General features: G+C 70.4%; 51 protein-coding genes and 1 CRISPR repeat array (2 of these 52 only partly in view). Of the genes, 23 read left to right on the forward strand and 28 right to left on the reverse strand.

Features of this window, described 5'->3' with window-relative positions; translation table 11 throughout:
- Positions 1-543 carry the end of a lipocalin-like domain-containing protein gene (locus NR792_RS23665; RefSeq protein WP_375754939.1) on the forward strand. 657 nt of this gene lie to the left of the window's left edge, so 543 of the gene's 1,200 nt are visible here — the last part of the coding sequence; its start codon lies beyond the left edge, outside the window; it ends in the stop codon at positions 541-543.
- 1 nt (position 544) lies between these two features.
- On the opposite strand, the gene NR792_RS23670 is transcribed toward NR792_RS23665, so the two are convergent.
- Positions 545-958 (reverse strand): DUF6194 family protein, encoded by a 414-nt coding sequence (locus tag NR792_RS23670; protein WP_375754941.1) that lies wholly within the window; start codon positions 956-958, stop codon positions 545-547.
- Positions 959-1,051: 93 nt separating this feature from the next.
- Here NR792_RS23670 and NR792_RS23675 point away from each other — a divergent pair, with 93 nt between their 5' ends.
- Positions 1,052-1,492 carry a DUF3574 domain-containing protein gene (locus NR792_RS23675; protein WP_375754942.1) on the forward strand — a complete coding sequence of 147 codons (441 nt, stop codon included), beginning with the start codon at positions 1,052-1,054 and terminating at the stop codon, positions 1,490-1,492.
- Here the strand turns inward: NR792_RS23675 and NR792_RS23680 are convergent.
- Positions 1,489-2,382 (reverse strand): NmrA/HSCARG family protein, encoded by an 894-nt coding sequence (locus tag NR792_RS23680; protein WP_375754943.1) that lies wholly within the window; start codon positions 2,380-2,382, stop codon positions 1,489-1,491. The genes NR792_RS23675 and NR792_RS23680 overlap by 4 nt on opposite strands.
- Positions 2,383-2,453: 71 nt before the next feature.
- Between NR792_RS23680 and NR792_RS23685 the strand changes: the two genes are divergently transcribed.
- The 7 genes from NR792_RS23685 to NR792_RS23715 all read left to right on the forward strand — a co-directional run bounded on the left by NR792_RS23685 (position 2,454) and on the right by NR792_RS23715 (position 10,025).
- Entirely contained in the window at positions 2,454-3,071 is a 618-nt protein-coding gene (locus NR792_RS23685; protein ID WP_375754944.1) for a TetR/AcrR family transcriptional regulator, read from the forward strand.
- Between the two features lie 252 nt (positions 3,072-3,323).
- The gene (locus NR792_RS23690; RefSeq protein ID WP_375754946.1) at positions 3,324-4,307 is read left to right on the forward strand and encodes an SDR family NAD(P)-dependent oxidoreductase; all 984 of its coding nucleotides are present in this window, start codon (positions 3,324-3,326) and stop codon (positions 4,305-4,307) included.
- A 395-nt stretch (positions 4,308-4,702) separates the two neighbouring features.
- Positions 4,703-4,939 (forward strand): hypothetical protein, encoded by a 237-nt coding sequence (locus tag NR792_RS23695; protein WP_375754948.1) that lies wholly within the window; start codon positions 4,703-4,705, stop codon positions 4,937-4,939.
- Positions 4,940-5,152: 213 nt separating this feature from the next.
- Complete coding sequence (gene glpK / locus NR792_RS23700) at positions 5,153-6,637, forward strand: glycerol kinase GlpK (RefSeq protein WP_375754949.1); 1,485 nt, start codon at positions 5,153-5,155, stop codon at positions 6,635-6,637.
- Positions 6,638-6,712: 75 nt separating this feature from the next.
- Positions 6,713-7,024 carry a 4a-hydroxytetrahydrobiopterin dehydratase gene (locus tag NR792_RS23705; RefSeq protein ID WP_375754950.1) on the forward strand — a complete coding sequence of 104 codons (312 nt, stop codon included), beginning with the start codon at positions 6,713-6,715 and terminating at the stop codon, positions 7,022-7,024.
- An 8-nt stretch (positions 7,025-7,032) separates the two neighbouring features.
- Positions 7,033-8,277, forward strand: coding sequence for a hypothetical protein (locus NR792_RS23710; RefSeq protein ID WP_375754951.1), 1,245 nt, complete (start codon positions 7,033-7,035; stop codon positions 8,275-8,277).
- 308 nt (positions 8,278-8,585) lie between these two features.
- The gene (locus NR792_RS23715) at positions 8,586-10,025 is read left to right on the forward strand and encodes a hypothetical protein (protein ID WP_375754952.1); all 1,440 of its coding nucleotides are present in this window, start codon (positions 8,586-8,588) and stop codon (positions 10,023-10,025) included.
- Between the two features lie 11 nt (positions 10,026-10,036).
- Here the strand turns inward: NR792_RS23715 and NR792_RS23720 are convergent, their stop codons facing one another.
- Together NR792_RS23720 and nrfH are read right to left on the reverse strand one after the other, a co-directional pair.
- Positions 10,037-11,503 (reverse strand): ammonia-forming cytochrome c nitrite reductase subunit c552, encoded by a 1,467-nt coding sequence (locus NR792_RS23720; RefSeq protein WP_375754953.1) that lies wholly within the window; start codon positions 11,501-11,503, stop codon positions 10,037-10,039.
- Entirely contained in the window at positions 11,500-12,018 is a 519-nt protein-coding gene (gene nrfH, locus NR792_RS23725) for a cytochrome c nitrite reductase small subunit (RefSeq protein ID WP_375754954.1), read from the reverse strand. The genes NR792_RS23720 and nrfH overlap by 4 nt, the downstream gene beginning before the upstream one ends.
- Positions 12,019-12,149: 131 nt before the next feature.
- Between nrfH and NR792_RS23730 the strand changes: the two genes are divergently transcribed.
- Genes NR792_RS23730 through NR792_RS23740 form a run of 3 tightly spaced genes read left to right on the forward strand, consistent with a single transcriptional unit; the run spans position 12,150 to position 15,036 of the window.
- A complete protein-coding gene (locus NR792_RS23730) occupies positions 12,150-12,518 on the forward strand; it encodes a hypothetical protein (protein WP_375754955.1) in 369 nt (122 codons plus the stop codon).
- Positions 12,519-12,520: 2 nt separating this feature from the next.
- Positions 12,521-14,032 (forward strand): FAD-binding protein, encoded by a 1,512-nt coding sequence (locus NR792_RS23735; protein WP_375754956.1) that lies wholly within the window; start codon positions 12,521-12,523, stop codon positions 14,030-14,032.
- On the forward strand, positions 14,029-15,036 hold the full coding sequence (locus tag NR792_RS23740) for a hypothetical protein (RefSeq protein ID WP_375754957.1): 1,008 nt from the start codon (positions 14,029-14,031) through the stop codon (positions 15,034-15,036). The genes NR792_RS23735 and NR792_RS23740 overlap by 4 nt, the downstream gene beginning before the upstream one ends.
- A gap of 61 nt (positions 15,037-15,097) precedes the next feature.
- On the opposite strand, the gene NR792_RS23745 is transcribed toward NR792_RS23740, so the two are convergent.
- From NR792_RS23745 to NR792_RS23780, 8 genes are all read right to left on the reverse strand, one after another.
- A complete protein-coding gene (locus NR792_RS23745; protein ID WP_375754958.1) occupies positions 15,098-16,498 on the reverse strand; it encodes a family 2B encapsulin nanocompartment shell protein in 1,401 nt (466 codons plus the stop codon).
- Positions 16,499-16,531: 33 nt separating this feature from the next.
- Complete coding sequence (locus tag NR792_RS23750) at positions 16,532-17,929, reverse strand: family 2B encapsulin nanocompartment shell protein (RefSeq protein WP_375754959.1); 1,398 nt, start codon at positions 17,927-17,929, stop codon at positions 16,532-16,534.
- A 53-nt stretch (positions 17,930-17,982) separates the two neighbouring features.
- Positions 17,983-20,241: a family 2 encapsulin nanocompartment cargo protein terpene cyclase gene (locus NR792_RS23755; protein WP_375754960.1), complete on the reverse strand. Its 2,259-nt coding sequence runs from the start codon at positions 20,239-20,241 to the stop codon at positions 17,983-17,985.
- A gap of 284 nt (positions 20,242-20,525) precedes the next feature.
- Positions 20,526-20,936, reverse strand: coding sequence for a cell envelope biogenesis protein TolA (locus tag NR792_RS23760; protein ID WP_375754961.1), 411 nt, complete (start codon positions 20,934-20,936; stop codon positions 20,526-20,528).
- Positions 20,937-21,099: 163 nt separating this feature from the next.
- A complete protein-coding gene (gene dapE, locus NR792_RS23765) occupies positions 21,100-22,188 on the reverse strand; it encodes a succinyl-diaminopimelate desuccinylase (RefSeq protein WP_375754962.1) in 1,089 nt (362 codons plus the stop codon).
- A 45-nt stretch (positions 22,189-22,233) separates the two neighbouring features.
- The gene (locus tag NR792_RS23770) at positions 22,234-22,866 is read right to left on the reverse strand and encodes a cupin domain-containing protein (RefSeq protein WP_375754963.1); all 633 of its coding nucleotides are present in this window, start codon (positions 22,864-22,866) and stop codon (positions 22,234-22,236) included.
- A 79-nt stretch (positions 22,867-22,945) separates the two neighbouring features.
- Complete coding sequence (locus NR792_RS23775) at positions 22,946-23,773, reverse strand: 2,3,4,5-tetrahydropyridine-2,6-dicarboxylate N-succinyltransferase (RefSeq protein WP_120530235.1); 828 nt, start codon at positions 23,771-23,773, stop codon at positions 22,946-22,948.
- A gap of 74 nt (positions 23,774-23,847) precedes the next feature.
- Entirely contained in the window at positions 23,848-24,153 is a 306-nt protein-coding gene (locus tag NR792_RS23780) for a hypothetical protein (protein WP_375754964.1), read from the reverse strand.
- A gap of 175 nt (positions 24,154-24,328) precedes the next feature.
- Between NR792_RS23780 and NR792_RS23785 the strand changes: the two genes are divergently transcribed.
- From NR792_RS23785 to NR792_RS23795, 3 genes are all read left to right on the forward strand, one after another.
- Positions 24,329-25,795 (forward strand): pyridoxal phosphate-dependent decarboxylase family protein, encoded by a 1,467-nt coding sequence (locus NR792_RS23785; protein WP_375754965.1) that lies wholly within the window; start codon positions 24,329-24,331, stop codon positions 25,793-25,795.
- A 56-nt stretch (positions 25,796-25,851) separates the two neighbouring features.
- Positions 25,852-26,571, forward strand: a complete 720-nt coding sequence (locus NR792_RS23790) for a glycosyltransferase family 2 protein (RefSeq protein WP_207054682.1) — start codon at positions 25,852-25,854, stop codon at positions 26,569-26,571.
- Between the two features lie 227 nt (positions 26,572-26,798).
- On the forward strand, positions 26,799-27,833 hold the full coding sequence (locus NR792_RS23795) for a rod shape-determining protein (RefSeq protein WP_014400170.1): 1,035 nt from the start codon (positions 26,799-26,801) through the stop codon (positions 27,831-27,833).
- 43 nt (positions 27,834-27,876) lie between these two features.
- Here the strand turns inward: NR792_RS23795 and NR792_RS23800 are convergent, their stop codons facing one another.
- Positions 27,877-30,243, reverse strand: a complete 2,367-nt coding sequence (locus tag NR792_RS23800) for a tol-pal system YbgF family protein (protein ID WP_375754966.1) — start codon at positions 30,241-30,243, stop codon at positions 27,877-27,879.
- 176 nt (positions 30,244-30,419) lie between these two features.
- Positions 30,420-30,794: direct repeats of the CRISPR family, unit length 25 nt; unit sequence AACCTGTCCGACTGTCGGACAGGTT.
- A gap of 78 nt (positions 30,795-30,872) precedes the next feature.
- Between NR792_RS23800 and NR792_RS23805 the strand changes: the two genes are divergently transcribed.
- Together NR792_RS23805 and NR792_RS23810 are read left to right on the forward strand one after the other, a co-directional pair.
- Positions 30,873-31,085, forward strand: a complete 213-nt coding sequence (locus NR792_RS23805) for a hypothetical protein (RefSeq protein WP_375754968.1) — start codon at positions 30,873-30,875, stop codon at positions 31,083-31,085.
- Between the two features lie 47 nt (positions 31,086-31,132).
- A complete protein-coding gene (locus NR792_RS23810; protein ID WP_375754969.1) occupies positions 31,133-31,327 on the forward strand; it encodes a hypothetical protein in 195 nt (64 codons plus the stop codon).
- Between the two features lie 37 nt (positions 31,328-31,364).
- Here NR792_RS23810 and NR792_RS23815 read toward each other — a convergent pair whose 3' ends face one another.
- The 9 genes from NR792_RS23815 to NR792_RS23855 all read right to left on the reverse strand — a co-directional run bounded on the left by NR792_RS23815 (position 31,365) and on the right by NR792_RS23855 (position 42,297).
- Entirely contained in the window at positions 31,365-32,195 is an 831-nt protein-coding gene (locus NR792_RS23815) for a c-type cytochrome (protein ID WP_375754970.1), read from the reverse strand.
- A 23-nt stretch (positions 32,196-32,218) separates the two neighbouring features.
- The gene (locus NR792_RS23820; protein WP_375754971.1) at positions 32,219-33,337 is read right to left on the reverse strand and encodes a metallophosphoesterase family protein; all 1,119 of its coding nucleotides are present in this window, start codon (positions 33,335-33,337) and stop codon (positions 32,219-32,221) included.
- Positions 33,338-33,349: 12 nt separating this feature from the next.
- Complete coding sequence (locus NR792_RS23825) at positions 33,350-34,669, reverse strand: cytochrome-c peroxidase (RefSeq protein WP_375754972.1); 1,320 nt, start codon at positions 34,667-34,669, stop codon at positions 33,350-33,352.
- A gap of 193 nt (positions 34,670-34,862) precedes the next feature.
- A complete protein-coding gene (locus NR792_RS23830; protein ID WP_375754973.1) occupies positions 34,863-36,866 on the reverse strand; it encodes an ATP-binding protein in 2,004 nt (667 codons plus the stop codon).
- An 8-nt stretch (positions 36,867-36,874) separates the two neighbouring features.
- Positions 36,875-37,669: an alpha/beta fold hydrolase gene (locus NR792_RS23835; protein WP_375754974.1), complete on the reverse strand. Its 795-nt coding sequence runs from the start codon at positions 37,667-37,669 to the stop codon at positions 36,875-36,877.
- Between the two features lie 155 nt (positions 37,670-37,824).
- Complete coding sequence (locus NR792_RS23840; protein ID WP_375754975.1) at positions 37,825-39,201, reverse strand: bifunctional lysylphosphatidylglycerol flippase/synthetase MprF; 1,377 nt, start codon at positions 39,199-39,201, stop codon at positions 37,825-37,827.
- Positions 39,202-39,438: 237 nt separating this feature from the next.
- Entirely contained in the window at positions 39,439-40,341 is a 903-nt protein-coding gene (locus NR792_RS23845; RefSeq protein WP_375754976.1) for a transglycosylase domain-containing protein, read from the reverse strand.
- 13 nt (positions 40,342-40,354) lie between these two features.
- Complete coding sequence (locus tag NR792_RS23850; protein ID WP_375754977.1) at positions 40,355-41,059, reverse strand: hypothetical protein; 705 nt, start codon at positions 41,057-41,059, stop codon at positions 40,355-40,357.
- 137 nt (positions 41,060-41,196) lie between these two features.
- Entirely contained in the window at positions 41,197-42,297 is a 1,101-nt protein-coding gene (locus tag NR792_RS23855; RefSeq protein ID WP_375754978.1) for a hypothetical protein, read from the reverse strand.
- Between the two features lie 137 nt (positions 42,298-42,434).
- Here NR792_RS23855 and NR792_RS23860 point away from each other — a divergent pair, with 137 nt between their 5' ends.
- From NR792_RS23860 to NR792_RS23880, 5 genes are all read left to right on the forward strand, one after another.
- Positions 42,435-42,998, forward strand: coding sequence for a hypothetical protein (locus tag NR792_RS23860; RefSeq protein ID WP_375754979.1), 564 nt, complete (start codon positions 42,435-42,437; stop codon positions 42,996-42,998).
- Positions 42,999-43,010: 12 nt separating this feature from the next.
- Positions 43,011-45,563 carry a M1 family aminopeptidase gene (locus tag NR792_RS23865; protein WP_375754980.1) on the forward strand — a complete coding sequence of 851 codons (2,553 nt, stop codon included), beginning with the start codon at positions 43,011-43,013 and terminating at the stop codon, positions 45,561-45,563.
- 112 nt (positions 45,564-45,675) lie between these two features.
- Positions 45,676-46,836 carry an ATP/GTP-binding protein gene (locus NR792_RS23870; RefSeq protein WP_375754981.1) on the forward strand — a complete coding sequence of 387 codons (1,161 nt, stop codon included), beginning with the start codon at positions 45,676-45,678 and terminating at the stop codon, positions 46,834-46,836.
- Positions 46,836-47,483, forward strand: coding sequence for a DUF3226 domain-containing protein (locus NR792_RS23875; RefSeq protein ID WP_375754982.1), 648 nt, complete (start codon positions 46,836-46,838; stop codon positions 47,481-47,483). Before NR792_RS23870 ends, NR792_RS23875 begins: the two co-directional genes overlap by 1 nt.
- Positions 47,480-48,838 (forward strand): DUF6986 family protein, encoded by a 1,359-nt coding sequence (locus NR792_RS23880; RefSeq protein WP_375754983.1) that lies wholly within the window; start codon positions 47,480-47,482, stop codon positions 48,836-48,838. Before NR792_RS23875 ends, NR792_RS23880 begins: the two co-directional genes overlap by 4 nt.
- Here the strand turns inward: NR792_RS23880 and NR792_RS23885 are convergent.
- The 6 genes from NR792_RS23885 to NR792_RS23910 form a co-directional block, all read right to left on the reverse strand.
- Positions 48,830-49,903, reverse strand: coding sequence for a hypothetical protein (locus NR792_RS23885; protein ID WP_375754984.1), 1,074 nt, complete (start codon positions 49,901-49,903; stop codon positions 48,830-48,832). The genes NR792_RS23880 and NR792_RS23885 overlap by 9 nt on opposite strands.
- A 118-nt stretch (positions 49,904-50,021) precedes the next feature.
- Positions 50,022-51,095: a DUF2804 domain-containing protein gene (locus NR792_RS23890; protein ID WP_375754985.1), complete on the reverse strand. Its 1,074-nt coding sequence runs from the start codon at positions 51,093-51,095 to the stop codon at positions 50,022-50,024.
- Positions 51,096-51,193: 98 nt separating this feature from the next.
- Positions 51,194-51,646, reverse strand: a complete 453-nt coding sequence (locus NR792_RS23895) for a GNAT family N-acetyltransferase (protein ID WP_375754986.1) — start codon at positions 51,644-51,646, stop codon at positions 51,194-51,196.
- Positions 51,647-51,650: 4 nt separating this feature from the next.
- On the reverse strand, positions 51,651-52,823 hold the full coding sequence (locus NR792_RS23900) for an ABC transporter permease (RefSeq protein WP_375754987.1): 1,173 nt from the start codon (positions 52,821-52,823) through the stop codon (positions 51,651-51,653).
- Complete coding sequence (locus tag NR792_RS23905; protein ID WP_120555652.1) at positions 52,820-53,554, reverse strand: ATP-binding cassette domain-containing protein; 735 nt, start codon at positions 53,552-53,554, stop codon at positions 52,820-52,822. Before NR792_RS23905 ends, NR792_RS23900 begins: the two co-directional genes overlap by 4 nt.
- 15 nt (positions 53,555-53,569) lie before the next feature.
- A complete protein-coding gene (locus tag NR792_RS23910; RefSeq protein WP_375754988.1) occupies positions 53,570-55,066 on the reverse strand; it encodes an alpha/beta hydrolase in 1,497 nt (498 codons plus the stop codon).
- A 137-nt stretch (positions 55,067-55,203) separates the two neighbouring features.
- Between NR792_RS23910 and NR792_RS23915 the strand changes: the two genes are divergently transcribed.
- Positions 55,204-55,631, forward strand: partial view of an LEA type 2 family protein gene (locus NR792_RS23915; protein WP_375754989.1) — the 5' portion only. It continues 415 nt past the right edge of the window; the window shows 428 of its 843 coding nt (coding positions 1-428); it begins with the start codon at positions 55,204-55,206; its stop codon lies beyond the right edge, outside the window.

Genomic DNA, 55,631 nt, shown 5'->3' on the forward strand with positions numbered 1-55,631 from the left:
TCGCTGTCGCGCATGCCCTCGCGGGGCACGGTGTCGGTGGACGGGCAGTCGGTGCAGGTGAAGGGCGAGAGCTGGATGGACCGCGAGTGGAGCACCAGCGCGCTGAGCGGGGACCAGGTGGGCTGGGACTGGTTCGCGCTCCAGTTCTCCGACGGCAGCGAGCTGATGCTCTACCAGCTGCGCAAGAAGGACGGGACGACGGATCCGTTCAGCGCGGGCACGTACATCCCCGCGACGGGGGAGGCCGTGCACCTATCGGCCGAGGACATGAAGCTGGAGCGGCGCGGTACCTGGAAGAGTCCACGCGGTGGCGAGTACCCGGCGGGCTGGCGCGTCCAGGTCCCGAAGGTGGCACTGGAGCTCACCGTGACGCCCAAGCTCCCAGACCAGGAGCTGCCGGTGCTGGTGCGCTACTGGGAGGGCGCGGTGACGGTGGACGGCACGCGCGAGGGCAACCCCGTGCAGGGGCGCGGCTACCTGGAGATGACCGGGTACGCGGACTCTCCCCGGAGCGACGAGACCGTCCGCAGCCGCACGCCGTGAGTCAGCCCCGGGCGGTCCGCCCCATCTGGAGGTCGTAAGCCTCGCGCAGGTACGGGCGCAGCACGTAGAACGTCTCGTGGCTGGGATTGAGCACGCTCAGCCAGAACATCCGCGCATGGACCGGGTGCGGCAGGAGCACGTCCAGGGCCGTGAAGTCGACGTTCGGGTGGGGCTCCGGGAACAGCTTGTGGAAGCTGTCCTTGCCCACGCACAGGTTCAGCCGGAACACGCCCGGGCGGTCCAGCTTCGAGTGGTGGTCGAGCTCCGTGTCCCGCGTGACGATGGTGGCGAAGGGGTGCTGCCGCTCGTCTCCCGCGAAGAAGAAGACGTCCGGCGTCCGCGCATCCATGTGCACGTCCCGGAACGCATCCCGGATATACGCCGCCAGGGCTTCCAAACTGATGGCTCCCGTCATGCCCACCTCCCCGAAGTCGGACCCGGACAGGTCTAGCATGCGCGGAAACGCCTGGGGCATTCTCCCCTCTCGGTCTTTGGGGGGCTTCAATCCATGCCATTCTCGGACATGTCCGCGGTTGCCTCACGCCTGTTGCTGGGCCTGACCCTCGCGCTCGGGGCGGGCGCCACGGCGTGTGGCGGTGAAGACGACGGCCCCAGCTGCACGGTGGGCAGTCCCCAGTTCCAGTCGGACCTGTACTTCGGCCGGAACCGCGTGGGCGGCGAGCCCGTCAGCGAGGCCGAGTTCCAGGCCTTCGTGGACGCGTCCGTCACGCCCCGCTTCCAGGACGGGCTGACCGTGTATGACGCCTACGGGCAGTACCAGCTGGAGAGCGGTGAGGTGGTGCAGGAGCGGACCAAGGTCATGGTGCTGCTGCACGACGGCAGCGCGGCGCGCTCGGCGGACATCGACACCATCCGCGAGGAGTACAAGAGCCAGTTCCGCCAGGAGTCGGTGCTGCGCATCGACTCCCAGCCCTGCGTCGCGTTCTAGGCCGCGAGGCGTTCCCGGAGCGCCGCGGCGCCGCCGCGCTCCAGCCATGCATCGAACGTGAGCAGGCCCGGTGCCAGCCGCCGCAGCGCCGGGATGTCCGCGTTCCCGGCCACCCACCCCTCGTCAATCATCTTCACGAGCTTGCGCAGCATCGGGACCGCCGCGAGCACCTCCGGCGAGAACCGGGCGTAGGAGAGGGCCGTCCCGGTGGCCCGGCTGATCTGCTCCGCCAGCTGGTCGCCGGTGAGCGAATCCCCCGCCAGCTCCAACGAGGTCCCCACGTAGGTGCGCGGATCCGCGAACACGCGCGCTGTCAGCACGCCGATGTCCTCCGCCGCGATGAACTGCATGGGCTGGTCCGGACGCATGAAGAACTGGAGCCCACGCGGGGTCAGGCCAAACTCCGGCACCAGCAGCAGCTCGAAGAAGGTCCCCGGCCGCACGATGGTCGCGCGGAGGCCGCTCGCCCGGACGTGCTCCTCGATGCGCCACTTGCTCTCGAAGTGGCCCACGCCCGAGCCGGGACGCAGCCCCAGCACCGACGTGTAGACGAAGTGCTCCACGCCCGCGGCCTTCGCCGCGTCCGCGATGTCCTTGCCGAAGCGGACCTCGTCCTCGTCCGTGAAGCCGTAGTGCACCTGTGGCGAGGCCGGCTGGATGCTGAAGACGCCGTACGCCCCCGCGACCGCGCGGTCGAGCGACGCGCGGTCCCCCATGTCCCCGCGCACCAGCTCCGCGCCCGCGGCTTCAAGCGCCCGGGCCTTCGCGCTTGAAGGGGCGCGCACGAGCGCACGGACCCGCCAGCCGTCCCTCAACAGGGCCCGCGCCGTCGCGCCTCCCTGCTGTCCTGTCGCGCCCAGCACCAACACGGTCTCGCTCTTCGTCGCCATCCGGTCCTGCCTTTCGCTTGCTAAGCGGAGGGTTGCTCCGGTTGAATACGGAGCTATCCTCCGTTTTTCAAGTGAAGGCGAAGCACGCCCAGAATCCGCCGGTGGAGGACGTGAAGGGCGGAGCCTTGCGCGCGGACGCGCGGCGCAACCGGGAGCGGCTGCTCGCGGCGGCGCATGCCGTGTTCTCCGAGCGTGGCGCGGACGCGTCACTCGCCGACGTGGCGAAGCAGGCGGAGGTCGGCATTGGCACGCTCTACCGCCACTTCGATTCGCGGGAGGCGCTGCTCGCCGCGACGTGCGACGAGCAACTCCTGACGCTCGCGAAGAAGAGCCGCGAGCGCTCGGAGTCCCAGCCCCCACTGGAAGCGCTGCGCGTCTACCTCACGGAGCTCGTGCACTGCGCGGGCATGTACAAGGGGCTCGCGGCGTCGCTGGGCATCGTCCTCAAGAACCACACGGCGGGCTGTGACGCGACGACGGCCGAAGGGCAGCGCCTGCTGGAGGCCGCCCAGCGCGCGGGCGAGGTGCGAAGCGACATCCTCCTGGATGACGTGGTGTGCATGGCCATGGCCATCTCGCTCGCCGCCGCGGAGAACGCCTCGGACCTCAAGCGCATCCCCCGCCTCACGGGGATGTTCTTCGACGGGCTGCGCTGCCGCCCCGAGCCCCGCGGCGCGCGGCACCGGTGACTCCGGCGGTCCTCAGCCTTCCGGGATGCACGGAGGCCTGGCCAGGCCTTCGGGCATGAAGTCCATCCCTACGAATGAGAAGGCGAGAATCCCGCGGGCCGCCCTGTCGGCGGCGTGCTTGCCCAACTGGTCCGACAGTCGGACCAGTTGAGCTGGCGCGGTCCCGGAGCGCGGGCTTCCGGGTCCATCCGGGCCGCAGGCGTGTCAGGGGGAAGGTGTACAGCAAGGATGCCCGGGGGCTTAGATGCCGGCATGAACGTCCTCGTCACCGGGGCCACCGGCCTCATCGGCAACGCCATCGCGCAGCGGCTCGTGAAGCAGGGGAACTCCGTGCGCGCGCTCGTGCGCGACCCGGCCCGTGCCGCGAAGCTGCTCCCTGCTTCCGTGCAGCTCTTCGCGGGTGACGTCACGTCCCCGGGCACCCTGCCCGCCGCCATGCAGGACGTGGAGCTCGTGTTCCACGCCGCGGGCATGCCGGAGCAGTGGCAGCGGGATGACTCCATCTTCGACCGCGTGAACCGCCAGGGCAGCGTGAACGTCCTGTCCGCCGCGCACGCCGCGAAGGTGCGCCGCGTCGTCTACACCTCCACCATGGACGTCTTCGCCGCGCCCCGGGGCGGCGAGCTCACCGAAGCCAACATCGACCCGCACCCCAAGCCCACCGCCTACGAGCGCTCCAAGCAGGACGCCGAGCGCGCCGTGGAGGCCATCCGCCAGCAGGGCCTGGACGTCGTCTTCGTCAACCCGGCCGCCGTCTACGGCCCCAGCCCGGTGCACGTGGGCCTCAACTCCTTCTTCATCCAGCTGCTCAACAAGAAGGCCCCGCTGCTGCCGCCGGGCGGCATGTCCGTGGTCCACGTGGACGGCTGCACCGACGTGCACCTCGCCGCCGCGAAAGCCGGCGTCAACGGCGAGCGCTACCTCGTCGCCGACCAGTACGTCAGCACCGCGGACCTCGCGCTCGCCATCAGCCAGGCCGCCGGAGCCGGCAAGCCGCCCGCCGTCGCGCCCGTCTTCCTCATGGAGGCCCTGGCCCGCGTGTCCGCGCCGCTCGCGCGCGTATTCCCCTTCACGCCGCTCGTCGCGCCCGGTCAGCTGTCCTTCATGCGCTGGGAGGCCCGCGTGAACGCGGCCAAGGCGCAGCGTGAGCTGGCCTTCCGCCCCACCCCGCTCCCGGATGGCGTGGCCCACACCGTGGCCTTCCTGCGCGACCAGGGACTCGTGCCCCGGGCCTGAGAAGAACATGGGGGTCCGTCCCACAGGGATGACGGACCCCCACGCGTGCTGCCGCCTGCGACCTCCAAAGTCCAAGGATGGAGACGCCGCGCAAGGCAGGGAACCGGGTGGGCCACGCCTCACCCTGCCGAAGCTTTCGTTCGATGGGCAGGCGGCCAATGCCTTCCCACCCAATGACATGCATCCGGATTCCTCGGGCTCCCGTAGCCGCCTTCGCGCACGGGCTCGCCCGCCTGCCCCCCGGCCCGGGGCACGGCGCCCCGTGCGCATTCTTCGACACGGGGTGTCGACACGCGACGGGAGGACCACCTTTCAACGCACACACGTCCTTCACGGGTCCGATCCCCGTGAAGGACGCTCGGGCCCCGTAACCCCTCTCACCACGGAGTGACACCATGGCTTTGCTATCGACCCTGCTGAGCGCGTTTGGCGCCTCTCGCCGGAGCGTCTTCACCGGCGGCGGTTGGAACCGGGGACGCAGCGCCTATGGCCGCCGTCCCATCGGCTACGGCTACCGGGGACGCCAGTCCTCCGGCATGGGCGGCTCCCTGGGCCGGATGGTCCTCGCGGGCCTGGGCACCTACGGCCTGCGCCGCCTCATGAACAGCCGCTCGCGGTCAGTGGGGTATTAGCGGGCCGCCGTGCGCGGGTGGCGCCGGGAAGTACCGTGGACTTCCCCCGGTCAGGCGCCCCCCCACGGCACCCCCACGCAGGCACGGGAGCGTTCCACGGACAGCTCCCGGTGCCTGACACCTCGCACGCGCGGTCCGTGCGGGCGCCTCCGCTTGGAGTAGGGTCCCCTCTTCCGTGTCCGGCCACTGGCCGACGAAAGAGGCTCCGCACGCATGGCGAAGGCGAAATACGTCCTGGCCCTGGACCAGGGCACCACGGGGACCCACGTCTCCATCCTCGACACCCGGTTGCAGGTGGTGGGCCGCTCCTACAAGGAGCTGCCCCAGCACTTCCCCAAGCCGTCGTGGGTGGAGCACGACCTGATCGACATCTGGAACACCAGCGAGTGGTGCATCGCGCGCGCCCTCAAGGACGCCGGCCTCACCGGCCGCGACATCGCCGTGGTGGGCATCACCAACCAGCGTGAGACGACGGGCCTCTGGGACCGCGAGACGGCCGAGCCCCTGGCCCGCGCCATCGTCTGGCAGGACCGCCGCACCGCGGACATCTGCCAGCGGCTCAAGGCCGAGGGCGTGGAGCCCCGCGTGCGGGAAGTGACGGGCCTGGTGCTGGACCCCTACTTCTCCGGCACCAAGCTCACCTGGTTCTTCAACCACCTGAAGGGCGCGAAGAAGCGCGCCGAGCGCGGCGACGTGTGCTTCGGCACCATGGACTCCTGGCTCGTCTTCAAGCTCACCGGCGGCACCGCCCACGTCACGGACGTGTCCAACGCCAGCCGCACGCTGCTCATGGACCTGCGCACGCTCAACTGGGACGACGAGCTGGCCTCGCTCCTGGGCGTGCCGCGCGCGTGCCTGCCGGAGATCCGCGGCAACGCGGAGGTGTACGGCACCACGCGCGGCATGCGCAGCCTGCCGGACGGCATCCTCGTCGCGGGCATGGCGGGGGACCAGCAGGCGGCCCTCTTCGGGCAGGCGTGCTTCAACCCCGGCGAATCCAAGTGCACCTACGGCACCGGCGCCTTCCTCCTCATGAACACCGGCACCCAGCCGGTGCGCTCCACCGCGGGGCTGCTCACCACGGTGGCGTGGAAGCTGGGCAACACCACGCACTACGCGCTGGAGGGCAGCTCCTTCATCGCGGGCGCCGCCGTGCAGTGGCTGCGCGACGGCCTCAAGGTCATCAAGAAGGCTCCGGACGTGGAGGCGCTGGCCGCCAGCGTGAAGGACTCGGGCGACGTCGTCTTCGTCCCGGCGCTCGCGGGCCTGGGCGCGCCGCACTGGCGCCCGGAGGCGCGCGGCCTGTTCGCCGGCATCGACCGCTCCACCACCGTGGCGCACCTGGCGCGCGCGACGCTGGAGGGCGTGGCCCTTCAAATCCACGACCTGGCGGAGGCCATGCGCCGCGACAGCGGGCGGGACATCCCCACCTTCAAGGCGGACGGCGGCGCGGCGGCCAACAACCTGCTCATGCAGTACCAGGCGGACCTGCTGGGAGTGCCGGTGGTCCGCCCGCGGAATCTTGAGACCACGGCCCTGGGCGCGGCCTTCCTGGGCGGCCTGGGCGCGGGCGTGTGGACCAGCCCGGACGCCATCCGCCGGGCCTGGAAGGCGGACCGGACCTTCAAGCCGAAGATGAAGCCCGAGGTCCGCGCGCGCCACCTGGAAAAGTGGAAGCAGGCGGTTTCGCGAGCGTGAAGTGACACACCGAAGCCCGGCGGGTTGAACGCGCCGGGGCTTCCATCGGGCGGGGGAGCGGGTAGAACGGCCGCCATGGCCTACGACCGCACGTTGCTCTCCCCGGATGCGCTCCAGACCTTCCTCACCCAGCACCCCGCCTGGAAGCACGAGGGCGGGATGATCCGCCGCACCTATGAGGCGCCCTCGTTCCTGGAGGGCATCGCCTTCGTGGAGCGCGTGGCGAAGGCGGCGGAGGCGGCGGACCACCACCCGGACATCGACATCCGGTGGCGCAAGGTGACGCTGGCGCTGGTGACGCACGACGCGGGGGGCCTCACGTCCCGCGACACCTCCCTGGCGGCGGAGGCGGACCGCCTCTTCGGCGAAGGGGCCGCTGTCCGGTGACTCACGGCGTGCGCGGTACCCTGGCGGCCCTGGCGTGCGCGGTGTCCCTCACCGCGCCGCCGGCCTCCGCCCAGGACGAGGTGCCCACGGAGCCCCGCCCGGAGCGTCTGTATTTCAACTCCGGCGCGCTCCTGGGGTCGGCGCGCATGGTGGGCCTGGGCGGCGCGTACGTGGGCATCGCGGAGGGCGCGGCGGGCGTGTCCAGCAACCTGTCCGCCCTGGCCCAGCGCAGCCCCGCCCTGGAGCGGGACTGGGACCTGGGCGTCACCCTGTCCTGGCTGGACCTGCCCTTCACCGGCACCAAGCGCCGGGACGTGGACAACGACGGCCTGGCCGACGAGTCCGTGGACAACCGCCAGCTGCTGGGCGCGCTGATGTTGCAATACAAGCGCTTCGGCATCGGCTTCCTGTGGCGCAACAGCCGCACGGGCTACTGCATCACCCTGGGCTGCCGGGGCGAGGGCGAGAAGCTGCGCGTCTCCCTCACCCAGTCCGTGCTCGCGGGCTCCGTGGCCTTTGGCCAGGACGACTTCATCCTGTCGCTGGGCATCTTCTCCGCGCAGGCCAGCTTCAGTGAGATGGGTGACCAGTCCTGGCGCTACGGCGACACCGGCGTGGCGGTGGACATGCTCTACCGTCCGCACGGGCGGCCCTACCGCATTGGCGTGGCGGTGCGCCCGGAAGTGGTGGCGGGCTGGCGCCGCGACGACGGCCAGAGCCCCTTCATCGCGGGCCGTCAAATCCACGCGGCCGTGGTGTCCCCCGCGGTGCTGTCGCTGGGCGCCAGCTGGCGGCTGGGCGAGGGCGCGCACCGCTACAACCGGCTGTCCCCCGCCGCCCGGCGGCAGCTCCAGGTGGACGGGGACGCGCTGCCGGTGCCGGAGGAGGAGCCCCGCGACGCGCTCGCCGGCCGGTGGCTCATCACCGCGCAGGTGGACCTCATCTCCAGCGTGAGCAACGCGGTGTCCTCGCGCTCGTTCGCCACCGCCGCGGAGCCGCAGTTCGTGGGTGACACCGCCACCTTCCAGCCGCGCCTGGGCGCCGAGTGGGACACCTTCCCGGGCCTCCTGCGCCTGCGCGCGGGCACCTGGCTGGAGCCGTCCCCCTTCCCGGACCGCAACCCCCGGCCCCACCTCACCGGCGGCTTCGAGCTGTTCGTGCTGCGCTACTGGGAGGACTGGGCCATCACCGCGTCGTTCGACCTGGCGAGCCGCTACTCCAACTGGGGCGTCTCCATCGGCTTCTGGCGGTAGTGTCTGGCTTTGATCGCCGGGTGGGTAAACGCGAGGACCTCATGGGTGCTCGCGTCCCCCATCCACGGCGCCGCGAACCCCACTCGCACCGTCCGACAGCGGGCGGCCGAGCAACCTTCCGTGCCGGATTTGCCGGTGTGGGATGGCATGCGAACCCTGCCGTACACGGAGGGGATTCCATGTATCTGGGGCGGGGGTGGCGCCGGACTGTCGTGGGTGCGACGGTGCTGGGTTTCGCGATCGGCGGAGGGTGGGGGTGCGGGGGCGGGGCGGAGACGCCCGATCCGGACACCTGCCAGGACTCGAAGATGGGGTGTCCCCCCGCGGATCAGCCCGCGGTGCCGGGCGACGTTCCGCCCCCGGGCAGCGGCACGCAGCCGCCGCCGGGCAATGAGAACCCCCAGACCCAGCCGCCTCCGGTCAAGGAGCCGGAGAAGGTGCCACCCGCCTCGGGAGCCACGCTGTGGCTGGCGAAGGAGGGCGCGGCCCAGGACGACCTGGCGCTGGACCTGGCGGTGGACGCCACCGGGGACCTCTTCACCGCCGCCGTGCACGGCTACGACGACCTGGAGGCGCGCACCCCCACGGATGACGCCGTGGAGCTGGTGCTCACGCGGCGCTCCGGCGCGGGGCAGACGCTGTGGACGCACGCGTACGACGTGCGCGTGGACCCCACGCCCGAAGCGCTGCGCGCCGACGTGCACGCCCGCGTGGCGGCGGACGGCTCGGGCGGCATGCTGTTGGCCGGCAACATCCAGGGCACGGTGGACCTGGGCACGGGCAAGCTCAGCAACGGCGCCATCGTCGCCAGGCTGTCCGCGGACGGCGCGACGCTCTGGGCGCACCGGGTGCCCGGCGAGCTGACGGTGAAGGACGTGGCGGCGGACGCGGAAGGCCGGCTGTACGTGGCCTATACCGCGCCGGGTTCGGTGGACCTGGGCAACGCGGTGAAGGGCGCGGCGGCCGGCGTGGCGGTGTTCGCGCCGGACGGCACCGCGGAGCGCGCCTTCGCCGTGGGCAACGCGGAGTCCGAGGGCGCGGGCGCCGAGCCCCTGTCCCTGTCACCCGGCGCGGACGGCAGCGTGGCGGTGGCGGGGCGCTACGTGGGCACGGTGCGCTTCGGCACCAACGTCACGCAGGGGTCCGGCTCGGGCAGCCCCTTCGTGGCGCTGTACCGGGGCAACGGCGCGCTCGGCTGGGCGAAGGTGCGGCCGGGCGTGAAGGGAAGCGTCCGGGACGTGAGCCGCGACGCCGCCGGGGACGTGGTGGCGGGCGGCGACTTCCAGGGCAGCTTCTCCTGGGCGGGCGCGTCGCTGAAGGGCGCCTCCAGCCCCAGCCCCTTCGTGGTGGTGACGGGCGCGGACGGCACCGAGCGCTGGGCGCGCGACCTGGGCGTGGACGCGTCCGTGCAGGGCGTGGCCATCCACTCCACCGGCGAGGTGCTGGTGGTGGGCTACACGTACTCGTGGCTGGAGAACGGCACCACGGGCACGGACGGCCTGGGGTCCGCGCAGCTCTTCACCCAGCGCTTCGACCCCACGGGACAGCCCCTGGCGTCACGCCTCTTCCTGGGCGCCACGCCGGAGGCTCGCGGCGAGCTGTACGGCGTGGAGGCGGTGCCGGCGGTGACGTTGATGCCGGACGGTGACGCGGTGCTGTTCGGCTACACCGACCGCGTCACGGACTTCGGCGTGGACAAGCTGAGGCCCACGCGCGGCGACGTCTTCCTGGTGCGCGTGAAGTACTGACCGCGCGGCGGCTACCGGGTGCCCGCGTCTCCCTTGGGCGCGGGCGCTCCCTCGGGGCGCTGGTTCGGCGCGGTGGAGGCCCCTCCGCCCGGGCGCAGCGCGTTCTGGCCCAGGCGGGAGAAGTTGATGGAGTTGCTCAGGATGCGCACCGCCTCCTGGTCCGCGTGGAAGCCCATGGAGTTCTCCGCCTCCACGAAGTCCAGGTAGAACTGGGCGCGCTTCTGCAGGTCGCGCGCCTTGGCCAGGGACTCCTCGGGCGCTCCCGCCTTCTGTGCGCTCTCCAGGTCGTGGATGAGGTCCACCAGCGCGTCCATGGCGATGTTGCGCGTCTGGAAGGTGCGCGTCTGGATGGTCTCCGCCCGCTGGAGCAGCTCCGCCTCGCTCCACTTGTGGCAGGTCTGGCAGGCGCGGTTGATGTTGAGCAGCGGGCTGCGCACGTGGTGGTCGCTGATCTTCATCGCACCCTGGCGCTGGTAGGGCATGTGGCAGTCCGCGCACGCCACCCCGCTCTTCGCGTGGATGCCCTGGTTGTACATCTCGAACTCGGGGTGCTGCGCCTTGAGGACCTTCGCGCCGGTGAGCGCGTGGGTCCAGTCGGCGTGCCCGTCCTCGTCGTAGTAGGCCATGATCTGATCGATGTTGATGCCCTTGGCCCAGGGGTACGTGAGGCGCTTCTCCTTGCCCTTGAAGTAGTACTCGACATGGCACTGCCCGCACACGTACGTGCGCATCTCCTGGCGGGTGGCGTCCTGGTTCACCTTGAAGTCCGGCACGCCCTGGCTGGCCTTGAGCGCGGCGATGCCCTCGATGAAGCCGGGGCGCGTGACACGCAGCTGCATGGTGGACGGGTCGTGGCAGTCGATGCAGGACACAGGGTGCTCCACCAGCTTGCGCGCCTCCGCGAAGGGCATCTGGTTCATCTTCTCGAAGCCCTTGATGAGGTCCCCGTCCCCCAGCTTCTTGTAGGGCACGTACACGCTGCCGTGGCAGTGGATGCAGGTGCCCGGCTGCTTCGTCACCTGCTGCCGCTCGGTGAAGACCTGGTCCTCGAGCATGTGCGCGTGGCCGCGCTCCTCGCGGAAGTCGGTGGCGAAGGCGTAGCCGCTCCACATGGTGACCAGCCGGGGGTCCTCCTCCAGCCGGCTCTGCGCCACCACCGAGCGCGGGTCCGCCTGGGTGGGCGTGCGCGCCACCGCCTCGCTGCCGCCGTAGCGGGTGCGCTGCTGGTCCACCGTGCGCTTGTAGCCGTCGTACTGGAGCGGGAAGTTCTTCCCCCACACGGCGGGGTCCGTGATGGTGTCGTCGAGCTCCACCACCCGGTAGAAGGGGTTCCTCGCCTCCTGCTTGCGCTCCATGATGTTGACCAGGAGGGCGGTGACGCCCGCCGAGGCCAGCGCCGCCGCGACCGCGACCGCGACCACGAGCTTCGTGCCGCTGAACCGCCGGCGCTTCTCCGGAGCCTTCTCGGGCTCGGTCATCGTGCAATCTCCTTACGGATGAGCTCGGGGTTGCCCGACCCTTCGGGGTGGCCCACGGAGTTGTGACAGGTGAGGCACTGGAGCTGCTCGCCGGGGGCCACCTGCGCGTGGCCCGCGGGGGGCGTCTCGATGGCCTCCACGATGGAGGCATGGCACTTGCGGCACGCGTTCTCCGTCACCACGCGGTTGCCCGGACGCAGGCGGATGGGGTCCGGGAAGGTGCCGGTGGTGAAGTAGAAGGAGTGCCAGAAGCCGTTGCTCGCCTTCGTGTAGTACTTGGGAAGGAAGCCCGCGGGCGTGTGGCAGTCGTTGCAGGTGGCCACCGCGTGGTGGCTGCTCTTGCGCCAGCCGTCGTACTGCTCGTTCATGATGTGACAGTTGGCGCAGGCGGCAGGGTCGTCCCGCAGGTACGACGAGCCCTTCGCGTACGCGAAGGTGAAGCCGCCGAGGCCGACCGCCACTCCGATGGCAATCCCGAGGGTCACGGCCAGCACGGTGCGGGATGCGGTGAGCACGTGGGGCAACCTACCTGGATTGCTCACCGCGCGTCACAGACTTCGGCGTGGATCCGACAGACGTCCACGACCGCCGACCGCGTGGCCCCGCCCCTCCTCCAAGGCCCATGCTCGGGACAGGTGGGGGGAGCATGGCAAAGCGACCGGGGTGGCGGCGTGCGGCGGTGGTGCTGTGTCTGGGGTTCGGCTCCGCCTGTGCCCACTACCGCGTCCAGGCGCCCGGTGCCGCGGGGACCGGCGCCACCGAGCCACAGGGGGAGGTCCTCTGGTCCCTGGGCTGGGGCCTGGTCCAGGAGCGGCCCCGGGTGGACAACTGCCAGGACCAGGCGCTCGCGGAGGTCACCCAGAGCACCAACGTGGGCTTCGCGCTCGTCAGCGTCCTGACACTCGGCCTCGCGATGCCGCAGCGGGTGGAGTGGCGCTGCGCCAAGGCCCAGCCGACGCCGGGTGACCTGGGGGCCCGCCCCGTCCCGCCTCCCGCGACGGTCGAGGCACCCTAGCGATGCCTCCCATCCTCCACGAGAGCCCCCAGAAGCGCTGGCAGAACTGGCACCAGAGCTACAGCCAGAAGCTGGAACTCCTGGTGGACGTCGGGAATGCCGATGACTCCCAGTCCACGGTGCCGGGCTACATCGACACCACGCAGGGGCTGCAAGAGCTCATCCGGCGAGCGCTCACGGAGGGCCTGGAGATCCGGGGCCTGGGGGGTGGCTGGTCCTTCACCAAGGCGCCCGCCACCAGCGGCATCCTCGTCAACACGAAGCCGCTGAACTACTTCTTCCCGACGCTCACCACCCGTCGCGGCTATCCGGGCCGGAGCGAGGACCTCTGCTTCGCGCAGTGCGGTGTCTCCGTCGCGGAGCTGAACCACCTCCTGAAGAAGCTCGGCAAGTCCCTGGCCACCTCGGGCGCCAGCAACGGGCAGACCATCGCTGGCGCCATCGGGACGGGCACGCATGGCTCCAGCCTGGTGTCCGGCGCCATGCAGGACTTCGTGGTGGGCCTGCACCTCGTGGTCTCACCGGACCGGCACGTGTGGCTGGAGCGAGCCAGCGCCCCGGTCATCAACGAGGAGACTCCCAAGAAGCTGGGCGCGGAGCTCATCCGGGATGACGCCCTCTTCAATGCCGCCCTGGTGGGCATGGGCGGCTTCGGCATCGTGCACGGCGTCCTGATGGAGGTGGAGGACCTCTACTACCTCCAGGCCTACCGCCGGCGGATGCCGCTCACCGAGGGGCTCTGGCGCGCGCTCGACCAGCTCGACTTCTCCGGCATCGCGCTGCCGGGCCCCCCAGGGCTCAAGCCCTATCACTTCATGGCGGTCATCAATCCCAACGACCTGGACCGGGGTGTCTATGTCACGGTGATGTACAAGCACGCCCAGCGCCCCCAGGGCTCGAAGCCGCCCAGTCCCGGCAGCAAGCTGACCCAAGGGGACAGCGCGCTCGAAATCGTCGGCGTGCTGACGGACACGGTCTCGGAGCTGACCATCCCCGCGCTGTCACGGCTGATGGATCGCTTCTACGGGGAATACGACGACGTCAGCGGGACGCACGGCGAGCTGTTCACCGACACCACCACCCGGGGGAAGGCCTGGGGCAGCGCGGTGGGCGTTCCGCTCGGCCGGGTGCGCGAGACCATCGAGCTGGCCCTCGCCGTCAATCGCGCGTACCCGTTCCCCGGGCTGTTCGGGGTGCGCTACGCCCTGCCCTCCCGGGCCACGCTGGCGTTCACGAACCACGCGCCCATGACGTGCGTCCTCGACATCGACGGAGCGGCGTCCACCCGCACGAAGACCTATAGCCGTCGCGTCTGGCAGCGGCTCGCCGAGGCCTTCATTCCCCACACGTTCCACTGGGGCAAGTTCCACGAACTGGACGGCCCGGCGGTGCGCCGCCTGTACGGCGTGGAACGCGTGGACGCCTGGCTCGCCGCGAGGAAGGCCCTGCTCCCCACGCCCGAGCTGCGCGCGGCCTTCGCCAATGACTATCTCCGCGGCCTGGACCTCGCGTGAGGATTGCCGGATGGGCGGTGGTGGGCGCGCTGCTCGCCCCGGGCGCGGCGAGCGCGCGGGACGACGACAACATCAACCTCTATCGCTACGTGCTCGACCTGGACGTGCCCGAGTCTCCGGCCCTGGTGGCGCTGGAGGAGGCGCCCCTGCGCGTGCTGCTCGGCGCCGCGCCCAAGCCCGTGATGGCCACGGTGCTGGCCTCGACGACACCGGGAGCGCTCAGCCCCGGACTCAGCCTGGACGTCGCGCCCTACTTCCTCTTCGGCGGCGGCATCCGGAGCCTGTCCGGCTACCGCGCGAACTCGGTGGCCGGCCGGCTGATGCGGGTGCTGACGAAGACGACGGTGTCCGCCGCGCTGATTCCAGACACCACCGGCGGAGGCCCATGGCGCGTGGGCTTCGGGCTGAGGACGACGTTCCACGACCCGCACGACCCCGTGCTCAACTCCACCCTGCCCGAGCAGGTGGCGGAGGCGCTGGAGCGCCAGGGCGTGCCGCCGCCCGCGGACTCGGACGAGGACCTCCCCACGCAAGGCGTGGACCTCTCCGCCCTCTTCGAAGAGGCCGAGGAGCAGATGCGGGCCCGGAGTGGAGACATCCAGATCTCCGGCGGCTGGGGTGTCTCCGCCCGCACGGAAGGAGGCGTGTTCACGGGCGAAGGGCTCCGGGACACCCGGCACACGTTCTGGCTGACCGGGCAGGCCGCGCTCGGCCGGCGCTTCGACGCGCTCGCGACGATGCAGGTGCTGGACGCGTTCCGCTCCGGCCGGGAGCTGCTCACCGGACTGGGCGTGCAACGGAAGACCTCCGTGGCCGACTTCCGCGCGGAGCTGACCTATGACGGCATCGACGATCGCCTCCACCCGGGAGCGGCCATCGACGTGAAGCTGCCCGGCTGCACGAGCGCCATCGCGTCGCTCACCACGGCGCACGGCGCGGACACGGACGACCCGGTGCTCCGGGGCCAGCTCCAGCTGCGCTGGTACTTCGCCCGGTGCCAGTAAATAAGCGGGCCCGGCGCACGGAAGGCACCGGGCCCGTCCTCACCTCACGGCGTGAAGCGCCTCAGCCCCCGAGCGCCACGTTCTCCAGCACGCCCAGCGCGTCCGGGACGAGCACGGCGGCGGAGTAGTACGTGCTCACCAGGTAGTTCGTGATGGCCTGGTCGTTGACGGCCATGCGCTTCACGGTGAGGCTCGGCTCCACCTCGTCGGGGATGCCGGCGTTGTGCAGTCCCACCACGCCCTGGTCGTCCTGCCCGGTGCGCATGGCGATGATGGCGGTGGTGTTCTCCCGGCTGATGGGCAGCTTGTCGCACGGGAGGATGGGCACCCCGCGCCACGCCTGGAACTTGCGCCCGTCCACGTCCACCACCGTCGGGTACAGGCCGCGCTTGTTGCACTCCCGGCCGAACGCGGCGATGGCGCGCGGGTGGGCCAGGAAGTAGCGCGTCTTGCGGCGGCGGGACACCAGCTCGTCCATGTCGTCCGGCGTCGGCGGACCGGAGCGGGTGTTGATGCGCTGCTTGAGGTCGGCGTTGTGCAGCAGGCCGAACTCCGGGTTGTTGATGAGCTCCCACTCCTTGCGCTCCTTCAGCGCCTCGATGGTCAGCCGCAGCTGCTCCGCGGTCTGGTTCATCGGGTCGTTGAAGACGTCCGCCACGCGGGTGTGCACGCGCAGGATGGTCTGCGCCACGCTCAGCTCGTACTCGCGCGGCTTCAGCTCGTAGTCCACGAAGCCGCCCGCGATGACCGGCTCGCCGTGGTGGCCCGCCGTCAGCGGGATGGCCGCCTGCCCCGCCTTGTCCTGGGGCTTCTTGAGGTTGGCCCGGTAGCGCTCCACGTGCGCCTTCAGCGCCGGGGACTGGGTGATGAGGGACTCGAACACCTCCTGCGGCAGCGCCATCACCGTGCAGGCCGTGACGGCCTTGACGGTGAAGGGCCACACGTCGTTCGACTCCACCACCGCCTGGTCGCCGAAGTGGTCGCCGTCCGCCAGCGTGTCCAGCACGACGGGGTCGCCGTACTTGCCGGCCTTCAGCTTCTGCGCCTTGCCGTGCGCCAGCAGGTACACGTGCTCGGCGGACCTGCCCGCCTCCACGATGATGTCGCCCGCCTTGTAGTGCTGCTGGACGAAGCGGCCGGCCAGGGTGCGGACGAGCAGGTCATCCACGTCCTCGAAGCCCCGCATCAGCGGCAGCTTGAGCAGCTCCTGGGCGATGACCTCCACCTTGACGCCGATGTTGCTGAAGTTCAGCCGGTCGTCGCCCACGGTGTACGTCAGCCGCCGGTTCACGCGGTACGTGCCGCCGGACACCTGCACCCAGGGCAGGATGCTCAGCAGGTAGCGGGGCGAGATGCCCTGCATCACCGGCTGCGTCTTCGTCGTCGTCGCGAGCTGGCGCGCACCCGCCGTGCTGAGGCTGGTGCCCTCGTGCGCCGCTACGTCGTTCTGTGAATTCGCCATGGAAGAACCTTCCCGTTACGTGCGGACGAAGGACTACGAGCGGCCCAGCTCCACGCTCTCCAGGATGCCCAGCGCGTCCGGCGTCAGCACCGCCGCGGAGAAGTACGCCGTCACCAGGTAGTTCATGATGGCCTTCTCGTTGATGCCCATGAACCGGACGTTGAGGCTGGGTTCAATCTCATCCGGGATGCCCGCCTGGTGCAGGCCGACGACGCCCTGGTTCTTCTCACCCACGCGCATCAGCATGATGGACGTGGTGCGCGACTCGCTGATGGGCAGCTTGTTGCAGGACACGATGGGGACGCCGCGCCACGCGGGCACGTGGCTCCCGTTCATGTCGATGCTGGTGGGGTAGATGCCGCGCTTGTTGCACTCCTGGCCGAACGCGGCGATGGCGCGCGGGTGGGCCAGGAAGAACGACGGCTCCTTCCACACCGTGGCCAGCAGCTCGTCCATGTCGTCCGGCGTCGGGGCGCCGGAGCGGGTGTGGATGCGCTGCTTCAAGTCCGCGTTGTGCAGCAGGCCGAACTCGCGGTTGTTGATGAGCTCGTGCTCCTTGCGCTCCTTCAGCGCCTCCACGGTCAGCCGCAGCTGCTGCTGCGTCTGGTTCATGGGGTCGTTGAAGAGGTCCGCGACGCGCGTGTGGATCTGCAGCACGGTCTGCGCGACGGCCAGCTCGTACTCGCGCGGGTGCGTCTCGTAGTCCACGTAGGTGCCGGGCAGCACGGGCTCGCCGTGGTGGCCGGCGGCCAGCTCGATGGCCTTCTGGCCGGAGGTGTCCTGCTTCTTGCGGGAGCGGGCCTTGAAGTCCTCGAGGTGCTTCTGCAGCGACGGCACCTGCGCCACCACCGCCTCGAAGGCGGACTGCTGGAGGATGAGCGCGATGACGGGCGTGACGGCCTTCGCCGTGAACTGCCAGTAGTCCTGCGACTCCAGCAGCGCCTCGTAGCTGTAGTGGTCGCCGTCCGCCAGCGTCTCCAGCACCAGCGGCTCGCCGTACTTGCCGGTGCCGATGCGGTTCACCTTGCCGTGGGCGATGAGGACGATGGAGTCCGCTTCCTTGCCGGCCTCGGTGATGACGTCACCGGCCTTGTACTCCTTCTGCACGAAGCGGTTGGCCAGCGCGGTGAGCGCCTCCACGTCCTCGTAGCCGCGCAGCAGGGGCAGCTCGCCCAGCTCCTGGGGAATCACCTGCACCTTGGCGCCGGTGCTGGTGAAGGTGACGCGGCCGTCGCCCACCGCGTAGGTCATGCGGCGGTTGACGCGGTACGTACCGCCGGACACCTGCACCCACGGCAGCAGCTTGAGCAGCCACCGCGAGGAGATGCCCTGCATCTGCGGCTCGGACTTGGTCGTCGTCGCCAGCTGACGCGCCGCCTGCGTGCCAAGGCTCTGGTTGTTGTCGTCGAACTTCTTCAGGTCATTGGACATGGGGTCACCTTCTCCAGGTTAAGGGTTCAAAAGGTTTCGGATTGCGGTGGGACTCAGGACCTGGCCGAGCGGAACAGCTCGGCGACGCGGGTCGCGGACATGCCCAGGCCGGAGCGGTTGCCGGCCTGGAGCTTCGGCGCCGCGTCGTGGCGCAGCTCTTCTTCCGTGTAGCGCGTCACCCCCGCGTGCCACCGGGGGATGCCGGCCATCCACTGCTGGAGCTGCTCCACGTACTTGTGCAGCTTCTCCTGCGCCTTCTCGTCCAGCCCGAAGGTGCGGATGACCACCGGCAGCTCCTTGGCCACCAGGTGCTGGAACTGCTTCATGCGCGCGGTCATCAGCTCGTTGACCACGAGCACGGCCTCGTCCTTGTCCACGCCCAGGAACTTCTGGACCACGAGGACGCAGTTGTTCAGCTCGCCCTCGAACTCGATCTCCTTCTGGTAGGAGAAGAGGTCGTTGACGAAGCAGGCGTAGTCCGCGGCGGAGTTCTCCAGCCCGCGCAGCGTGCGGGTGTTGAAGACGTCCTCCGGCACCGCGTCCCCCTTGGAGAGGCGCGACAGGCTCATGGTGAGGTCCGAGCCGAACGTCTTGCGGCGCATCTCCACGTAGTCCACGGGGTCCGGCACGCGGTTGATGAGCTGGTTGTTCAGCTCCCACACCCAGCTGTCCGTCATGTCCTGGATGGCCTTGCGGAACAGCGTGCGGCCGCGCGGCGACAGCGGGCCCGCCGTGCGCTTCCACAGGTCCGCCAGCCCCAGCTCCACGGGGTTGGTGGGCACCGCCGCGTTGGCGGCCTCCACGTCATCCGGCATGAACTGGGCAAGCCGCGCGGTGAACATCTTCGCGCCCGCCATGTCCCGCGTGTTCGCGTAGAGCATGGGGAAGTAGTCGTCCGCGTAGGTGCCCCAGACGAGCCAGCACGCCGTCAGGTCCAGCTGCTCCGGGGTCGCGTCCGGGTGGATGAGCGCGCCGCACAGGGCCACGTCCGCCGCGTCGAACTTGTGGTCATCCCAGACGTAGAGCCCCAGGACGGGCAGCACCTCCAGCATGCCCACCCGCCGCGCCCAGTCCTTGGAGTTCTTGCGCGCGCGGTCCAGGTGGGGGCTCAGGTACGTGCTGTACGGCGCGTAGAACTTCGGCAGCTTCGTGGGACCCACGTGCGTGCGGGGCACGTGGCTCAGGGACTGGGCGCGGGGCCCCACCCCCAGCCCGCCAGGCGTCAGCGGAATCCGCAGCGCGGCGGTGCCCAGGCCGGAGGGCACGGGGATGGACAGCGCCGGGCGCTCCTCCGAGTGCTGGTTCATGTAGCGGTTGGAGCGCATGTGCCACTCGTGGCCGCCGGACTGCCAGTCCTGGAGGCCCCGCAGGTACGTGAGCACCTGCGCCTGCTCCACCGGGTTGAGGGCGTACTCCGCGACGAGCCACGGCAGCTCCGTGGCGAAGGTGGCCTCGAACTGCTGGAGCCGCGACGTGAGCAGGTCGTTGACCAGGTCCGCGGCGCGCTGCGTGTCGCAGTCGAGGAACTTCTCCACCACCAGCACGCCGTTGGAGAGCTCGCCCTCCTCCAGCTCGCGCTCGTAGGAGAACAGGTCGTTGCGCAGGTGCACCGCGTCCGAGAACGTGTCCTTGAAGACGCGCATCGGCCGGCTCTTCACGACGCGCGCGGGAATCTCCGCGGCCACGGCGTGCTCCACCAGGTCCGACGACCAGGGCGCGCCGCCCACCTTGCGGCGCATCTCGATGTACTCGATGGGGTTGGAGATGCGCGCCTCGCTGATGTTCTCGATCTCCCACATCGACTCATCGAGCAGGTGCTTGGTGTTCTCGAAGAAGCGGCGGCGCCAGTCCATGGACATGGAGGGCACGGTGCGCTGCCACAAATCCCAGAGCGCGCGCTCCACCGGATTGACGGGCTCCGGCGGCGGGGACATGTCCAGCGGCATGAACAGCGGCAGCCGGTCCAGGTAGGCCTGCCCGCCCTTCACGTCGCGCGAGTACTTGAAGACCTCCAGGAAGTGGTCGTCGAAGTAGAAGACCCAGACGTACCAGTCCGTGATGAGGTCCAGCTCCGGACCCGGCGCCTCCGGGTGCGTGTACGCACAGAGCAGCGCGTAGTCCATGCCATCGAAGCGGCGCTCGGACCACACTTCCCGGTCCGTGCCGTCCCGCGGCGGCCCCAGGATGCCCATCTGGTACGACCACGCCTTCGTGTGCGCGCGGGCCGCTTCCAGGTTCGGGTTCAGGCGCGCCGGCCACGGCACGTAGAAATCCGGTAGCTGGAACGGTTGCTTCTGTCGCCCCTTGGACATTCAGACCCCTCGTTGAACCCGAGGGATTTGTACCGGCGTGCACTGGCCGACACCAAGACTACCCAGCGCAACCGGACAAACTGAGTAATCCGGTGAATAAGGGCTGGCGGGGATGGGACATGGACCCACCCGAAATGGTGGCGGGAACCCGGTGGTGAGGCGCATTCCCGCCACGCATGGCCACCACTCTTCCCAACACCTGAGAGGACGAAACGCCGCGGTGCGGGGAGCGCATCCCTTCAAAGGGACAGCCGGCTCCCCGCGTTCCGCCAGCGAAGGGACCGCTAGCGGCGCGTGGAGCGGCGCGAGGGGCTCTTGCGAGCCGACGTCTTGCGCGCGGAGGTCTTGCGCGCGGACGTGCCACGGCCGGACGTCTTGCGGGCGGTGCGGCCGGCGGCGGCGCGACGGGCCGGGGCCTTGCGAGCGCCACGCCTGGCGGTGGCCTTCTTCGCGGCGCCGCGCTTACCCGCGGCCTTCTTCGCGGTGCGCTTGCCGGCGGCCTTCTTCGCCGTGGTGCGCTTGGAGGTCGCCTTCTTCGCGGCGCCCGTGCGACGGGACGACGCCTTGCGGGCGCCCTTGCGCGCACCGGAGGAGCGGCGGCGCGACGGCGTGGCGGACGTCGCCTCACCGGCCGGCTGCATCGTGTTGGACGACGGGGACTCGTTCGGGTCCTGCATGTTCGACTCGGCGTGCATCAACAACCTCCAGGATGACAACACCTGGAGGGTAAGCGCATCCGCCAGAAGTGCACGCATGCCCCACCGAGCAGATGCACTCCACCTGACGAATGCGCGCAGTGCTACATCCCGCGCGAGGCCGAAAATCCGGCCTCGGAGCGCACGGCGGTCACGCGAAGCGCTACGCCGCGCCCTTCAGGAACGCGGCCAGCTTCTCGTACGCCACGGCCAGCGGCGGGATGGGCGCGCTCTCGTGGAGCTGGTGCGCCTGCGCCGTCTCGCCGGGCCCGAAGTTCACCGCGTCCACGCCCCACTCGCCGAAGCGCGCCACGTCCGTCCACGCCTGCTTCGACGCGGCGGGCAGCCCCGTGAGCGCCATCAGCCGCTGGAACAGCGGGTTGCCCGCGGCCACCGGCCCGCTGGGCGACGCGTCCGTGAACTCCACCTCCGCGCGGCCCGCCACCAGCGCCAGCACGTCCTCCTTCGCCCGGGCCACGCTCTTGCCCGGCGCGAAGCGGTAGTTGAGGTTCAGCTCGAACGCCTCCGGCACCACGTTGCGCGCGCGGCCGCCCTTGGCCAGCGTGGCGCTGAGGACTTCATAGAAGGGGAAGCCCGCGACGTTCACCTCCACGCGCTCGCGCCCCAGGAGCTCCGTGAGCAGCGGCCCCGCCTTGTGGATGGCGTTCTCCCCCTGCCACGGCCGAGCGGAGTGCGCGCTCTTGCCCGTGAAGCGGACCGTCACCTGCATGCTGCCGACACAGCCCACCTGCACCACGCCGTCCGTGGGCTCCATGGCGATGCCGAACTTCACGCGCGACAGGTCCGGGCGCTTCTCGTACAGCGGGATGAGGCCGCTCTCCGCGTAGGCCCCCTCCTCGCGCTCATAGAAGAGGAAGGCCACGTTGACGGGCAGCGCGTCGCGCTTCAAGTCCTCCGCCAGCGCCATCATCACCGCGAGGCCGCCCTTCATGTCGGACGCGCCCAGCCCGTGCACGCGCTCCCCTTCGATGCGCGGCGCGCGGCCCACGTCCCCGGGGTGCATGGGCACCGTGTCCAGGTGGCCGATGAGCGCCACCGTGGGGCGCGGGTCCTCCAGCGAGCCCAGGAGCAGCGTGTGCCCGACGCGGAAGACCTCCTCGCGGCGGAAGTGCTTCAGCGCCCAGCCCTCCACGTGGTCCGCGATGGGACCCTCGTGGCCAATGGGGCTCTCAATGCGACACAGCTCGAGCGTGGTCTGGGCGAGGCGGGTGGCGAGGTCGGTGGAAGCCATGCGCGCAACACCATACTCCCCGCCCGCGCCCGGCACACCGTCCCCTCAGGCGCCGTCCACGAGCTCTTCAAAGGACGTGACGCCATCCAGCACGGTGACGCAGATGCACGCGGGGCCCCGCAGCGCGGTGAAGTCGTGCAGCGAGCCGTCCGTCTTCTCCAGCTCGTCACCGGGCCACACCTCGTGGCCGTTGTCCTCGCGGAAGCCGCCCTCCAGCACCAGGTTCCACTCACGGCCCAGGTGCGCGTGGCGCGGGTAGCGGGCGCCGGGCAGCAGGCGCACGACGGCGGCCATCATCCCCTCGCGCCTGGGCCCCGTCTCCACGGGCATCAGCTCCACGCCCTCCACCGGGCCTGGCATCCAGTTGCTGGCCTCCGCCATGGACTCCAGGAGCTCGCGGGCCCGTCCTTCCGTCACGTCCAGGAACGCGGCCACCTTCCCGGCCCAGCGGGCGAAGCGGCCGGGGCCCTCCATCTGGTCCATCAGCCGCGTGAGCACCGCGGCCGGCGGCGTCACCGGCGCGACGAGCGCCCCCAGCGCCTCCACGGCGGGCGTCAGCCGGGCCAGCTCCGCCCGGCAGCGCGCACACCCGTCCAGGTGCCGGGCCGCGGCGTCGCGGCGGGCCGGCTCCAGGGTCCCGAGCAGCCACTCGGGGAGGATGTCGTCGAGGTGGTCCATGCGCTCCCGGAAGACAGCGGACGTATCACGTCCCGTAGCAGCTATACGCGCCCCCGCCGGCGGCGGATTTTCGCGCCGCTCACACCGCGACGGCGAAGTCCCGCAGGGCGGCGTTGAGGCTGGTCTTCTGGTCGGTGGACGCCTTGCGCTGCCCGATGATGAGCGCGCACGGGACCATGTACTTGCCGGCGGGGAACTGCTTCTCCCGCATGCCCGGAATCACCACGCTGCGGGCCGGCACGCGCCCCTTGTGGATGACCTCCTGGGGGCCGGTGACGTCGATGATCTGCGTGGACGCGGTCAGCACCACGTTGGCGCCGAGCACCGCCTCCTCCTCCACCACCACGCCCTCCACCACGATGGAGCGGCTGCCCAGGAAGGCGCCGTCCTCGATGATGACCGGTGACGCGGAAGGCGGCTCGAGCACGCCGCCCAGGCCCACGCCGCCCGACAGGTGGACATGGCGGCCCACCTGCGCGCACGACCCGACGGTGGCCCAGGTGTCCACCATGGTGCCCGCGCCCACCCGCGCGCCGATGTTCACGTACCCGGGCATCACCACCGCGCCCCGCTCCACGAAGGCGCCGTAGCGCACCGTGCCCGGGGGCACCACGCGCACGCCCGCCGCCTCCAGGCCCTTCTTCAGGGGCACCTTGTCGTGGAACTCGAAGGGGCCCACCTCCATCACCTGCATCTCCGACACGGCGAAGAACAGGAGGATGGCCTCCTTCACCCAGGCGTTGACCCGCCAGCCTTCCGGGCCCTTCTCCGCGACGCGCAGCTCGCCGGCATCCAGCCGCGCCAGCGTCTCGCGCACCGCCGCCACGGTGTCCGCGTCCTTCAGTTTCGCCCGGTCCGCGAACGCCGCGGACACCCGCTGGGAGAGCTCTTCGAGGGATGTCGCCATGGCGCGAAGTTGAATCACACTTCAGCGGTCCGCGCCCCTCCTGAGTGTCCACCTCCTGACGGCGAAGGACGGACTCAGACGTGCGTCGCGCCCGGCACCAGCGCCAGCGGATGGGTCAGCGACAGGATTTCCCCGTGATGCTGTTTGTCCGCCGGGACCAGCGGACCGGTGCCCTCGCGCAGCACCACGGCGCCCGGGAGCACCCGGCCCACGGCGGACAGGGGCACCTCCTTCCAGTGGCGGGTGAAGGGCGAGCGCCGGACATAGAGGTGTTCCTGGCCGATGAAGGCCACGTAGCCCAGGTGCTTGCCGTCCGCCGAGCGGACCCGCATGCCGCCAATGATGGAGCGCCGCTCGAACGGCGTGTCGTCGAAAGCCATCGGTCGCCTCCTCCCGTGCGTGGGAAAGGTGGGGATGGCCTCCAGGCGCCGCGAGCCGCCCGGCCTTGAGCCGGGCCCCTGCCCGCCCGGCCCCCCAGGAAGAGCCCTCATGCGGCCCCAGGCGCCCGGTGTTTCCCGGGCCTGGGAGGGGCGCTCCCGTTAGCCTGTGCCCGCCATGACGACCCCCGTCTTCCCCCCGCTGCGTGCCGCCTACGACCCGGAGACCTTCCGGACCACCGCCCACGCCCTGATGGATCAGCTCGCGGACTACCTGAAGGCCGCGCTCGGCGGGGGCGCCATGCCGGTGCTCCCCTGGGCCCCGCCCGCGGTGAACCAGGAGCGCTTCGCCACGGTCTTTCCGGAGGAGCCGGCGCCGGAGCTGTCGGGGGCCTTCGCCGCGCTGATGGCGCGCGTGCTGGAGGGCTCGCACCACCTGCACCACCCGCGCTACGTGGGCCACCAGGTGACGGCGCCCGTGCCGCTCTCCGCGCTGTGCGACGCCGTGTCGTCGCTGCTCAACAACGGCATGGCCGTGTACGAGATGGGCCCCGTCGCCACCGCGATGGAGCACCACGTGCTCGCGTGGATGGCCGCGAAGCTGGGGCTGCCCTCCAGCACCCGGGGCGTGCTCACCTCCGGCGGCAGCGCGGGCAACCTCACCGCCCTGCTCGCCGCGCGTCAGGCGAAGGCCGGCTACGACGCGTGGAACGGCGGCGCGCACGCGGGGCCACCCCTGACGGTGCTGGTCCCCCGCTCCGCGCACTACTGCCTGGCCCGCGCGGTCCGCATCATGGGCTGGGGCGAGGGCGGCATCACCCCGGTGGACGTGGACGACCACTTCCGGGTCCGGCCGGACGCCCTGGAGGACGCGCTCGCCGGGGCCGCCCGCGCGGGGCGCAAGGCCATCGCGGTGGTGGCCAGCGCGGGCTCCACCGCCACCGGCGCCTTCGACCCGCTGGAGCCCGTGGCGGACTTCGCCCAGAAGCACGGCCTGTGGTTCCACGTGGACGGCGCGCACGGGGCCGCCGCGTCGCTGAGCCCGAAGTACCGCGCGCAGGTGAAGGGCATCGAGCGGGCGGACTCCGTGGTGTGGGACGCGCACAAGGGGCTGCTCATGCCCGCGCTGGTGACGGCCGTCCTCTTCCGCGACGGGGCGCGCTCCTTCGACGCCTTCTCCCAGGAGGCCCACTACCTCTTCCACGGCGACGGCGACGACGCGCGCCCCTACAGCGACGTGGGCCTGCGCACGCTGGAGTGCACCAAGGAGATGATGCCCCTCAAGGTCTACGCGTGCCTGTCCGTGCTGGGCACGCGCGTCTTCGAGGAGGCCGTCACCGCGTCCTATGACCAGGCCCGGCGCTTCGCGGGCATGCTCACCGCCGCCCCGGACTTCGAGCTGGCGCTGGAGCCCGACTGCAACATCGTCTGCTTCCGCCACACCCCCGCGCACGTGCCCCCGGCGGGCTGGGACACACTCCAGGTCCGCCTGCGCGAGGCGTTGGTCTCCCGTGGAAGTTTCTACCTGGTGCAGACGCGGCTGCCCCGGGGGGTGTACCTGCGGACGACCCTCATCCACCCGCTCACGGGGGACGGGGACCTGGCGGCCCTGCTGGACGCGCTCCGGGGGGCGGCCCGGCCCTGAATTTTGTGAGCAAGGGAGTCGCCCGGACGGACGAAATGCGATAGGGCGGGGCCGCCATGCTCGTCTCGCTCGTCATTCCCGTCTACAACGAGATTCCCACCCTGGCGGAAATCCTCCGCCGCTGCACCGCCGTGGACTTCCCCAAGGAGCTCGTCCTCATCGACGACTGCTCCAAGGACGGCAGCCGCGAATTCCTCCGCCAGCTGTCCGAACAGGGCCTGGACGTCCTGGGGGGCACGCCGAAGAACCGGAACGAAATCCGGGTGCTCTTCCAGGAGAAGAACCAGGGCAAGGGGGCCGCGCTGCGCCGGGGCTTCGCCGAGGCCACCGGGGACATCATCCTCGTGCAGGACGCGGACCTGGAATACGACCCCAAGGACATCCCGCGGGTCATCCAGCCCATCATTGATGGCGAGGCGGACGTCGTCTTCGGCAGCCGCTTCATCGGGTCGCCGCGCCGGGTGCTGTACTACTGGCACACCGTCCTCAACAACATGCTCACCACGCTCTCCAACATGACGAGCGGGCTGAACCTCACGGACATGGAGACCTGCTACAAGGCCTTCCGCGCCGAGGTCCTGCGCTCCGTGCACGTGGAGGAGGACCGGTTCGGCTTCGAGCCCGAAATCACCGCCAAGGTGGCGCGCGGCAACTGGCGCGTCTTCGAGGTGCCCATCAGCTACCATGGGCGCACCTACGAGGAGGGCAAGAAGATTGGCTGGAAGGACGGCGTGCGCGCCCTCTACGCCATCGCGAAGTACTCCGTGAAGCGCTGACGGCCGCCCGGCCGCTGTCCGGGGGAGGATGCGGCCCGCTCCCGCGCGGCCGTGTCGAATGCGGAGAAGGGAACAGAGCGGCGGGTGCGGTTGGTTGTCCAGCGAGCGGCGCCCCGAAGGGGTTCCGGCTTTTCTTCCTCCGTATTGCGGCGCGTAGTAGTTTCGACAACGCACTCCGTCTGAAGGGCGGGGAGTTTCCCGACCCTTCCGAAAGTTTCCGTCCCCGTATGTTCGACTGGCTCCACACCCTGTTTTCGCGCGACCTCGCCATCGACCTGGGTACGGCGAACACGCTCATCTACATCCGCGGCCAGGGCATCGTGTCCAACGAGCCCTCCGTCGTGGCGGTGCAGCAGGACTCGCGCGGCGGCAAGAAGGTGCTCGCCGTGGGCAAGGAGGCCAAGGAGATGCTCGGCAGGACGCCGGGCAACATCGTGGCCATCCGGCCCATGAAGGACGGCGTCATCGCGGACTTCGAAATCACCGCCGCGATGCTGCGCTACTTCATCCAGAGCGCGCACAACCGCAAGACGCTGGTGAACCCGCGCATCATCATCGGCATCCCGTCCGGCATCACGGAGGTGGAGCGCCGCGCGGTGCGCGAGGCGGCCGCCAACGCGGGCGCGCGCGAGGTCTACCTCATCGAGCAGCCCATGGCCGCGGCGATTGGCGCCGGCCTGCCGGTGACGGAGCCCAGCGGCAACATGATTGTGGACATCGGCGGTGGCACGTCCGACGTCGCGGTCATCAGCCTCGCGGGCATCGTGTTCGCCAAGTCGGTGCGCATCGGCGGCGACAAGCTGGACGAGGCGATCATCCAGTACGTCAAGCGCAAGTACAACCTGCTCATCGGTGAGCGCACGGCGGAGCTCATCAAGATGGGCATCGGCACGGCGTACCCGACGGACGAGGTCATGACCATGGAGATCAAGGGTCGCGACCTGGTGGCCGGCGTGCCGCGCACGCTGACGGTGTCCAGCGACGAGGTGCGCGACGCGCTCGCGGAGCCCGTCAACGGCATCGTGGAAGCGGTGAAGCTGACGCTGGAGCGCACGCCGCCGGAGCTGGCCGGTGACATCGCCGACAGGGGCATCGTGCTGGCCGGTGGCGGCGCGCTGCTCAAGAACCTGGACACGCTGCTGCGTGAGGAGACGGGCCTGCCGGTGTTCCTCGCGGAGGACCCGCTGTCCGCCGTGGTGATTGGCGCGGGCAAGGCGCTGGAGTCGTTGGACATCCTCCGCCAGGTCTGCCAGCCGGGCTGAAGTCCTCCGGCTTTCGCTGCACCGTGACGGCGCCGGACCTCTTTCAGGGGTCGGCGCCGTTCGCGTTTCCGGCCGCCGTCGTGGCGGCGGCCCGGGGCAGCGGCAGTCCGGTGGGGGTGACGATGCGCGCCTCGCAGTGGGGACGTCGGCCCTCCCGGTCGTCCTCCTGGCGGGCCTGCTCCTTCACCAGGTCCCCCCTCAGGATGCTGCCCGGGGGCAGGGGCTGCTCCAGCTTCGTGTCCATGCAGGCGTCGAACGCGCTCCGCACCCAGGGACCGGCCGCGCGGACCGCCAGCCCGTTCAGCATGTCGATGCGGGTGAGGCCCTTCAGCGGCTCCGCGAACACCGGGTAGCCCTCCCTGGCGTCGCGCCGGGAGTGGACCAGGGTGACGGCGGCGCGCAGGCCCGGGCTCAGGGCGAGGAGCTCCGGCCCGGGCTTTCGCAGGGGGGCCAGCAGGTGGTTTCGCAGCGGTTCGCGCGCGAGCATCAGCGGCAACGACGCGTTGAAGAGGGTCTTCGCGCGCGCATCCCCCACCCGCGTGAGCTCCAGGGCGAGCAGCGCGGCGACCTCCGGGTCCAGGCGGGACAGCACGGCCTCGGGCTCGCCCACGGCCTGCACCACCGCGCGCTTCGGGTCCTGCAGCACGTCCCGCGTGAGGCGCAGCACGGCGCGGTCCACGGGGGACGCCACCGCCGCGAGCTCCGCCTCCTTGGGCGAGCGCTGGCCGGTGAGCAGGTCCAGCAGCGCCATCCGCTCCGGCTGGCGCGCCAGGGCGGGGGGAATCCAGTCGCGCATCACGTAGGACGTGTGCTCGGGACCGGCGGCCGCGGCCGTGCGTCCGGCCAGCACCAGGAAGTCCCACGTCCGGCGGCGCGGGTCCTCGCCGTAGCGGCGCACCACCGTCGTGGCCGCGTCGCGAAGCTGCGCGCGCAGGAAGATGCGCACGTCCAGCTCCAGCGCCTCCACGGTGTCCGGCGGGTGCTTCTCCTCGAGGGTGGTCAGCAGCCTCGCCGTCTGGGTGACGAACTCCTGGCGCTCGCTGTCCCCCCAGACTCGCGATTCCCCCAGCTCGTAGCGCCAGCGTGCCTCCAGGAACGCGCGGTTCACCTCGGGCGAGTCCGGGAAGCGCTTCGCCAGCTCCTGGTACGCGGCGATGGCCTCCCAGGTGCCCGGGAGTGGCGGGCTCGCACGCTGAAGGTAGAGGGCCGCCAGCGGTGAGTCCGGATGCTGTTGCGCGTGCTCCGCGTAGCGGGCGCGGGCCGTGTCCCCCTGGCCGATGAAGCGCATCAGCGCCAGCGCCAGTGCCTGCGCGGCAGGGTCCTCCTGCCAGGTGTGCATCAGCATCTGTGCGTAGTCGCGCGTGTCGCGCCAGCGCAGGGCGTCCGGCAGGTTCGCGGGCGCCTGCGCGTCGAGGAGGAGGAAGGCCCGCGCCGCCATGTCACGCGCGAGGGTGTTGCCTCCCTCCACCTCCGCCACGGCGGACGCCACGCGACCCGCGGACTGCCAGCGCCCCGCTTCCGCGAAGGCGCGCGCGGCGGCTTCCCAGTTCGCGGCCTGGACGGAGAGCTGCTCGCCCGGCTGGAGCACCATGGCGCTCTCCGGCAGGGACCTGGAGCGGGGGCTCGCGTCGGAGTCCTCCGGCTCCGGGACCGCCTCCAGCCTCGCCACGCCCCTCACGTTGTAGAGGATCCGCTCGCCATCGGTCGGGAGCATGACGTCCTCGATGACGGACTCCTGGCCGGGCCAGGTCGCCACCGCGCGGAGCAGGTCGTCCCCCAGCTTCACGCGCCCCTGTTCCTGCGTCCCGGGCGCCACCACCCAGTGCTCGCCGCCGATGCGCACGTCCACGGGCCGCGACAGGCCGTTGACGACCGTCACGGCGCGCATGCTGCGCGCGTCCAGCCACACCGCGCCCGCCCCCGCCAGGGCACAGAGCCCCAGCGCCATCACGGCCAGGGCCCCCGCGCGGTGGCGCGCCATCCCAGGCGAGGGCGGCACCTGTCCGATGACCTGGACGGACGCCTTGCCGTCCGAGCGCACGAGGTAGCCGTCCAGCGGCCACACCGGAACCCCCAACACCGTCACCGTGCGCTCGGCGACGAAGGGCGCATCCAGGGCGGCGCCACGAGGAGGCACGCCCTTCCACCGGACGCCCGTTCCCAGCACGGAGGTCGTGGGAGGCGGACGGCCCGCGATGACGAAGGCGCCCCGGTCCTCCACCAGCGCCGTCAGCAGCTCCCGCGTGGGCCCCGCCGGCTCGCGCTCCAGTCTGCGGGAGAGCACCGCGTGCACCGCCCACGCATCTCCCCGAGCAAGCGCCTCCGACAGCGCCGCATCCGGCAGGAGCTCCGTCAGACGCGGCGCGCGCTCCAGCAGGCCGCTGGGGTCGGTGACAGGGGTGAGGGACATGAGCCCGCATTCAACCGGGTCCCAGCGGGGGGGAGGCAAGCCCCCAAGCCTTGAATCCCGTCAGGCCCCGGCCCGAAGCACCGCGCCATGGACGCCATCGACATCGTGAGGGACGCCCTCATCGTCGCGCCAGGCACCCTGGCTCACCATGCCGCCCACGCCGCCCGACGCGGTCCTCCAAACCTGTCCGACTGTCGGACAGGTTTCCGCCCGGATGCAGCGGCAGCCCCTCAGCCACGGTGGTCCCAACCTGTCCGACTGTCGGACAGGTTTCCGCCGTTCGGCTGGACCGGGCGGAGGTTCCCGGCCATGGCCATCCAAACCTGTCCGACTGTCGGACAGGTTCATGCGGCTCGGATGGAGCGGGTGCCCCCTGCCGCACTCCTCCAAACCAGTCCGGCTGTCGGACAGGTTTCCGCCGCCGGATGAAGCAGCGGCCCCTCCGCCACGGTGGTCCCAACCTGTCCGACTGTCGGACAGGTTTCCGCCGTTCGGCTGGACCGGGGGCCTTTGCCGCGGCCGTCCAGACTTGTCCGACTGTCGGACAGGTTCATGCGGTGCGCCGTCGGCCGGGCAAGGCATGCCCCTTGCCTTGAATCCCGTCCCCCTCAGCCCGAAGCTCCCGCGCCATGGATGCCTTCGACCTCGTGATTCTCTCCGTCATCGTCGCGCTCGGGCTGGGACGCTTCCTCGTGATGCGCGACCAGCGCCGCGCGCCGCCGGCGGAGGAAACCGGTCCGCGCAAGCCGACGCCGCAGCGCATCGCCGGGCGCGTGCTGCTGGGGTACGCCTACGCGATGGCGCTGTTCATCCTGGTCCGCTTCCTCATCGGCCGGATGTGACGGAAACCGGCTTGCGTCTCGCCGCGAGCACGCTTGATGCCTTCCCCATGAACCCATGGCTCGTGTCGGGGCTGGTGTCCCTCGTGCTGGGGACGTACCTGCGCCGCTGGGATGAACATGGCCCCACGGGGGGCGTCATCGACCGGCGGCGCCTGACGCCGCTCCAAATCACCTACAGCCTGCTGCTCGCGTATCCGTTCTGTGCGGCCTGCGTGGCCCTGAACCTGTACCTGGGCCCCTGAGCGCACGAAGCGCCCGGGGCCCGAGGCCGCACAGGTGTCAGTGCTTGCCGTACTCCAGCTTCACGCCCTTGCGCTGCGCGTAGATGTACGCCTCCATCGCGCGCATCTTCGGGTCGCCGTCCGCCAGCGGCTTGCCGCGCACCGGGTTCTCGATGCACCAGTTGATCATGTCGCGCAGCAGCGCCGTGCGGCCCAGCTGCACCTGGTACTTCGGGTACGTCTCCGGGTGGGTGTTGGCGCCGTCCGGATGGCACATGTCGCACGACACGCCCACCGTGCCGCCCAGCGCCTCCGCGTCGTGGAACACGCGGTGGCCCTCCTTCACGGTCTCCTGCACGGAGTCCGCCCACACCTGCTCGTCACGCTCGGAGAACGCGCCGTAGGTGTGGCCCGTCTGGAGGTTCGTCTTCTGCTGCTGGGGCACCGCGCTCGCGCCCGTCCGCGCGCCCACGCCGCCCTGGCGCACGTCGTTGCCGGAGGGCTTCGCGCCGGGGTTGGGCTGGGGCGCGGGCGGCGGGTTCTTCTTCGTGGACGGAGGCGCGGCCTGCGCCAGCACCGGGCCGGGCACGTCGTCCCAATTCGCGTCCGGGTTCTTCTTGCGCCAGTCGTCCATCAGCTGCGCGGTGGCGGTGATGGCCTGGGCGCGCGTGAGCTTCTGGCCGTCCTTCACGCCCGGCACTTCCAGGGACGTCTCACCGTCGCACAGGCCCAGCACCAGGTTGCCGTCCTTGGACGCGGGCACGACGTGCTTCGGCAGGGGTTGCGCCTGGGGGGCGGGCTTCGACTCCGGGGACGTGGCGAGCGCCACGCCGCCGGCGAAGGACAGGGCCGCGCACGGGACCACGAGCAGCTTCATTCGCAGGTTCATGGGAGGGATTTCCTCTTCCGGTCCTAGTAGGTGGGCAGCTTCGGCTTGGGGGGCGCGGACTGCTTGCCGTTGGAGCCCAGGTAGCTGGCGCGCACGGTGATGGGGTCGCGCTGCCAGAGGTTGTAGAGCTTGTCCACGAGCCCCGACTCCAGCACGTCCATGCGGCCATCCCCGCAGCCGTCGAACTGGCTGAACGGATCCGCGCGGTTCATGGGCACCGTGAGCGTGGGCAGGCCTTCCGGCGCGTACGGCCACGGCCACGCGGTGGACAGCATCCCGTGGAAGGAGATGTTGCCAATGCGGTTGCTGAGCAACTGGTGCGTGTGGCCGTGGATGACGGTGACCTTCTCGTACGGCTTGAGGAGGGCCTGCACCTCGTCCGCGTCGTCGGTCCAGAAGTTCCAGGGCTTGTAGTACTTGTAGAGCGGCGAGTGGCTGAAGACGATGAGCGGCGTGTTCTTCGCCACCTTGGCCAGGTCGTTCTGGAGCCACTGGCGCTGCTCGGCACCCACTTCGAAGCGGGACTGGATGCCATTGTCCAGGCCGGCGACGATCTTCATGCGCTCCATGGGGGAGAGCTTCCGCTCCGTCCAGAAGTCCTTCTCGTGGATGGAGTTGAGCACCACGAAGTGCACGCCCTTGTGGTCGAAGGAGTAGTTGGGCGCGCCGAACAGGTCGCGCCACAGCTCGCCCATGTCCAGGAACCAGTCGTGCTCGCCCACCATCATCTTGATGGGGGCCTTCACGGACTTGAGGATTTGCGCGCCCAGCTTGAGCTCGCCGGCCTGGCCCAGCTGCGCCAGGTCTCCGCCGAAGAGGACGAAGTCCGGCTGGGGGTCCAGCGCGTTCACGTCGTCCACGGCCTTGAGGATGGCGCGCACGAAGCGGTCGTTGAGCTTGTTCTCGTACAGGTGCGTGTCGGAGATGTACGCGAAGGAGAACTTCGGCTTCTCCCCCTGCGCCTCCGCCACGTTGACCAATTGGAAGCTGTTGGGCGTGAGCTTGCCCATGCCCGCCACGATGCCCGCGGAGATGCCGGCGACGCGCATGAAGGCGCGGCGGTCCAGCTTCTTCAGGCCCTCGAAGAAGGCCTCGCGCTCGGCGTAGTGCTTTGTCTCGATGCTCTGGAACTTGTTGGCCATGGCGCGCCTCCGTTACCGCGGTTTGACTGCCGGGACGGCCTTCACGGGGGTGACGCCGCCGTAGAAGCCCAGGTCCGCCGGGTTCTTCGCGTTCAGGTCCGGGTTGGGCGCCAGGTCGCCCAGGTTGCCCTTCTTGCCCATGGCGACGGCGGTGTCCCGCTCCGGCCGGGTGTTCTTCCGGGCGCGCTGCTTCGCCAGCTGCTCCTTGTTGAGCTTGTCGAACTTCGTGTCCGTGAGCGCGAAGAGGAACGCCACCAGGTCGTCGATTTCAGGCTCCGTGAGCCCCAGCCGCTGCATCCCCCCGTCGAGGTAGGGATTGGGCACGCCGCCCTTGTTGTAGTGGTCCATCACGTCCCACAGCGTGGTGAGCGACCCGTCGTGCATGTACGGGCCGGTGATGCCCACGTTGCGCAGGGTGGGCGTCTTGAACGAGCCCACGTCGTTCTCCTGCTTGGTGACGAGGAAGCGGCCCAGCTCGGAGAACTCCGAGTTGAGCGCCAGCTCGTCGATCTGCTTCTCGTCGCCGGTGCGCACCACCTTCACGCCCTTGCGCGCCAGGGCGACGAAGTCCTGCTTGTGCGCGGCGACGCCGATGTTGTGGAACTTCTGGTCGCTGAACAGCGGGGACACGGCGTTGCCCGCGTGGCAGGAGTTGCAGCGCGCCTTGCCGTTGAAGAGCGCCCAGCCGTTCTTCTCCGACGCGGTGAGCGCCTTCGCATCGCCCATGATGAACTTGTCGAAGCGCGCGTCGCCGGAGAACTGCATCCGCTCGAAGGCGGCGATGGCGACGGCCAGGTCGTCGAAGTTGGGCTCGCGGCCGAAGACCTTCTGGAAGTCCGTGACGTATTCCGGGATGCCGCGCACCTTCTTCACGACGCTGTCCGCGTCCGGCATGCCCATCTCACGCGGGTTGAGGATGGGCAGCTTCGCCTGGTCCTCCAGCGTGCCCGAGCGGCCGTCCCAGAACTGGGTGGCGTTGAAGAGGGCGTTGAGCACGGTGGGGCTGTTGCGCGTCACCTTCTGCCCCTTGACGCCCTCCGACAGCGGCTTGCCGTCGGTAAAGCCCAACTCCGGCTCATGGCACGTCATGCACGCCACGGTGTTGTCCACTGACAGGCGCTTGTCGCGGAAGAGCTTCTCTCCCAGCGCCACCCGCTCCGGCGTGGGCTCCAGGCCCTTGGGCACCGACAGCCGCCACAGCGTCGCGGAGACACCCGGCGGAAGCGGCGGAGGTGTGGAGGAGGCCTGCTGCGAAGGCGGAGATGCTGCCAGTCCCACGCCGGAGTTGAGCACCACGGCGAGCACCGTGACGACGCCCGAAGGCAGCCGCATGACACCCTTCCCACCCGTTCTCTGGAGTCGCCGCGGGACATCCGCTCGGTCCGAGGCCGGAAGGCGCATTTCACGCAACTCGCGCCAACCGTTCAACGGTTGCTAGGTCTCCGGGGAGGGGGAAGTGTCTGGGATTGGAACGTCCGGGAGAAAAGACACGAACAGGCTTTATCTTTCCGTCCGTGCGCGACGGTCAGGCGTCGGCCTCGCTCGCGATGGCGACGAGTGCCCCGACGAGGTTCTCCACCTCCCAGTCGATGGCGAACCCCGCGGCCTGCACCCGCGTGGGGTCCGGGGCGTTGCCGGCGAGCAGTGCCCGGGCACGGCGGAGGGCCGCCGCGAGCCCGTGCGCCTCGAGCAGGTGCAGGGTCCCCGTGAGGCCCTCGTACGAGCGCTCGTACTCGTCGCGGGCGCCCTTCTTGAGCGCCGCCGTGAGCGCCAGCCGGGCCTGCTCCAGCGCCTGGACGGAGGAGCGGGCCAGCGCCGAGCTCGCTTGCGGATCTCCCGCCGCCCACTGCCGGAGCTTCGTGAAGCTGAAGTCAGGCGCCAGGACCAGCGCGTCCGCGGAGGGCGCGGAGGCACGGGGAGCTGCTTCTGGCGGAGGCACGGGCGCCTCGGGCGCCTCGCGGGAAGTGCACCGCGCCATCTTCCGGAACAGGACGGCCTCGTCGAAGGGCTTGCCGATGAAGTCCGTGAACCCCGAGGCCAGGACCTTGCTCTCCTGCCAGGCCCGCGTGGAGGCCGAGATGGCGATGATGGGAATCCGGCGGAGCCGCTCGTCCGGGAGCTGCCGGATGACCTTCAGCGCGTCGTAGCCATCCAGCACCGGCATGTGCAGGTCCATGAGGACGAGCTCGTAGTCACCTTGGTGGAGGCGCTCCACCGCCTCGCGCCCGTTCCTGGCGGCGTCGAACGAAACGCCCCAGTGCTCGAACCAACGGGCGAGCACGTAGGTGTTGACCTCGTTGTCCTCGACCACGAGCACCTTCAGGCCCCGCAGGGCCCCCGGGGACGACTCGCGGCTGGGAGCCGTGCCGGTGGCGGCGCCCCCCGCCACGGCCTTCAAGCGCAGGTTGAAGGAGAAGCGCGTCCCCTTTCCAACCTCGCTCTCCACGACCATCCTGCTGCCATGCAGCTCGACCAGCTTCCGGCTGATGGAGAGGCCCAGCCCCGTCCCTCCGTACTTCATCCCGATGTCGTAGTTCGCCTGGGTGTACTCCTCGAAGATGGCGGCCAGGCGGTCCGGTGGAATCCCTATCCCCGTATCGCTCACCTGGAAGGCCAGGTCACACGCATCGCCGTCCCGGGAGCGGAGGGCCACGCTGACCTGGACCCCACCTTTCTCCGTGAACTTGAGGGCGTTGCTCACGAGGTTCGTGAGGATCTGCCCGAGCTTGACGGGATCCCCCAAAAGACAGGCCGGGAGCCGGGGGTCGATCTCCGTCTGGAGCCGCAGCCGCTTCTCCTCGGCCCGGGCGGCCTGGCCGTTCAGGATGTCGCCGAGCAGCTCCCGGAGGGAGAACTCGCGTTGCTCCAGCGAGAGCTTGCCTGCCTCAATCTTGCTCCAGTCCAGGATGTCGTTGACCAGCGCGAGCAGGTTGCCGGACGCGGAGCCGAGGATGCGCAGGTACTTCGACTGCTTGTCGGACAGCGGCGTCATCCCCAGCAGCCGCGTGGCGGCGGTGATGGCGTTGAGGGGGTTGCGGATCTCATGGCTGAGCGTCGCGAGCAGCGCCGCCTTGGCCTGGGCCAGCTGCTCGGCCTTCCGGCGCGACAGCAGCAGCTCGCGCTCATAGCGCTTGCGATCCGTCATGTTGAAGAGCGTCGTCCGGACGGAACGCGGCCTTCCGAGCGCGTCCCGCTTCTGCACGGAGTTGATCAGCGCGGGCAGCGGACGGCCGTCGGCACAGACGAGGTCCAGCGAGAGCTCGTGGACGAAGCCCTGCATCTGGAGCAGGGGGGCGTAGTGGGTCTCGTGGAAGATGCGGCCCGCGACCGTGAGCAGCTCCGAGAACCGCTTGCCTCCGAGCAGGGCCTCCCGGGAGTAGCCCGTCCACGTCAGAAAGGTCTGGTTGACCTTGATGATGCGCCCCTCCGGACTCGTGGAGAGGTAGCCACACGGAGCATGCTCATAGAGCTCTTCCGCCGAGTCCTCGGAAGGCTCCGTTCCCTGCTCCGTGTCAGCGCCGCCTTGCATCATCCCCTTCAGTAGCCCAGGAAGGGCTTCATCGCGGCGATCGTTTCCTCGGGAGCACTCAGGTTCGGACAGTGCCCGGTCGCCTTGAGGAGGACCATCTGGCCCGCGGGCAGCCGCCGGCACACGTACTCCCCCACCGCTTCCCCCGCGATGACGTCGTTCGAGCACTGGAGCACGAGCGAAGGTGTCTTGACCTTCGGAAGCTCGGCCCTGTGGTCGGAAAGGAAGGTCACCCTCGCGAACTGCTTCGCGATGTCGGGGTCCATGCGGCAGAAGCTGTTGGTGAGCTCCGTGCCAAGCTCGGGCCGGTCCGGGTTGCCCATGATGACGGGCGCCATGGTGCTGGACCAGCCCAGGTAGTTGTCGTCGAGCGACTCCAGCAACTGCAGGATGTCCTCGCGCGAGAAGCCTCCGACATACTCGCCGTCGTTGATGTAGCAGGGCGAGGGGCCGATGAGCACGAGCTTGTCGAAGCGCTCCGGCTCCTTGATGGCCGCCAGTACGCCCACCATCGCACTCACCGAGTGACCGACGAAGACCACCTGCTCCAGCCCCAGCGCGTGGCAGATCTGCAGGACGTCATCGGCGTAGCCCTCCAACGTCCCGTACCGGTTGCGGTCATAGGCCGCGAGGTCCGAGCCGCCAGCCCCCACGTGGTCGAAGAGCACGGTGCGGCAGTCCTGCTCGAACGCGGGCGCGACGAACCGCCACATGTTCTGGTCACAGCCGAAGCCATGCGAGAACACCAAGGGCTGCGTGCCCTGCCCCTTCACCTTCACGTTGTTCCGGGCGAGGACGTTCATGGGTCGCTCCAGTGCGGGAGAAAAGCTTCAGGACAGCCGCAGGCTCATGGGTACGGACAGTCAACCCATGAAGAGGTGATGGAGCCCCCGCGCGTTGGATCCATTCTTTCCTGGGGGAAGAGTCCAGCGCTGACAGCATTGATCGCCAGAGCGTCTCAGGGCTCCGGGACGCGCAGGTCGCGTGAGCGCAGCAGCATCGCGGACGCCGTCGCGGGGGCGAGCACCGACGCGATGATGATGCTCCAGTCCCACGGGCCCCGCGCGCGGGCGGCGTTGAACGCGAGCGCCTGGACCAACGTGAGACAGGCATCCGCGGTGGTGAGCCGTCCCAGCAGCGTGGCCAGCCCGTCGCGCCAGCGGCGCAGCAGCAGCAGCAGGCCCGCGATGAGCGCCACGTCGAACGCCACCCAGCCGTGCTGCACCCACGGCGAGGGGAACCAGTGCGCGCTCATGGGCAGCGCGAGCAGCACCGTCCACGGCACCAGCAGCGCGGTCAGCGTGCGCACGAAGAAGCGCGGCCGGCGCAGCAGCGTGACGAGCCCGAACCTCACCAGGCTGCCCCGCGCGAAGGCCCGGAGCGCGTCGTACATCGCCCACGCCACCGGTTCGTCCTTTGGATGGGACAGATAGAGGGGCACCCAGGAGTCAGGGCGGAACTTGGCCTTGAAGGAGCGCAGGCCCTCGAAGTCGAACAGCGGGCGCCCCGCGCTGCGCGCGAACCGCAGCCACGGCCGCACCGGGCCCGCCAGCGGCGCCATTCCCAGCGTCACGTACCGGCGGCCGTTCACCGCGGCGGCGCGCATCGCGGCGTCCACCAGCGTCTCCGCGGTGCCGTTGGGCGCGGTGGGTTCACGCAAGAGGTCCTGGAGGAACCAGCCGTCGCGCGCGTACACGGGCGTCACCGACAGGAAGCCCACCACGCGGCCCTCCACCTCCGCCACGAAGGCGCGGCGCTCGCGAGCGAAGGCGCCCGGGGCCAGGCCCACCAGGAAGCCCATGGTCGCCATGCGGCGCGACGCGAGCCAGTGCTCGGCCAGCACCTCCACCGCCGCGCGCAGCGGATGGCCTTCCGTCTCCATCACCTCGGCGGGCACCTCGCGCACGCGCACGCCGTGGGAGCGCGCGCGGCGGAGCTGTTCGCGCAGGCTGCGGCTGCCCTTCACCACCCGGTCCCAGTTCGCCGGGTCCCACACCGGCTGCTCGCCGATGGGCAGCTCCTCGAACGGGACGAGCTGGGAGAAGCGCGCCTCCGTGGCGAAGAAGTTCACGCGCCGGCCCGCGCTCCGGGCCGCCCGGTGGAAGGCCTCCACCACGTCGTGCACGCGCTCCGGCGCGGCGATGGGGCCGCCTCCCGCCACCCAAGCGCCGCCCGTGTCCACGTAGGCGATGCACCCGTCCCCTTCCGGCGCGAACCAGTACTGGAAGCCCGGCTGGAGCACCTGGAAGGACGTCGCGTTCCAGCCGTGCTGCTTGAGCAGCGCCAGCACCCGCTCGCGCGGGTCGCCTGCGGTGTCCTGGTGGGGGTCGGCCATGGGGTTTGCGCTCAAACTACGTCCCGCCGGAACGCCTCGCCAGCCAAAGCCACCCGGGGAGACAGGGCCTCTCCCGGACGGACCGTGCGGCAGAGCACCCGCTCCGGGTGGAGTGCGCGGGGAATGGATCCAATCCGGCCGCTTCGGCGCACCACAGGACTTCAGGGCAGGAGCCGGGCCCCCATGGGACGGCCCTCCCATGGCGGGCCCGGCGGTAGTACCCGCCCACCGGAACGCTCAGGGGCTGTCGTCCTCCGCGTCGTCCGCGCCGCCGCCGTCCGCGGGGGCGCGGCCGAGCAGCCGGTCCACCTCCGCGTGCGCGCCTTCCGCCTGCGCCGCGCTGATGCGCTTGTAGGTCTTGAGCGCGTCCACCACGCGGTGCGCGTGCTTCCACAGCGCGCGGGAACCGCTGGCCGGCGAGCGCTTGCGCGGGGACGGCAGCATCGCGGCGAGCACCGCGCCCTGCGCCACGGAGAGCTGGGACGCGGACACGCCGAAGTGCTCGCGCGCCGCCGCCTCAATCCCATACACGCCGTTCCCCCACTCCACCACGTTGAGGTACAGCGTGAGGATGCGCTGCTTCGTCAGCGCCTCCTCCAGCCGGTGCGCGAGCACCAGCTCCTTCAGCTTGCGAAACAGGCTGCGGTCCGTGGACAGCCAGAGGTTCTTCGCCAGCTGCTGCGTGAGCGTGGACGCCCCCCGCCCCAGCTTCCCCTCCTCCACCGCCTGCCCCACCGCGCGCGCCAGCTCCACCGTGTCCACGCCGTCGTGCAGGTAGAAGCTCGCGTCCTCGGAGATGAGCACCGCGTCCACCGCGGGCTTGGACACCGCGGACAGCGGCACCCACTGCTGCCGGCGGCGCGGCTTGCGCCCGGCCTCGCGCGCCTCGCTCGCGCGCTGCTCGATGAGCGCCGTCGTCTTCGGGTTCTCCTTCACCAGCGGGCCCGCGTCCGGCAGCCCGGCGTACGTGGCCGCCGCGGTCCCCACGCCCAGCACCAACACGCCCCCCAGCACCCAGCGCGCCCACCGCCTTCTTCCGCGTGGCGGCGCCGGCGGTGTCTCCGGCGGCGTCGGCGTCGGCCGGACGGGCTCGGTGGGTTCGGGACTCAGGGCCTCGGACGGGCCTTCGACGGTGGACATCTGCCGGCCGTGTCTAACGCCGCGCCGTCCGGGCGTCACCCTTCACGGTGAACTTCGCGGACGCCACGCGCGGCGGCTCGGGCGAACGCCAGCGCTCGTCCACCGCCGCGAAGCCCGCCACCAGCTCTCCCGCCAGGTAGCCGCGCGTCTTCTTGCCCTTGCGGCGCAGCCAGTCGTTGAGGATGTGCCCCTTCGCGTCCTTGCGCGCCTCCGGCTGCTGGAGGTTGAAGCGCGAGCGCTTCACCAGCCCGCCCGACTTGTGCACGAACGTCACCGTGCCGTCCGCGCCCACCCGCTCCACGATGCCGATGTGCGTGAGGCCGTCGTTGATGAGGCCGTCGCGGTTGCGGTCGAACGTGTTCTTGAAGAACACCAGCGCGCCCGGCTTCGGCGTGGTCGACAGCATGCCCAGCGCGCGCGCCTTGCGGTGGATGGCCGTGACGCCGTTCTCCTCCGGCAGCACGTCGTCCGGCAGCAGGTCCAACCGCCGCTGCTGGAACGCCAGCCGCGTCATGCCCGAGCAGTCATCCGTCACCGCCGAGCTCATCTTCGCCAGCGTCGTCATCCCCACCCAGGACTTCGCCCGCCACAGCGCCCGCTCCGACAGCTGGACCGCCGGCCGGGCCTTCTTCGTCGCCGTGGCCTTGTTCGCTGCCTGAGCCGCCCCGCCCCACACCAGCGCGCTCACCAACGCGCCCACCCACACGCCTCGTCCCATGCGGCCGCGACAGAGCAACCGCCGTGCCCGGCCCTCGCGGCCTTGCGCGTGTCCACCTCACGACGGATGGCGCCCGCCCCTCGGCCCGCGGTGGGCAAGGAAGTTCCCACCCACGGCAACCGCGCGCCCTGAAGCCTTCAGGGCACGACGACGTCCGACGCGGCCCGCCCTGTTCGAGGGCCCGAGGCCTCGTTGATGGGTTCGCCCTCCGCGCTCGCGGCGTTGTTCCACTTCTGGCCGGACACCAGGCGCGGCCTCCCCGTGCCGGTCAGCACGTAGAGGTGTTCGTCGTGGACGGTCGGCGCCCGGCGGCCGGGGTACACGGGGCGCGTGGACGGTGGCGGCGGGGAGGGCTCCTCATAGGTCATGTCCGGCTTGCAGCCCTTGCTGGCGCATCCGGGGCTGAAGACCCCCTCGCCGGACGGCGTGCGCGTCGGTCCCCAGGTCCGCATGGGCCGGGGCTGCATCCGGGCCGGGGGATTGGCGGACGAAATCCACCGCGGCTCGCTCTTCTCCCGGGCCTCCAGCGCGACCATCAGCGGCAGCGCCAGCCCCAGGAACGCGAGCTGCCCCAGGGCGCCGGGCAGCCGCGAATCCGAAGCGGGCAGCACCTGCGTGCGCAGGCTCGTGAGGATGAACGCGCCGCCAATGGCCATGCACAGCGCGAGCGCCCCCCACGTCACGGCCTGCGCCGTCAGGGCGATGGAGGACAGGCGCCAGGTCGCGCCCACCTCCACCGCCGTCCTCCAGGCGTGGGCCTTCCAGTCCGCGGCCGGCCCGGCCATGCCGTAGCCCACCGCGCACGCCGCCACCCACACGGCGGCGCCATGCACCTCGCGCCGCAAGAGCCACCCCTGCGTGAGCCCCAGCACCACCCCCATCCCCACGGGCGCCATCCCGGGCGACAGCCCCAGCGCCACGGCCAGCGCGCGCGAGCCCACCAGGCCCACCGCCACCGCCATCGCCGTTGTCCCCGCCCAGCCAGACACCTGGAGCCCCGCCCGGCGCAGCGCGAACGCCTGCGCGTTCCCCAGCATCGCCCCCGCGACCGCGTAGACCATCAGCTCCGCGAGCCGGTGCACCACGCCCAGCTCCACCCCGGACAGCCGCCAGATGGCCGCCGACGCCAGCACCTTCTCCAGCAGGAGGACCCAGTCGTCCGCTTGCACCCACGGGACAAGCAGTCCCACCACGGTGACCACGGACACGAGGAGGACGTGGACAAGACGAGAGCCCATGGCCCGGCAGTCTGCGCGAGTCCCGCGGCCCAAAGCCATCCACGCAGGCACCTTCCTGCCCGCCGGCCAACGGAGGTGTCGCCCGGTGGAGGTGGATGTACGGCGCGACAGGACCTGAAGGGTTACACTGAACCCTGGTGCGTTTCGCCTACTACCAACGCCTGTCGCCCGCCGAGCAGCGCGTCTACCGCCGGAGCGACGCCGTCACGGAGGTGCCGCTGCGCACGCCCGCGACGCTGCGGCCCCGGGTGGAGGCGGTGCGGCAAGCGCTGCTCCAGGAGGACCGGACCGCGCTCCAGGCCGCGACAGAGGCGCTGGCGGTGGCCCTGACGGGGCGGCTGGAGGTACCCGGCGTGGACGTGGAGGTGCTGGAGACGCGGCCCTCCAACGACGAGGGCGAGCTGCACGGGCTCTATACGTGGGCGCCCGGACAGCGGCCCCGCATCCAGGTGTGGATGCGCACCGCGAAGCGCGGCCGGGTCGTGGCCTTCCGCACGTACCTGCGCACGTTCCTGCACGAGCTCTGTCATCACCTGGACTTCCTCTGGCTGGAGCTGTCCGCCTCCTTCCACACAGAGAGCTTCTTCCAGCGCGAGTCGAGCCTCTTCGGGCAGCTGGTGCCCCCGGCAGCGGGGATGGAGCGCCGTGAAGCGGCGGACACTGGGAAATGGAGCGCGAGCACAAGGCGTGGCCGGCGCTAGATTGCCGCCCCTATGGCGCATCCCACCGACGACAAGAACTTCCGCCTGCCCACCACCCTCCGCCCGCGCCGCTATCAGGCGACGGTGACCCTGGACCTGGAGGGGCGCGGCTTCACGGGCGAACAGCGCGTGGAGCTGGAGCTGTCACAGCCCACGACGGAGATCGTCCTCCACGCCAACGCGCTGGAGCTGGGCGACGTCACCTTCCGCTCGGGCAACGACGTGCGCAAGCCCGCGTCCAAGCGCGCATCTCCGGTGAGCGAGACGGTGGTGCTCACGTTCGACGCGCCCCTGCCCGCGGGCAGCGCCACGCTGGACGTGCTGTGGACGGGGCGCTTCAGCGAAGGCCTGCGCGGGCTGTACGCGGCGGGCAAGGTGGCCGCGACGCAGTTCGAGGCCGCGGACGCGCGGCGGCTGTTCCCCTGCTTCGACGAGCCCGCCTTCAAGGCCCGCTGGGCGCTCACGGTGCGCGTGCCCCAGGGGCACACGGTGCTGGGCAACGGCCGCGTGGTGAAGGACGAGGCGGACGGGGCGCTGCGCAAGGTGACGTTCGAGGAGACGGAGCTGCTCAGCTCGTACCTCATCGCGCTGGTGGTGGGGCCGCTGGTGGGCACGCCGGAGGAGCAGGCGCAGGGCATCCCGGTGCGCACGTGGGCGCTGCCGGAGAAGGCGCACCTGGCGAAGTTCGGGCAGGACGCGGCGCTCCAGGTCCTGCCCCGGCTGCAGGACTACTTCGGGCTGCCGTATGCCTTTGGCAAGGTGGACCAGGTGGGCATCCCGGACTTCGAGGCGGGCGCGATGGAGAACGCCGGCCTCATCACGTACCGGGAGGTGGCGCTGCTCCTGGACCCGGCCACCGCGCCGCTGTCCGTGCAGAAGCGCGTGGCGGAGGTGGTGACGCACGAGCTGGCGCACCAGTGGTTCGGCAACTGGGTGACGATGGTGTGGTGGGACGACCTCTGGCTCAACGAGGCGTTCGCGACGTGGATGGCCTTCAAGATTGTCGACCAGTGGCGGCCGGACTGGCGCATGTGGCTGGACTTCGACGCGCACCGCGCGAGCGCGCTGGCGCTGGACGCGCTCAAGTCCACGCACCCCATCCACGGGGAGGTGCGCAACGCGGGCGAGGCCGGTGAGAGCTTCGACGCCATCACCTACGAGAAGGGCGGCGCGGTGCTGCGGATGATTGAAGGGTTCCTCGGCGAGGGCCCCTTCCGCGAAGGCATCCGGCAGTACATGCGCAAGCACGCGCGCGCGAACGCGGTGAAGGAAGACCTCTGGAACGCGCTGGGTGAGGCGGCGAAGCAGCCGGTGAACGAGCTGGCCACCAAGTGGATTGGCCAGAGCGGCTTCCCGCTGGTGTCGGTGAAGGCGGAGGGGCGGAAGGTGACGCTGTCGCAGCGGCGCTTCTACTCGGAGCCGGGGGTGAAGACCCCGGAGACGTGGCCAGTGCCCATGGTGCTGCGCTTCGAGGACGGAAGCGGCGTGAAGGAGCAGCGCGTGCTCTTCCGCGACGCGCAGGCGACGGTGACGCTGGAGGGCACGGGGGACGTGAAGTGGCTGTGCGCCAACGGCGGCTCCACGGGCTTCTACCGGGTGCAGTACGAGAAGCCGGCGCTGGACGCGCTGACGGCGAACCTGGGGGCGCTGGCGCCGTCGGAGCGCATCTCGCTCCTGGCGGACACGTGGGCGCTGGTGCGCGCGGGGCAGGCCCCGGTGGCGGACCTGCTGGACCTGACGGCGCGCTTCGGGGACGAGGAGGATGAAGCGGTGCTGGACGAGCTCATCGGGCGGCTCGGCTACATCGAGAACCGGCTGACGGACGGCGATGACCAGGAGCGCTTCCGCCGGTGGGTGGAGGGGCTGTTGGGCGGCGGCCTGAAGAAGCTGGGCTGGCAGGCGGCGCCGGGCGAGCCGGATCCGGTGAAGCTGCGCCGCGCGGCGCTGGTGCGCGCGGTGGGCGGCCTGGCGCGCAGTCCGGAGGTGCTGGCCCAGGCGCGGCTCCTGGTGGCGCGGATGCTCCAGGGGGACAAGACGGCGCTGGACGCGAACCTGCTGGACACGGCGGTGGGCATGGTGGCGCGCGCGGGCGACGCGGCGCTCTTCGAGGACCTGCTGCAGCGGCTGCCGAAGGAGCCGGACCCGGCGACGCAGCGGCGCTACCTGATGGCGCTCACGTCCTTCGAGGACGCGAAGCTGGCGGAGCGTGCGCAGGGCCTGTTGTTCACGGAGACGGTGAAGACGCAGGACGTGGCCATCTTCGCCATGGGCCTGCTGAACAACCGCACCGGGCGCGACGCCTGGTGGGAGCAGCTCCAGAAGCGCTGGAAGGACCTGGTGGCGCGCACGGGCGCGGCGCCCATGCTGCTGCGCCGGGTGGTGGAAGGCCTGGGCCAACTGCGCACGCGCGAGCAGCTGGAGCAGATGAAGGCCCTGCTCCAGGCGAACCCCATCCCGGAGGCGCAGCAGGCCACGACGCAGACGCTGGAGCGGCTGGCGCAGGACGTGGCCCTGCGCGAGCGCGTGACCCCGGAGGTGGCCGCGTGGCTGAAGCGTCGGCCGTGATGCCCTGAGAGATGCCTCCCGCCGCGCATCTGGAAGTTGCGCGGCCGGGGGGTTCTGGGGATGGTTCGAAGTGCCTCGGGGTGCGCCCGGGGCTCACTGCACGGCGCGTCCCATGCGCCAGGACACTGTTGCCATGCCGCCCCCTTCCGCTCCCCTCCTCCCCTCCTTCCGCATCCAGGGGTTCCGAGCGTTCAGGGACCTGGAGATTCCGCGCCTCGGCCGCGTCAATCTGATCGTTGGCAAGAACAACGTGGGCAAAACCACGTTGCTGGAGGCACTCAAGGTCTATGCAGCCAGCGTGGATGCCCCATGGGAGATCAGAGATTTACTGGAGCGTCGGCAAGAGTTCCGCCGATCGTCGCCAAGGGAAAAAGCATCCTCCCAAATTGACATCGACAGGGCGTTTTTCGAATCGACACAGTCCGGACGGACGACGTCTATCAAGCTTGGTCCCCTAGCGGATAAAAGCTCCCTGCTGATTCAAACAGGGCGAATGGCCGTCACGCCAAAGTCGTTTCTACCTCTTGACGGGCTCTTCTACGCCGGGGATGAGCCCCCTCCCGAAGATGCCCAGCACATGATTCCCGTGCTGCGCGTCAGCCAAGGCAACGTCCCCATATATTTCGCATCCCTGCGCACGCTGGGCGAAATCAATTCCAACAACTTCTCGGATATTTTCCAGGGACAATTCGAAGACGCAGGAAATTCTCTAAGCTGCAATCTCTTGCCGGCCCGCGGTATCAGCGGGGCAAGTATCGGGACATTGTGGGACGGCATTGTCCTGACTTCGAACGAACAATCCATGCTTCGAGCTCTGCGCATCATCGCGCCAGACATTGAGCGGGTTTCCCTCGTCGAAGACCCCAAGCAGCAAGGACTGCGCTACGCCGTCATCGGTAGGAGGGGGCGTCCTGCCGCAGAGCCACTTCACAGTATGGGCGACGGAATGAGCCGTATATTTGAACTCGCCTTGGGGCTTGTAAGCTCCAAGGACGGGCTCTTTCTAGTAGACGAGGTGGAGAACGGAGTTCACTATTCCGTCCAGGAACAACTCTGGCGATTCATCTTCGAAGCTGCCAGCCAGCTCAATGTGCAGGTCTTCGCAACCACGCACAACTGGGATTGCATCACAGCCTTTCAAAAGGCAGCCTCTTCACATCCGGAAGAAGGAATGCTCATCAGTCTTGCCCAGAAAGGCGATGACATCAAAGTCGCCGTCTTTGACGAACAAGACCTGGAAACAATTGCGCAGGACTCCATTGAGGTTCGCTGATGCCTTCCGACCCAGCAAGAGTTCTTCTGGTGGAAGGGAAGGATGACGAGCAGGTCATCTACCATCTATGCAATCACCACGACTTCAAAAACAAACAACATTTCGAAGTTGAATCCAAAGACGGCTACGAGCGCCTGCGCAGGCATTTAAGAACCCGCCCGCGCACCCACGGCGTAGAGACAATCGGCGTTGTCATCGATGCGGATGAGAACTTGCTGCAACGATGGAAGTCGGTCTGTGAAGCACTGGAGCATGCCGGCTACACCGAGCTTCCAGGCCAGCCCGATGCTGATGGCGTCATCCTTTCCGCTCAAGGAGACCTACCGCGCATCGGAATCTGGATGATGCCCAACAACCAGCTCACCGGAATCCTGGAAGACTTCCTTCAGCAGTTGGTTGCCTATTCCGACGCGCTCCTGCCTGCAGCGTTCAAGGCCCTGGACAGCCTCCCCGAGCAGCGCTTCAAGCCGACCTATCGCTCCAAGGCCGCTATTCACACCTGGCTCGCCTGGCAAGAGGAGCCCGGCACACCGCTGGGGCAAGCTGTAGCCAAACGCTATCTCCAAGCGGACCACGAACTCGCCCAGCGCTTCATGACCTGGCTGAAACGTCTGTTCGTTACCGCTCCCGAATCCCCCGCCCCATGAAGACCACGCTCACGCCCGAAGCCTCCGCCGCCTCCCGTGAGGCCCTGCGCCGCGCCAACGTGGCGTTCGCCCATGCGTACCCGGGCGAGTCCTCCCGGCGCCAGCCCGTGCACACCGTGTACGGCGGCGCCCACCTCTTCCGCGCGGGCACCGCGCGGAAGATGGGGGACCTGGCGCTCGCGGCGCTGCGCGACCATGCCGCCGACGGCTCCCAGCTCGCCCACGGCCTGGGCCTGCCCCAGCGCGGCGGCTTCGCCCAGCGCGTCCATGACCGCGTCGTGGACAAGCTCCAACGCGAGCCCGTGGAGGACTTCCGCATCGACTTCGAGGACGGCTACGGCCACCGCCCCGACGCGGAGGAGGACGCCCACGCCGTCGCCGCCGCCACGGAGGTGGCCCGGGGCCTGGAGCAGGGCTCGCTCCCTCCGTTCATCGGCATCCGCGTGAAGTCCTTCACCGAAGAGCTCTACGCCCGCGCCTCGCGCACCCTGGACCTCTTCGTCACCACGCTGCTGGAGCAATCCGGTGGCAGGCTGCCGCCGTCCTTCGTCGTCACCCTGCCCAAGGTCACCGTGCCCGAACAGGTGACCGCCCTGGCGAAGCTGCTGTCGGAGCTGGAGGCCGCCCACCACCTGCCCCCCGGCGCGCTCTCGCTGGAGCTGATGGTGGAGACGCCCCAGGCCCTCTTCGACGCGCGCGGCCGGCCCCACCTGCGCTCGCTCGTGGAGGCCGGTGAGGGCCGCTGCTCCCACGTGCACCTGGGCGTCTACGACTACACCGCCGCCCTGGACGTCAGCGCGCACATGCAGCACATGCTCCACCCCGCCTGCGACTTCCTGCGCGACACCGTGCAGGTGCTCCTCGCGGGCAGCGGCGTGCGCCTGTCCGACGGCGCCACCAACGTCATGCCCGTGGGCCCCCACCGCAAGCAGGGCGACACCGCGCTGCTCCCCACGCAGCGGCGCGAGAACACCGACGCCGTGCACCGCGCGTGGCAGACGGCGTACCGGCACACGCGACACTCGCTGGAGCGCGGCTACTACCAGGGCTGGGACCTGCACCCCGCCCAGCTCCCCGTGCGCTACGCCGCCGTCTACGCCTTCTTCCTGGAGGGCCTGGAGCCCGCGTCCCAGCGCCTCAAGGCCTTCGTGGACAAGGCCGCCCAGGCCACCCTGCTGGGCGACGTGTTCGACGACGCCGCCACCGGCCAGGGGCTGCTCAACTTCTTCCTGCGCGGCCTGGCCTGCGGCGCCCTCACGGAAGAGGAGGCCCGCGCCACCGGCCTGACGCTGGAGGAGCTGCGAAGCCGCTCCTTCCGCGCCATCGTCCAGGGCCGCGCGGACGCGTCACGCTGACGCGGGCGGCTGCCCCGGAGGCACCGCGCTCCGGGGCCCCAGCCACTCGCGCGCGACCGCCACGTCCACCGCGAGGATGCCCAGCAGGAACAGCCACGGCCCGGGCCGCGAGGACAGGCCCGTCAGCGCCCACACGGTGATGAGGCCCGCGAGCACCGCCGGCACCACCGGGGGCAGCGCCTCCCGCGCGCGCCGCACCGACCCCAGCACGCCCAGCGCCAGGAGCCCCAGCACCACGCCCGTCGCGCCCAGCCGGCCGCGCCCCGTGCCCGCTCCCTGCGCGGAGGACGGGAACACCAGCGTGTTGAACTTCCACGTGTCGTGGTCCTGGATGTCCCAGGCGAAGTTGTCGTCGATGGTGATGTTGCGCTCGCGCTGCAGGTGCATCGTGGGCACCAGCGAGCCCGTCCACCCGGAGCTCCACGGCAACAGCAGCCCCAGCGCGCACGCGGCCACGCCCGCGAACACCCACCGCTTCAGCCGCACGTCCCCGGGCCGCCGGGTGAGCGACGGCTCCGCCAGCGACGACGCCTTGAAGGCCCGCCACTGCACGGAGGCGAGCACCACCGCCGCCAGCACCCACAACAGCGCCGCCACGCCCAGCCCCAGCGACAGGAACGCCTGCGTCACGGTGAGCGCGGTGAACATCGGCAGGAACGCCGGATGCGCGGCCCACTTCACCAGGGGCGCCACCGCGGGCGGCAGCGTCCGGCCCGCGGCCACCCACTCGCGCGCGAACAGCATGCCGCTGCCCACCAGCATCAGCGCCGCCCACGGCAGCCCCAGCCCGCCGTCGAAGAAGGGCAGCACGGGCACCACCACCGCCGCCGCCACCAGGCCGGAGCCGAGCAGCGGCAGCGAGCCCCCGGGCAGCCGCTCGCGCAGCCTCGGGTCGTCCAGCACGTCCTGCACCGCGCGGCCCGCCGAGTCCGCCGCCCGCTGCGCCTTGTCCGCCACCTCGTCCATCACCGGCGACCCGGGCGCGTTCACGTCCCCGCCGCAGTGGGGGCACGTCCGCGACGACGGGCCTTCAGGAAGCGACTGACCACAGTGCGGGCAGGACATGGCGCGGAGTCCTCCTCAGGCGAAAAAGGGCGCGAGGAGCCTACACCGCGCCCTCCGCCGCATCCTCCAGGAACACGCAGGACGTCCCCGGGCTTCGCGGCCTCCGCACGCCCGGCCGCTACCAGAGCATGTCCTGGTCCTCGGTGACGCCAGGGACGTTGGACAGCTTCAGCTCCTGGCCGCCCACGCGCAGGGTGCCCTCGAAGAAGCCCACGGGCTGGGCGAAGTGGCTCACCACCAGGCGCAGGTTGCGCTCCTCGCGGTGCACGTAGATGGGCTTGAAGCGCAGGTCCACCGCGCCGTCCGCCGTCGTCAGGCGCCACGGGTCCAGGAGCTCCTTCGCGTCGTACTCGAAGCGCGCGCGGCCCACGGGGTAGAGCCGGTCGCCCAGCCAGACGGCGTTCTCGTTGGCCTCGGTGGCGCCCTCGTTGAAGCCCTCCACCAGGTTGAGCCCCACGGGCGTGCCGTCCGCCAGCCGCCCGGCCGCGAAGGCCCAGCGCCAGGCGGTGTGCCGCGCCAGGTAGCCCTGCGTGTAGTCCATGCCGCCCACGCCGCCATCCAACCGGAAGCGCCGGCCGCCCGCCTCCAGGCTGCCGAAGGCCAAGAGGCCGCTGCGCTTCTGGGTGACGTTGACCAGGCCGTCCCCCTGCACCGGCGCGATGACGGTGAGGGCCGGCGGGCCGCCCGCCACCAGGAGCTCGCCGTTCCACTGGAAGGACTGGAGCGACTGCGTGCGCATGCGGCTGACGTCCACCTCCACCTGGTAGCGCTCGTCGGACTCGCCGCGCTTCACGGACATGCGGCCGCCCAGCGTGCGGAAGGCCGCCACGAGCCCCGCGCCCGGCTTGTCGCTCACCTCCGCGAGCGGCCCGGGCACGCCCAGGAAGCTCACGTCGCACAGGGGCTTGCGCTCCTGGAGGTCCACCGCCACCGCGAAGGCGTTGGCCGTGTAGCCCAGGTCCACCACCGCGAAGAGGGCCGCCACCTCCTGCGTGGCGACGAAGGTGTAGTGCCAGCGCTTGCGCTTGAGCAGCCGCGTGGTGCGCCCCGGGGCCCACTTCCCCAGGAGCCGGGGCAGGTCCACCTCCGGCAGCTCTCCCTGATACGTCCCGAACCGCGGTTCCCCTTCCGTGGAGGCCACCGAGGCCGGGGCGAAGGGCAGCAAGGCTTCTCGTTCACGCTCGAGCGTCATCGCGAAACATTGGACGGCACTTCGCCAGCGCTGTCACGCGAACACGCGGGCCAAGCGGCGCCCTGAAGACACTCGAGACGCCCGAGCCTGCCTGCTCCCTATTTCGGCCCCAGCGCCATGAGGACCTCGGCCACTCCGTCCGCGTGCTGCGGGTGCTCCCGGGCCACCGTGCGGAAGCCACACTTCTCGAGGACGCGGATCGACCCGACGTTGTGGACAGCGACCCACGCATGGAGCGGACGAACCGGCTCGAGCACGAGGAACTCCGAGAGCGCCCGTGTCGCGATGCCCTTGCCCCAGTGCTCGCGACCCATCCAATAGGCGATGAGGCGCTTGCCGTCCTGTTCCCAACTGCCCATGTACCCAGCGGCCACGCCGTCAACGACGATGGTGCGGGTGACGTTCTCGGGGCGGAGGACCTTCGTGCGCCAGTGGGTCAGGAAGGCATCGCGTTCCCGCGACGGGAATGCGGCCATTCGCAGCGCGACCGCGTCCCGCTGGTGCTCGAAGAAGATGGGGAGGTCTTCATCTGTAACGTCGCGAAGGATCACCAGGTCAGCTCCTGCCGAAGATGATGCGCTCCTGGGACAACAGACGCGTGGTGAAGTGCAGCGCCACCGCCGACACCACCACGCAGGAGAGGAGCGCGAGGACGAAGGGCGCCGGGCCCAGCGACTCGCCGCGCATCACCTCGCCCGCGAGCAGCTCCTGTCCCAGCACCGGCACCGCGAACATCCACGTCTGCGTCTGGATGGGGGACAGCGCCAGCAGCATCCCGGGCAGCGTGGGCAGCACCATCAGGAGCGACAGGTACGTCTGCGCCTCCTTGAACGACCGTGCATAGGTGGACACCCACATCTGCACGGCGGACGCGGCCAGCACCAGCGGCAGCACCGCGGCCAGCATGCCCAGCGCGGCCGGCGCGTCGAAGCGGGCGCGCACGCCCAGGTCCTCCAGCGGCACGCGCTTCACCACCAGGAAGTAGCCCACCAGACACAACAGCACGCCCGTGGCCGCCATGGCGCAGGTGGCCAGCCACTTGCCCGCCACCACCGCGCCGCGCGGGGCGGGGTTGAGCAAGAGGGGCTCCAGCGAGCCGCGCTCGCGCTCGCCCGCCATGGTGTCGCTGGCCAGCTGCATGCCGCCCGCGAACGCCGCCATCACCAGGAACAGCGGGATGGTGGTGAGCACCGTGGCCGCGGTGCGCTCGGGCGTGGACAGGTCCAGCTCGTCCACGCGCACGGGCACCGCCAACTCCGGGGACACGCCGCGCGCGAACAGGCGCTGGCTGCCGGTCTGCTGCGAGTACGCCGCCAGCATCCGCTGCGCGCGCTGCACGGACTGGCGGGCCTTGTTGCGCGAGCTGTCCACCACCAGCCGCACCGCGGCGGTGTGCCCGTCCGAGAAGTCCTGCGCGTAGTCCTCCGGCACCACCAGCACCACGTCCAGCTTGCCGGCCTGCACCAGCGCCTCGTAGTCCTTGGGCGCCTCCGACAGCCTGGCGCCGTAGCGTTCAAGAAAAGCCATCAGGCTGGGCGCGTGCTCGCGGCCCACCACGGGCATCTCCAGCGGCCGGTCCTGCCGGTACCAGGAGGCCATCACGTTGAACATCACCAGGAACACCAGCGGGCCCAACAGCGGCCACAGGATGGCCGAGCCCAGCGTGCGCCGGTCCCGCAGGTGGTCGCGCACCTCCTTGCGCAGCACCGTTCCGACCTGGCCCCTCATTCGCGCAACCCCTGCTCGCTGCCAATCACGCTCACGAAGGCTTCCTCCAGGCTGTCCTTGCCGGTGGAGGCGCGCAGCGCGTCCGCCGTCCCGTCCGCCACCACCCGCCCGCGCGCCACCACCACGATGCGGTCACACAGCGCGGCCACCTCCTGCATCACGTGGCTGGAGAACACCACGCAGCAGCCCTGCGCCTTCAGCTTGCGCAACAGCGTGCGCACGGAGCGCGTGGCCATCACGTCCAGGCCGTTGGTGGGCTCGTCCAGGAGCACGTTGCGAGGCCCGTGCACCAGCGCTCTCGCCAGCGCCACCTTCACGCGCTCGCCCTGGCTGAAGCCCTCCGTGCGCCGGTCCGCGATGTCCTTCATGTCCAGGAGCTCCACCAGCTCCTCCACGCGCGCGTCCAGGCCAGCGCCGGACAGGCCGTGCAGCTCGCCGAAGTACCGCGCGTGCTCGCGCGCGGTGAGGCGCGGGTAGAGGCCGCGCGCGTCGGGCAGTACGCCCAGGGCTCTCCGGGCCACCTCCGGCTTCTGCGCCACGTCCACGCCGTCCACGGTGGCGGTGCCGCCGTCCGGGCGCACCAGCGTGTAGAGCATGCGCAGCGTCGTCGTCTTTCCCGCGCCGTTGGGCCCGAGCAGGCCCGTGATGACGCCGTCCTCCGCGGTGAAGGACACGTCGTGCACGGCCGTCACGGAGCCGAAGCGCTTGTGCAGGTTCCTGGCTTCAATCATGGGCGCTTGAAAGTCCTACGGCACGGGGCCAGCGAAGGAGGTGAAGAAGGGCGGCCGCTTGAGGCCCGCGCCACAGTCCGGCGTCAGGCCCTCCACGCTGCCGCGCGTGAGCACCTCCGCCATCAGCGTGCGCGCGCAGTCCGCGCCCACCGTGTTGTGCCCCAGCCCCGGCACCACCACGTGCAGGCTGTGCGTCAGCGTCCGCTTCGCCTCCTCGCCCCAGGACGGCGGCGTCACCGGGTCCAGCTCGCCGGACAAGAGCAGCGTGGGGATGTCCGACTTCACCGGCTCACGGAAGCTCCTGGGCACGTTCGCCTGGGGCCACTTCGCGCACGCGCGCTTCACGTCCAGCGCCATGCGCGAGCCGAACCAGGTGCCCTTCGCCTCGCGCTCGGCGTCCTCCTCCGTGAAGAAGGGCGCGTCCTCCGCGCACACCACCGCCAGGAACATGCCCCGGCTGGTGGTGCGGGCCACCTCATCCGTGAGCCCCAGCGACAGCGCGACGAAGGACGTCCAGTCATCCTTCGTGGCGCGGTCCAGCATCAGCGGCACCAGCGACGCGACGTCCGGGCTGTAGAGCAGCGAGAACATCTCCGACAGGAAGACGCGCCGGGTGAGCGTGAAGTCCTCCATCACGCCCGTGCGCGGGTGCGCCAGGTGCACCTTCGCGGGCGCGGCCTCCAGCTTCGCGAGCAGCGCCTCCGTGCGCGCCCGCAGGTCCGGGTACGCCTTCGCGCAGACGCTGTCCTTCGCGCAGGCGTCCAGCAGCAGGTCCAGGGCGCGCTGGCCGTCGCGCGCGGCGTACAGCGGCAGGTACTGCCCCATGGGGGCCACGCCATCCAGGATGGCGGTGCGCACGCGGTCCGGGTGCTGGCGCATGTACACCAGCGCCGCGCGCGTCCCGTAGGAGATGCCCCACAGGTTCACCTGCCGGTAGCCCAGCGCCGCTCTCACGTCGTCCAGGTCATCCATCGCGATGGACGTGGTGTAGAGCCGCTCGTCCGCGTCCCAGCCCTTGCGGCACTGGGGAATCACGTCCGCGTCCTCGCGGTCCTCGAAGCGCTCCGCCAGCGACGTGCGCGACGGGTTCAAGGCCTCGCAGTCCAGCGGGTGCGAGTCCCCCGTGCCGCGCTGGTCCACGAACACGATGTCGCGCTGGCGCCGGATGCGCTCCAGCGCGGGCAGGATGCGCGTGCGGGACGCCGCCTGCCCGGGGCCACCCGCGAGGAAGAACAGCGGCTCCTCCTTCGGCTGCGACGCGAGCGCGGGCACCACCACCACGCGCAGGGGAAGCTTGCGCCCCTTCGCCGCGGCCCGGTCCTCGAAGACCTCCAGCGTGCCGCACAGCGTCTGCGCGGCCACCCCGTCCAGCCGGCACGGCTTCAGGGCCATTTGCCGCGCGGGCGCGGTCCCGGAAGCGCCGGCCCCGGACCCGGCCTGGGAGCAGCCCGTGAGTGACAGCGCCGCCAGCACCGCCAGCGCGAGGGGGTGAGACAAGATACCACCTGTCACGAGGGGCCAACCTCCAGCACGGGGGAGTCCTCCTGGCGCATACCATTGGCGTGTCGAAGGTGCACCCGTCACAGCCCCGGCACGCGCTGCGATTGAATCCGCGCGAACGTGGGGCGTCCTCTGCTACGCCCATGCCCATGAAGAAACAGAAACGCGCGTTCCTGGTCCTCTTCGCCCTGTCGCTCACCACGCTCTCCGGCTGCGCGGCGCTGCAGAGCCTGCTCAACGGCGCCTTCAAGAAGCCCACGCTGAAGTTCAAGACGGCCCGGCTGGCGAACGCCTCCCTGTCCGACGCCACGGTGGACCTGGTGTACGAGCTGGACAACCCCAACAGCCTGGGCCTGAAGCTGGCGTCGGTGGACTACGCCTTCTTCGTGGAGGGCAAGCAGCTGGTGGCCGGCAAGCCGAAGGAGGGCCTGAACCTCAAGTCCAACGGCAAGAGCCAGATTGTCTTCCCCGCCAACGTGAAGTTCGCGGACGTCGCGCCGGTGGTGACCACGTTCCTCAACAAGGACGTGGCGGCCTTCCGGGCGCAGGGCTCGCTGGGCATCCAGACGCCGCTGGG

The organism is Corallococcus exercitus (genome assembly GCF_042231735.1).
Lineage (GTDB): Bacteria > Myxococcota > Myxococcia > Myxococcales > Myxococcaceae > Corallococcus > Corallococcus exercitus_B.

What these genes read in the sequence shown, in the direction of transcription:
- NR792_RS23670 (WP_375754941.1), bottom strand. Translation starts at nt 958, where the DNA reads ATGACGGGAGCCATCAGTTTGGAAGCCCTGGCGGCGTATATCCGGGAT.
- NR792_RS23675 (WP_375754942.1), top strand. Translation starts at nt 1,052, where the DNA reads ATGCCATTCTCGGACATGTCCGCGGTTGCCTCACGCCTGTTGCTGGGC.
- NR792_RS23680 (WP_375754943.1), bottom strand. Translation starts at nt 2,382, where the DNA reads ATGGCGACGAAGAGCGAGACCGTGTTGGTGCTGGGCGCGACAGGACAG.
- NR792_RS23690 (WP_375754946.1), top strand. Translation starts at nt 3,324, where the DNA reads ATGAACGTCCTCGTCACCGGGGCCACCGGCCTCATCGGCAACGCCATC.
- NR792_RS23695 (WP_375754948.1), top strand. Translation starts at nt 4,703, where the DNA reads ATGGCTTTGCTATCGACCCTGCTGAGCGCGTTTGGCGCCTCTCGCCGG.
- glpK (WP_375754949.1), top strand. Translation starts at nt 5,153, where the DNA reads ATGGCGAAGGCGAAATACGTCCTGGCCCTGGACCAGGGCACCACGGGG.
- NR792_RS23705 (WP_375754950.1), top strand. Translation starts at nt 6,713, where the DNA reads ATGGCCTACGACCGCACGTTGCTCTCCCCGGATGCGCTCCAGACCTTC.
- NR792_RS23715 (WP_375754952.1), top strand. Translation starts at nt 8,586, where the DNA reads ATGGGGTGTCCCCCCGCGGATCAGCCCGCGGTGCCGGGCGACGTTCCG.
- NR792_RS23720 (WP_375754953.1), bottom strand. Translation starts at nt 11,503, where the DNA reads ATGACCGAGCCCGAGAAGGCTCCGGAGAAGCGCCGGCGGTTCAGCGGC.
- NR792_RS23730 (WP_375754955.1), top strand. Translation starts at nt 12,150, where the DNA reads ATGGCAAAGCGACCGGGGTGGCGGCGTGCGGCGGTGGTGCTGTGTCTG.
- NR792_RS23735 (WP_375754956.1), top strand. Translation starts at nt 12,521, where the DNA reads ATGCCTCCCATCCTCCACGAGAGCCCCCAGAAGCGCTGGCAGAACTGG.
- NR792_RS23745 (WP_375754958.1), bottom strand. Translation starts at nt 16,498, where the DNA reads ATGGCGAATTCACAGAACGACGTAGCGGCGCACGAGGGCACCAGCCTC.
- NR792_RS23750 (WP_375754959.1), bottom strand. Translation starts at nt 17,929, where the DNA reads ATGTCCAATGACCTGAAGAAGTTCGACGACAACAACCAGAGCCTTGGC.
- NR792_RS23755 (WP_375754960.1), bottom strand. Translation starts at nt 20,241, where the DNA reads ATGTCCAAGGGGCGACAGAAGCAACCGTTCCAGCTACCGGATTTCTAC.
- NR792_RS23760 (WP_375754961.1), bottom strand. Translation starts at nt 20,936, where the DNA reads ATGCACGCCGAGTCGAACATGCAGGACCCGAACGAGTCCCCGTCGTCC.
- dapE (WP_375754962.1), bottom strand. Translation starts at nt 22,188, where the DNA reads ATGGCTTCCACCGACCTCGCCACCCGCCTCGCCCAGACCACGCTCGAG.
- NR792_RS23770 (WP_375754963.1), bottom strand. Translation starts at nt 22,866, where the DNA reads ATGGACCACCTCGACGACATCCTCCCCGAGTGGCTGCTCGGGACCCTG.
- NR792_RS23775 (WP_120530235.1), bottom strand. Translation starts at nt 23,773, where the DNA reads ATGGCGACATCCCTCGAAGAGCTCTCCCAGCGGGTGTCCGCGGCGTTC.
- NR792_RS23780 (WP_375754964.1), bottom strand. Translation starts at nt 24,153, where the DNA reads ATGGCTTTCGACGACACGCCGTTCGAGCGGCGCTCCATCATTGGCGGC.
- NR792_RS23785 (WP_375754965.1), top strand. Translation starts at nt 24,329, where the DNA reads ATGACGACCCCCGTCTTCCCCCCGCTGCGTGCCGCCTACGACCCGGAG.
- NR792_RS23790 (WP_207054682.1), top strand. Translation starts at nt 25,852, where the DNA reads ATGCTCGTCTCGCTCGTCATTCCCGTCTACAACGAGATTCCCACCCTG.
- NR792_RS23795 (WP_014400170.1), top strand. Translation starts at nt 26,799, where the DNA reads ATGTTCGACTGGCTCCACACCCTGTTTTCGCGCGACCTCGCCATCGAC.
- NR792_RS23800 (WP_375754966.1), bottom strand. Translation starts at nt 30,243, where the DNA reads ATGTCCCTCACCCCTGTCACCGACCCCAGCGGCCTGCTGGAGCGCGCG.
- NR792_RS23805 (WP_375754968.1), top strand. Translation starts at nt 30,873, where the DNA reads ATGGATGCCTTCGACCTCGTGATTCTCTCCGTCATCGTCGCGCTCGGG.
- NR792_RS23810 (WP_375754969.1), top strand. Translation starts at nt 31,133, where the DNA reads ATGAACCCATGGCTCGTGTCGGGGCTGGTGTCCCTCGTGCTGGGGACG.
- NR792_RS23815 (WP_375754970.1), bottom strand. Translation starts at nt 32,195, where the DNA reads ATGAACCTGCGAATGAAGCTGCTCGTGGTCCCGTGCGCGGCCCTGTCC.
- NR792_RS23820 (WP_375754971.1), bottom strand. Translation starts at nt 33,337, where the DNA reads ATGGCCAACAAGTTCCAGAGCATCGAGACAAAGCACTACGCCGAGCGC.
- NR792_RS23825 (WP_375754972.1), bottom strand. Translation starts at nt 34,669, where the DNA reads ATGCGGCTGCCTTCGGGCGTCGTCACGGTGCTCGCCGTGGTGCTCAAC.
- NR792_RS23830 (WP_375754973.1), bottom strand. Translation starts at nt 36,866, where the DNA reads ATGCAAGGCGGCGCTGACACGGAGCAGGGAACGGAGCCTTCCGAGGAC.
- NR792_RS23835 (WP_375754974.1), bottom strand. Translation starts at nt 37,669, where the DNA reads ATGAACGTCCTCGCCCGGAACAACGTGAAGGTGAAGGGGCAGGGCACG.
- NR792_RS23840 (WP_375754975.1), bottom strand. Translation starts at nt 39,201, where the DNA reads ATGGCCGACCCCCACCAGGACACCGCAGGCGACCCGCGCGAGCGGGTG.
- NR792_RS23845 (WP_375754976.1), bottom strand. Translation starts at nt 40,341, where the DNA reads ATGTCCACCGTCGAAGGCCCGTCCGAGGCCCTGAGTCCCGAACCCACC.
- NR792_RS23850 (WP_375754977.1), bottom strand. Translation starts at nt 41,059, where the DNA reads ATGGGACGAGGCGTGTGGGTGGGCGCGTTGGTGAGCGCGCTGGTGTGG.
- NR792_RS23855 (WP_375754978.1), bottom strand. Translation starts at nt 42,297, where the DNA reads ATGGGCTCTCGTCTTGTCCACGTCCTCCTCGTGTCCGTGGTCACCGTG.
- NR792_RS23865 (WP_375754980.1), top strand. Translation starts at nt 43,011, where the DNA reads ATGGCGCATCCCACCGACGACAAGAACTTCCGCCTGCCCACCACCCTC.
- NR792_RS23870 (WP_375754981.1), top strand. Translation starts at nt 45,676, where the DNA reads ATGCGCCAGGACACTGTTGCCATGCCGCCCCCTTCCGCTCCCCTCCTC.
- NR792_RS23875 (WP_375754982.1), top strand. Translation starts at nt 46,836, where the DNA reads ATGCCTTCCGACCCAGCAAGAGTTCTTCTGGTGGAAGGGAAGGATGAC.
- NR792_RS23880 (WP_375754983.1), top strand. Translation starts at nt 47,480, where the DNA reads ATGAAGACCACGCTCACGCCCGAAGCCTCCGCCGCCTCCCGTGAGGCC.
- NR792_RS23885 (WP_375754984.1), bottom strand. Translation starts at nt 49,903, where the DNA reads ATGTCCTGCCCGCACTGTGGTCAGTCGCTTCCTGAAGGCCCGTCGTCG.
- NR792_RS23890 (WP_375754985.1), bottom strand. Translation starts at nt 51,095, where the DNA reads ATGACGCTCGAGCGTGAACGAGAAGCCTTGCTGCCCTTCGCCCCGGCC.
- NR792_RS23900 (WP_375754987.1), bottom strand. Translation starts at nt 52,823, where the DNA reads ATGAGGGGCCAGGTCGGAACGGTGCTGCGCAAGGAGGTGCGCGACCAC.
- NR792_RS23905 (WP_120555652.1), bottom strand. Translation starts at nt 53,554, where the DNA reads ATGATTGAAGCCAGGAACCTGCACAAGCGCTTCGGCTCCGTGACGGCC.